A 56570-nucleotide genomic window follows, 5' to 3' on the forward strand; every position below is an offset into this window, starting at 1 on the left:
CGCTCGGCCTGCGAATACACCGCGAAGCGCTCGTCGACCGGCACGCCGTCCTCGGCCGGCAGCGCCTGCCAGCCGCCGTCGACGCCGAAACGCTCGACCTCGCTCCAGCAACCGCGCGCGAGCACGCGCTCGAGCGCATCGGAACGGCCGTTCGAGACGATCCGCCCGACGCCCGGAACGGTGCGCACCAGATGATGGAATTGCGTTTCGATCGCAGCGAGATCCGGGAAGATGTCCGCGTGATCGAATTCGAGATTGTTGAGCACCGCGGTGCGCGGCCGGTAGTGGACGAACTTCGAGCGCTTGTCGAAGAACGCCGTGTCGTATTCGTCGGCCTCGATCACGAAGAAGCTCGAATCGGTCAGCCGCGCCGATACGCCAAAGTTCAGCGGCACGCCGCCGATCAGGAAGCCGGGGTTCAGGCCGGCGTCTTCCAGCAGCCACGCGAGCATCGACGACGTGGTCGTCTTGCCGTGCGTACCCGCGACCGCGAGCACCCACTTGCCGGCGAGCACGTGCTCGCCGAGCCATTGCGGGCCGGACACATACGGCAGGCCGCGGTCGAGGATCGCCTCCATCAGCGGGTTGCCGCGCGTGACGACGTTGCCGATCACGAACAGGTCGGGCTTCAGGTCGATCTGCTCGGCGCCGTAGCCCTCGATCAGCGTGATGCCTTGCGCCTCGAGCTGCGTGCTCATCGGCGGATAGACGCCCGCGTCGCAACCCGTCACCGTGTGGCCCGCCTCGCGCGCGAGCACGGCGAGACCGCCCATGAAGGTGCCGCAGATGCCAAGAATGTGGATGTGCATAGATGAATGCTTTCGCGCCGCCGGGCGCCGTCGATTCGGAAAGGAAGGTCAGCGGCACGCCGGACGGGCCGCCCGGCCAACGACTTTCGCCGCGACACAAAGACCGTCATTGTAACTGACGGCCCGCCGTGCCCGGCGGGCCGAACGACGGGTCCGGATGCCGCGCGGCGCGGCGGGCGGCACACGGGCGCCGCGCATTCCGGCGCGGCGGCGATCGAGTATGATTGCCGGATCATGTCTCGCAAACCCCTTGTCGACCCGCGGCGCGCCCGCGAGGAAATCGCCCAGTCCGCCGCACGCCTGATCGCGGAGGACGGCCTCGATTACGCCAGCGCGAAGCGCAAGGCCGCACGTCAGCTGCTCGGCGATTCGCGCGTTGCCGGCGAATGGCTGCCGGATAACGACCTGATCGAGGAAGAACTGCGCGAATACCTCGCGCTGTTCCAGAGCGACACGCAGCCGGACGAGCTGCGCCGCCTGCGCGCGATCGCGCTCGACTGGATGCGCCGGCTCGCCGAGTTCAATCCTTATGTGACCGGCGCGGTGCTGAACGGCACCGCGAACGCGCATTCGGACATCCATTTGCAGATATTCACCGACAACCCGAAGGACGTCGCGATCTACCTGCTGAACCAGAACGTCCAGTACGACGTGTCCGAGACGCGGCATTTCGCGGGTCGCGCCGACGTCGAGACGCTCAGCTTCCTGTGGCGCCCGCGGCGCGACGTGGACGCAATCGGCATTCACGTCGCGCTGTACGCGAGCGACGATCTGCGCGGCGCGGTCAAGGCCGACGCGCGCGGCCGGGTCGCCCGCGCGGACACCGCCGCATTGCGCGCGCTGATCGAAACCGGCGACGCGCCTTCCGAACCGGAATGATTCAACGATGACGATGAAACGCATGTTGGCGGTCGCGGTGGTCGCGGCCGCCGCCGCCGTCGCCGGCGGGCTCGCCGCCGGCCACTGGTTCCGCGGCGGCAGCGCCGACGACGGCGTCGCGGTTGCGGCGCCCGCCGCGCACGGCAGCCCGGTCGAGCAGCTGTGGGCCGCTTCGCTCACGGGCGTCGACGGCAAGCCGGCATCGCTCGCCGCCTTCAAGGGTCAGAAGGTGGTGGTCAACTTCTGGGCATCGTGGTGCGGCCCGTGCGTCGAGGAGATGCCGGAGCTCGTCGCGCTGTCGCATCAATATAGGCAAAAGGGCATCCGCTTCATCGGGATCGGCGTCGATTCCAACCAGAACGTGAAGAACTTCCTGCAGAAAGTGAAAGTCGACTACCCGGTGTTCGTCAGCGGTTATGCGGGCGCAGATCTGGCCCGTAATTTCGGAAACACGGCCGGCGCGCTGCCGTTTACGGTCGTAATCGACGAAACCGGCAAGATTCGCGAGACAAAATTGGGCCAAATCCAGCCGGCCGAGCTGAAAAAGACGCTCGACGCGTTGTGATCGCCCCGAACGGCAGCCCGCACGTTGGCGGGGATTTGTGCGTCGATCGCCGCAATTTCGCGTGAATTCGCCGATACTTTCGATCAGCACCGGTAATTCTTGCAGGTCGCGCGCGACTGGCCGTTCGGCAAAACTAGACAAATTTCTCTAAATAGCGCTAAAGTTCGCGCAATTCCGCAGAAATAGAAGCGACCATGACACGATTGCTGGTGCTGCACGGCCCCAACCTGAACCTTCTCGGCACCCGGGAACCGGAGGTGTACGGCCGCGTCACGCTCGCGCAGATCGATCAGGCGCTTGCCGCGCGGGCGCAGGAAGCCGGTGCCGAACTGTCGTCGTTCCAGAGCAACCATGAAGGCGCGCTGGTCGACCGCATCCAGGCCGCGCGTGACGAACAGACCGATTTCATCCTGATCAATCCCGCCGCGTATACGCATACGAGCGTCGCGATCCGGGACGCGATCGCCGGTGTTGGCATCCCGTTCGTCGAGGTTCATCTGTCGAACGTGCACCGGCGCGAAGCGTTCAGGCACCACTCCTACTTTTCCGACCAGGCCGAAGGCGTGATCTGCGGGCTCGGCTGGAAAGGCTATCTGTACGCGCTCGAGTACGCGCTGGACAAGCTGCAAGGCGCGTCGCGCGGCTGATTTCGCGATCTAGATTCAGCGCCGGTGCCACCGGCGCTTTCACGTATTGAAAGGGGAATTCCCGATGGATCTTCGTAAGCTGAAAACTCTGATCGACCTCGTCTCCGAATCCGGCATCTCCGAGCTGGAAGTGACGGAAGGCGAAGGCAAGGTGCGTATCGTCAAGAACGCGCCGCCGGTCTATGTCCAGCCGACGGGCGGATTTGCCCCGCAGGTCAGCGCCCCGGCTCCGTCGGTCGCGCTGCCGGCCGAAGGCGCGGCTGTCGCGCCGGCCGCAGGCGCCGCTGCCGCGCCCGCCGCGCCGCAAGGCCACGTCGTGACGTCGCCGATGGTCGGCACGTTCTACCGCGCGCCGTCTCCGGGCGCGGACCCGTTCGTTCAGGTCGGCGATTCGGTCAAGGAAGGCCAGACGATCTGCATCATCGAAGCGATGAAGCTGCTCAACGAGATCGAGTCGGACAAGGCCGGCGTGATCAAGGAAATCCTCGTCGAGAACGGCCAGGCCGTCGAATACGGCCAGCCGCTTTTCGTGATCGGCTAAGTCCGCCGCGCGGCCCTTGGGCCGCGCGCCGCCGATGCTCGCCAGGCGCCGTTCGCGCGCCCCTCGAAGAGACGAATACTCGCTATGTTTGAAAAAATCCTCATTGCCAACCGCGGTGAAATCGCGCTGCGCATCCAGCGTGCGTGCCGCGAACTGGGCGTCAAGACGGTGGTCGTCTACTCGGAAGCCGACAAGGAAGCCAAGTACGTGCGCCTCGCGGACGAAGCCGTCTGTATCGGCCCGGCCCCGTCGAACCTGAGCTACCTGAACATGCCGGCGCTGATCAGCGCCGCGGAAGTGACCGATGCCGAGGCGATCCACCCCGGCTACGGCTTCCTGTCGGAGAACGCCGATTTCGCGGAGCGCGTCGAGCAGTCGGGCTTCACGTTCATCGGCCCGCGTCCGGAAACGATTCGCCTGATGGGCGACAAAGTCACCGCGAAGCAGACGATGATCAAGACCGGCGTGCCGTGCGTGCCGGGCTCGGAAGGCGCGTTGCCGGACGATCCGAAGGAGATCGTGAAGATTGCGCGCGCGATCGGCTATCCGGTCATCATCAAGGCCGCGGGCGGCGGCGGCGGGCGCGGGATGCGCGTCGTGCACACCGAGGCCGCGCTCGTCAACGCGGTCAACATGACCCGCGAGGAAGCCGGCCGCGCGTTCGGCAACCCGCAGGTGTACATGGAGAAGTTCCTGGAGAACCCGCGCCACATCGAAATCCAGGTGCTGTCGGATGCGCACAAGAATGCGATCTGGCTCGGCGAGCGCGATTGCTCGATGCAGCGCCGCCACCAGAAGGTGATCGAGGAAGCGCCGGCGCCCGGCATTCCGCGCCGGCTGATCGAGCGCATCGGCGACCGCTGCGCGGACGCGTGCAAGAAGATGGGCTACCTCGGCGCGGGCACGTTCGAATTCCTGTACGAGAACAACGAGTTCTACTTCATCGAAATGAACACGCGCGTGCAGGTCGAGCACCCGGTGTCGGAGATGATCACGGGCGTCGACATCGTGCAGGAACAGATCCGCATCGCGGCCGGCGAGAAGCTCACGCTGCGCCAGCGCGACATCCAGTTCCGCGGACATGCGATCGAATGCCGGATCAACGCTGAAGATCCGTTCAAGTTCACGCCGTCGCCGGGCCGGATCACGTCGTGGCATACGCCGGGCGGCCCCGGCGTGCGCGTCGACTCGCATGCATACAATGGCTATTTCGTGCCGCCGAACTATGATTCGATGATCGGCAAGCTGATCACCTACGGCGCGACGCGCGACCAGGCGATCCGCCGGATGCGCATCGCGCTGTCGGAAATGGTCGTCGAAGGCATCCAGACCAACATCCCGCTGCACCGCGAGCTGATGATCGACTCGAAGTTCGTCGAAGGCGGCACGAGCATCCACTACCTCGAACACCGGCTCGCCCAGAAGCAGCAGGTCGCACCGGAAGAAGCGTAAGCATGAGCTATCGCGAACTCGTCGTCGAACTGGCCCGTGAGCATGCGGAGGCGCTGTCCGACGCGCTGCTCGATCTCGGCGCGCTGTCGGTGTCGGTCGAAGACGCCGATGCCGACACGCCCGACGAACAGCCGCTCTTCGGCGAGCCCGGCCTCGTTCCTGAACGCACCGCGTGGCAGCACTCGCGCGTGATCGCGCTGCTGTCGCCCGATCACGAGCCGGCCGTGCTGCTCGCGGCCGCGGCGAACGAGATCGGCATCGCCGATACGCCGAAGTTCGACGTCCGCGAAGTCGAGGAACAGGACTGGGTACGGCTCACGCAGTCGCAGTTCGAGCCGATTCCGATCGGCGAACGGATCTGGGTCGTGCCGTCGTGGCACGATGCGCCCGACCCCGACGCGCTGATCCTCGAGCTCGACCCGGGCCTCGCGTTCGGCACCGGCAGCCACCCGACCACGCGCCTGTGCATGGAGTGGCTCGAGCAGTCGGTGAAGCCCGGCCAGTCGGTGCTCGACTACGGCTGCGGCTCGGGGATTCTCGCGATCCTCGCGCGCAAATGCGGGGCGAACCCCGTGGTCGGCATCGACATCGATCCGCAGGCGGTCGAATCGGCGCGGCAGAACAGCGAACGCAATCACGCGGAAGTCACGTACGGTCTGCCCGACGCATGCCCGGCTGGCGAGTTCGACATCGTGGTCGCGAACATCCTGTCGAATCCGCTGAAGCTGATGGCGTCGATGCTCGCGTCGAAGGTGAAACCGGGCGGGCGCATCGCGCTGTCGGGCGTGCTCGCGCGCCAGGCGGACGAAGTCGCGGCCGTCTATGCGCGCTACGTCGACATCTCGGTCTGGCGCGAACACGAAGGTTGGGTGTGCCTCGCCGGAACCCGGCGCGAAAGCCATTAGAATAGCGCTGTCCTTCACTCTGGCCAGCAGGCCGCCCGGCTCGACATGCTTCTTGCGACGCGCTGCCCTCATTGCGAAACCGTCTTCCGGCTGCAGCAGGAGCAGCTGTCGCTGCATGACGGGCTCGTGCGCTGCGGACACTGCCAGCAGGTCTTCAACGCATCGCAATCGCTCGTGCCCGAACCGGCGCGGCAGCCCGAGCCGGCGCTGACCGGCACGGCAGCCGCCGAGCCGCCGCACGACGCCGCGCCGCCGCGACTCTTCACCACCGACGCGCCGGCCGAGCCGGCGCCCGGCACGGACTACAAGCCCGACGGCTGGGACATGTGGGCGCCGTGGCTCGACGCCGGCGTCGATCCGTCCCTGCAGCACACCGTGCAGACGTTGCGCACCGAGCCGCTGATACCGGTCGCGCTGCCGTCGACGGACGGCGGCGTCGTTCACCTGTCCGGCACGCCCGCGCCGATCGCGTCCGGCCCGGCGGAACTGCATGCCGACACTGCGCGATCAGCCGAACCGGATGCCGCGGAGCACGACATCGACGAACCGCTCACGCCGCCGGCCGAAGCCGACCCGCGCGAACCGCGCTTCGTCGCGCCCCCGCCGTCTGCTGAACGAACCGCGGCGGAACCCGCCGAACCGGTTGGCAATGCGCGGTTCGCCGTGCCCGACGACGACCACGCGCCGCGCGAACCGCGCTTCGCATTCCGGCCGGTGCAAGCCGAGCCCGAAGCCGAAGCCAAAGCTCAACCCGAAGCCGCACCCGACCCGCACGCCGGCGAACGCGCCACCACACCGGCTGCGGCCGCCAGCCAACCGGACGCGCGACCCGCCATCCCGCCGGCCGTCCAACCGGCGGCCCCCTTCCCTGCCGCACTGACCGACGACGACCGCCCGCCCTTCGCCGTCACGCGTGAGACGCGCGCGCCGCAGCGACGCGGGATGCTGGGCGGCTTTTTCGGCGGGCTGGTCGCCGCGGCGCTCGCGGTGCTGCTGGTCGCGCAGCTCGCGTGGTGGCAGCGCGAACCCGTGATGATCTACTGGCCCGCCGCGCAGAGCTGGTTCCGGCAGGCGTGCGCGCCGCTCGGCTGCAACGTGACGCCGCCGCGCGCGATCGATGGCCTGCGGCTCGACGCGACCGACCTGCGCCAGGTCGACGGCCCGCGCGTGCTGGAGCTGAAGGTGCCGCTGACGAACCGGTACCGCGTCGCGCTCGCGTATCCGTCGCTCGAGCTGACGCTGCTCGACGACACGAATCACGTGACCGTGCGCCGCGTGCTCGCGCCGCGCGACTACGTGCGCCCGGGCACGCCGATCGACGCCGGGCTGCCGCCCGGCACGACGCAGACGATGGTCGTGCGTCTCGACACGAACGGCGCGCCTGCGTCGAATTTCCGCGTCCAGATCTTCTATCCGTGACGCCCCGCGGCGCGCGCGTGCGCGCCGTCTCAACCCGCGCGCCGCAGCGGCGCGCTATTTCGGAGCACGAACATGAGCAAAGTTACGCTGGGTGGCAACCCGATCGATCTCGCCGGCACGTTCCCGGCCGTCGGCTCGCAAGCGCCCGACTTCAAGCTGGTCGGCAAGGATCTCGCCGATCTGACGCTCGCCAGCTTCGCCGGCAAGCGCAAGGTGCTGAACATCGTCCCGAGCCTCGACACGCCGACCTGCGCGACGTCGACCCGCAAGTTCAACGAAGCCGCGTCGTCGCTCGACAACACCGTCGTGATCGTCGTGTCCGCCGACCTGCCGTTCGCCGCCACGCGCTTCTGCACGACCGAAGGCCTCGCGAACGTCGTGACGGCCTCGACGTTCCGCGGCGGCCGCGCGTTCGCGAACGCGTACGGCGTCGACGTGACGAGCGGCCCGCTGAACGGCCTGACGGCCCGCGCGGTCGTCGTGCTCGACGCGCAGGACAAGGTGATCCATGCGCAACTCGTCAGCGAGATCAAGGACGAGCCGAACTACGACGCCGCGCTCGCCGCACTGAAGTAACCCGCTGCCGCCCAGCCGTGCCGCGCGGGGCCCGACGGGCCCGCGCGCCGGCCGGGCGGCCGCTTCCCTTCGCTCTCTACAGGAACGCACGCCTTGACTACGCTGATTTGCGGCTCGCTCGCCTACGACAACATCATGACCTTCGAAGGCCGGTTTCGCGAGCACATCCTGCCCGACCAGGTTCACCTTCTGAACGTGAGCTTCCTCGTGCCGACGATGCGTCGCGAATTCGGCGGTTGCGCGGGGAACATCGCTTACGCGCTGCACATGCTCGGCGGCGACGCGCGCATCATGGCGACGGTCGGTGCGATCGATGCCGACCGCTATCTCGAGCGTCTCGACAGCCTCGGCATTTCGAAGGCCAGCGTGCGCGTGGTGCCCGACGCGCACACTGCGCAGGCGATGATCACGACCGATCTCGAGAACAACCAGATCACCGCATTCCACCCTGGCGCGATGATGCAGTCCCACCTGAACCGCGCGGACGAAGTGCCGGGCGTGAAGCTCGGCATCGTCGCGCCGGACGGCTTCGACGGGATGGTCCAGCACGCCGAGCAATTCGCGAAGGCCGGGATCCCGTTCATCTTCGATCCGGGCCAGGGCCTGCCGCTGTTCGACGGCGCGACGCTGCGCCGCATCATTGAACTCGCGACCTTCGTCGCGGTCAACGACTACGAGGGCAAGCTCGTCAGCGACAAGACGGGCTGGTCCGAGAACGAAATCGCCAGCCGGGTTCAGGCGTTGATCATCACGCGCGGCGAGCACGGCGCTACCATTCTTCACAAAAACGGCGAAGAACAGATTCCGGTCGTGCAAGCAGAGCGCGTCGTCGACCCGACCGGTTGCGGCGACGCGTTCCGGGGCGGCCTGCTGTACGGCATCGAGAACGGCCTCGACTGGGCAACCACGGGCCGCCTCGCGAGCCTGATGGGCTCGATCAAGATTGCCCACCAGGGGCCTCAAACTTACGCATTGACGCGCGCCGATATCGACGCGCGCTTCGAGGCTGCCTTCGGGTACAGTCTCAAATGAATATTGTGGGAGAGCAAAGATGTTGACCAAAAAAACCCTCACGCTCGCGGCCATGCTGACGGCCACGCTCACGCTCGCCGGCTGCTTCACCGCGCCGGGCTCGGCGGATGTCTATAGCGTCGGCCAGGCGCAGCGCGAACAGACGGTACGCATGGGCACGGTCGAAAGCGTCCGCGCGGTGCGCATCCAGTCCGACGGCGGCGGCAGCGCGATCGGCACGCTCGGCGGCGGCGCGCTCGGCGCGGTTGCGGGCAGCGCGATCGGCGGCGGCAAGGGGTCGATCCTGACGGCCATCGCGGGCGGCCTCGTCGGCGCGGTCGCGGGCAACGCGGTCGGCGAAAACCTCAGCACGGCGAACGGCGTCGAAATCACCGTGCGCCTCGACAACGGCGACTTGCGCTCGATCACGCAGGCGGCGAGCGGCGAGATGTTCCGCGCCGGCGAGCGGGTGCGACTGCTGTCGAGCGGCGGCGTCACGCGCGTCACGCACTAACGAGCATCCTCAGCACGCGGCGCAAGCCGCGGTCGAACGCATGTGCGCAACTGCACATGCGTTTTTTTTCGTCCGCGCTCGGCCACCGGAGTCGCGCAACAACGGATACGGACGAAAAAAATCCCGCCACCTGAGCCAGATGGCGGGATCGATTGAGTAGCGCTACTCAACCCGCGGACACCACGCGAGTGTCCGGGTGGTACGGGTCAGCCGCGATTACGGACGGCTGCCGGTCGGGAACGGCCATGCTGCTGCCGGATTGAGCGCGGTCTTCACGCCCGATGCCGGCGCAACCGATGCGGTCGACGCGGTGGTTGCCGGTGCAGCCTTCTTCACGACGGCCTTCTTCGGAGCAGCAGCCTTCTTCGCCGGTGCGGCAGCCTTCGGTGCAGCAGCAGCCTTCTTCGCAGGGGCGGCCTTCTTCGCCGGTGCTGCCTTCTTCGCGGCGGCCTTCTTGGCAGGCGCGGCCTTTTTCGCAGCAGCCTTCTTCGCCGGCGCGGCCTTCTTCGCCGCAGCCTTCTTCGCCGGTGCGGCCTTCTTCGCTGCAGCCTTCTTCGCCGGTGCGGCCTTCTTCGCCGCAACCTTCTTCGTCGCGACCTTCTTGGCTGCAACCTTCTTCGCCGCGGCCTTCTTCGCCGGCGCTGCCTTCTTCGCGGCAACCTTCTTCGTTGCGACCTTCTTTGCCGCGACCTTCTTCGCAGCAGCCTTCTTCGCCGGTGCTGCCTTCTTCGCGGCAACCTTCTTCACCGCGACCTTCTTCGCAGCAACCTTCTTCACTGCTGCGGCCTTCTTCGCCGGAGCAGCAGCCTTCTTCGCAACGGTCTTCTTGGCAGCGACCTTCTTAGCAGCCGGTTTTTTCTTGGCAGTAGCCATGTTGTTCTCCTTCAGGTTCAGATGAGAGTCAGTTCAAACTACACCCTTCGTCAAAACCCGCTTCCCGCGGACGCTGTTCAGCACGTGCGCTTCGAAGCGGGCTATTCATCGGCGTACGCGGATACCACGCGCTTACGCTAATGAATACGGTATGGCGCGCGTGACCCCATGGCCTCGCGCGCCAAATCAAGTCGGTAGCCGGCGCGCGTCGCGCCGCTACCCCTAATCGCTTGATCAAGCGGACCGCCACACGGCTGCCCGCTTTTTCCGGAGGGAAGTTTGCCCATCCCACTGAAGGGTTCGCAAAGTGCCGATCATGTCGTTGGGCCGTTAAGGCACCGGGCATGCTTTGCATCAGGCGTTCTTGCTCCTAAACCTTGGGCCGGGGCCGAGAGGCCGCCGGCTGCTCCATCATGTGACGGGCTCGCTGCTGCGGGTTATTCCCAGGACAGCGCGCCGCCCGTCTGATACTCGATCACTCGCGTCTCGAAGAAGTTGCGTTCCTTCTTCAGGTCGATCATCTCGCTCATCCAGGGGAACGGGTTTTCCTCGTTCGGGAACAGCGGATCGAGGCCGATCTGCTGGCAACGGCGGTTGCTGATGAAGCGCAGATAACTCTTGAACATCGACGCGTTCAAACCCAGCACGCCGCGCGGCATCGTGTCTTCGGCGTAGCGGTATTCGAGTTCGACAGCCTGCTTGAACAGCTCGCGGATCTCCGCGCGGAATTCCGCGGTCCAGAGATGCGGGTTCTCGAGCTTGATCTGGTTGATCAGGTCGATGCCGAAATTGCAGTGCATCGACTCGTCGCGCAGGATGTACTGATATTGCTCTGCAGCACCCGTCATCTTGTTCTGGCGGCCGAGCGCGAGGATCTGCGTGAAGCCGACATAGAAGAACAGCCCTTCCATGATGCAGGCGAACACGATCAGCGACTTCAGCAGCTTCTGATCCGCTTCGAGCGTGCCGGTCTTGAAGGCCGGGTCCGTCAGCGTATGGATGAACGGGATCAGGAATTCGTCCTTCGCACGGATCGACGGCACCTCGTGGTACGCGTTGAAGATCTCCCCTTCGTCGAGGCCGAGCGATTCGACAATGTATTGATACGCGTGCGTGTGGATCGCCTCTTCGAACGCCTGGCGCAGCAGGAACTGCCGGCACTCGGGCGCCGTGATGTGGCGGTACGTACCGAGCACGATGTTGTTCGCCGCGAGCGAGTCGGCCGTCACGAAGAAGCCGAGATTGCGCTTGACGATACGGCGCTCATCCTCGGTCAGACCGTTCGGGTCCTTCCACAGAGCGATGTCGCGGGACATGTTGATTTCCTGCGGCATCCAGTGGTTCGCGCAACCGGCCAGATACTTTTCCCACGCCCACTTGTACTTGAACGGCACCAGCTGATTGACGTCAGTCTGGCCGTTGATGATGCGCTTGTCCGCAACGTTGACCCGCGCTTCCGAACCGCCGGCGGGAACAGCCGATGCTTGCGGCGGCACCGCGAGATCGCCTTCGAAGATGTCACGGACCTGATGGGCGGCAGGCGTTGCAGCCTGCATTCCGACGGCCATCCCTGCGGAGGTGCGCATCGCGTTTTGCTGCGCTCCGCTCGCGGGGGTTACGGCAGTCTTCTCGTCATCCCAGTTGAGCATAAATTCTCACCATCAATTTAGAACGGTTTGTACCATCTTTTCCTGAGCGATAAAAGGGTTCGCTCACGAAAAATCCTTTTTTCGATTCGCGTTGCGACCTCGATACAACACTTTGAGCAACGCATCGTCGTTCATGCAGAGCGCGACGTGTGTCGCGCATGTATCGCGAGGTGCGCTCGACGCATCGAACGCTGATCGAAACGCGACGTCGTCGGGGATGTTTCGATCGCTTTGTCACTGCTTGCAACGCAGGTGTCGCGCTACAGATTCCTTATCATTTTTTTAGTTGAGAGCGGCGCACACTTCAACCTCGATCGGTTGTCGTGCGCGCCGCCCGAACCTTCTTCAGGTCATGCGCGCTGCGTTACTGGCACGCTTCGCACTCGTCGAAGCCCGGATCGCCCGGACGCATCGTGCACACCGGACCGTCCGCTTCCACCGGCGCGAGCGCCGCCGCGCCGATCGCACCCGACGATGCATCGCCGCCCGCCGCACCGAAGCTGCCCGCTGCGCCCTGCGCGCCGCCGCTGCTCGAACCGCCGCTCGTCGGCACCGCGTTCAGCGCGCCGTGCGCGACCGTCGACTTCTCGACGTGCGTCGCCGCCATCGTGCGGAGGTAGTAGGTCGTCTTCAGGCCGCGCAGCCATGCGAGCTTGTAGACCTCGTCGAGCTTCTTGCCCGACGCGCCGCCCATGTAGATGTTCAGCGACTGCGCCTGGTCGATCCACTTCTGGCGACGCGATGCCGCTTCGACCAGCCACGTCGGGTCGACTTCGAACGCGGTCGCGTAGATCGCGCGCAGGTCGGCCGGGATGCGGTCGATGCGCGACAGCATGCCGTCGAAGTACTTCAGGTCGGCGACCATCACTTCGTCCCACAGCCCGCGTTCCTTCAGATCGCGCACGAGGTACTCGTTGACCACCGTGAACTCGCCCGACAGGTTCGACTTCACGTACAGGTTCTGGAAGGTCGGCTCGATGCACGCCGACACGCCGATGATGTTCGAGATCGTCGCCGTCGGCGCGATCGCGACGCAGTTCGAGTTGCGCATGCCGTGGGCGGCGATCCGCGAACGCAGCGCCGTCCAGTCGAGCGACTCCGACGTGTCGACCTCGACGTAGCCGCCGCGCGCTTCCGCCAGCAGCTTCAGCGTGTCCTGCGGGAGAATGCCGCGATCCCACAGCGAGCCGCGGTAGCTCGAGTAGCGGCCGCGTTCCTCGGCCAGCTCGGTCGACGCGTAGTACGCGTAGTAGCAGACCGCTTCCATCGAACGATCGGCGAACTCGACCGCCGCCTGCGACGCGTACGGCGTGCGCAGCAGGTGCAGGCAGTCCTGGAAGCCCATGATGCCGAGGCCGACCGGACGGTGCTTCAGGTTCGAGTTACGCGCCTTCGGCACCGCGTAGTAGTTGATGTCGATCACGTTGTCGAGCATGCGCATCGCGACGCTGATCGTGCGCTTCAGCTTGTCGTGGTCGAGCGCGTAGCTGCCGTCGGCCTGCTTCACCAGGTGGGCGACGAGGTTCACCGAACCCAGGTTGCACACCGCGATTTCGGTGTCGCTCGTGTTCAGCGTGATTTCCGTGCACAGGTTCGACGAGTGGACGACGCCGACGTGCTGCTGCGGCGAGCGCACGTTGCACGGATCCTTGAACGTGATCCACGGGTGGCCCGTCTCGAACAGCATGCCGAGCATCTTGCGCCAGAGCTGCTGCGCCGGGATCTTCTTGAACAGCTTGATCTCGCCGCGCGCGACCTTGTCTTCGTAAGCCGTGTAAGCCGCCTCGAATTCAGCGCCGAACTTGTCGTGCAGGTCCGGGCAGGTCGACGGCGAGAACAGCGTCCAGTCGCCGCCTTCCATCACGCGCTTCATGAACAGGTCGGGAATCCAGTTCGCCGTGTTCATGTCGTGCGTACGGCGGCGGTCGTCGCCGGTGTTCTTGCGCAGCTCGAGGAATTCCTCGATGTCGAGATGCCACGATTCGAGGTACGCGCACACCGCGCCCTTGCGCTTGCCGCCCTGGTTGACCGCGACCGCCGTGTCGTTGACGACCTTCAGGAACGGCACCACGCCTTGCGACTTGCCGTTCGTGCCCTTGATATGCGAGCCGAGCGCGCGCACGCGCGTCCAGTCGTTGCCGAGGCCGCCGGCGAACTTCGACAGCAGCGCGTTTTCCTTCAGCGCTTCATAGATGCCGTCGAGGTCGTCCGCGACCGTCGTCAGGTAGCACGACGACAGCTGCGAGCGGTGCGTGCCCGAGTTGAACAACGTCGGCGTCGAACTCATGAAGTCGAAGCTCGACAGCACGTTGTAGAACTCGATCGCGCGCGTTTCGCGGTCGATCTCGTTCAGCGACAGGCCCATCGCGACGCGCATGAAGAAGGCTTGCGGCATTTCGATGCGCGTGCCTTCGACGTGCAGGAAGTAGCGGTCGTACAGCGTCTGCAGGCCGAGGTAGCCGAACTGCAGGTCGCGGCTCGCGTCGAGCGCTTCGCCGAGACGCTTCAGGTCGAACTGCAGCAGCTTGTCGTCGAGCAGGCCGGCGTCGACGCCGCGCTTCAGGAACTGCGGGAAGTATTCCGCGTAGCGGGCCGACATCTCGGCCTGCACGACTTCCTCGCCGAGGATCTCGCGACGGATCGTGTGCAGCAGGATGCGGGCCGTGACCTGGCTGTACGCCGGATCCTTCTCGATCATCGTGCGCGCAGCGAGAATCGCCGAGTCGTAGACCTGGCTCATCGGCACGCCGTCGTACAGGTTCTTCACCGTTTCCGCGACGATCGGGTCAGGGTTAACCGCAGCGCCGAGGCCGTCGCATGCCGACACGATCAGCGCGCGCAGCGCGTTCATGTCGAGCGGGCGCGTGACGCCGTTGTCGACGACGTTGATGCCGGTGCTCGACTCGCCGCCCGCTGCTGCCGCTTCCTCGCCCGCATGCTGACGCTCGAGGTGGCGCTTCTCGCGATACAGCACGTACGCACGCGCGACGTTGTGCTCGCCGCCACGCATCAGCGCGAGTTCGACCTGGTCCTGGATGTCTTCGATATGGAACGTACCGCCGTTCGGGCGGCTGCGCACGAGCGCGCGCACGACGTTGTGCGTGAGCTGCTCGACGAGTTCGCGCACGCGCGCCGATGCCGCGCCCTGCCCGCCGTTGACGGCCAGGAAAGCCTTGGTCACCGCAATCGCGATCTTCGAAGGCTCGAACGACACCACGCTGCCGTTGCGGCGGATCACCTTGTAGTCGGCGAACGTGGCCTGCGGCGCGAGCGCCTGCGCGCCCTGTTCGGTCCCGCCGAGCGGACGGCTCGAGGCGCTCTCGTACTGGGACGTCGCGTTGTCGGTGGTTTGCATGTGCAAAGCTCCTGGTGTTGGATGGTGCGGAGAGAACCGCGGATTAAAACGAACGCCGCGCGATGCGGTGCGCGAGCGGTAAGAGGCGAGCGATGCGTCGGGGAGGCCGGGCCGGCCGATGCGCGACAACAACCGGTCCGGTCGTGTGCTTCGTCATGTATACCCCGCCCCGTCGAAGTTCGCTGCGCTTGATCGCGACACCCTGACCGCCCGGCCCGGCGCGCCGCACTGAGAACCCTGTCCGCCGGCAGTGGCCGCCGGCCGGTGCCGCTCGGGTTTTCCCTGCGACACACACTATATCTAGTACAGAACTACTCAACTGGCACCAAGTATAGTGGACATTCGGACGAGGTCAAAACGGAGAATTTGCGATAGAGGTCTTGACATCGCTCGCGTGCAGACACGACAAGGCATTGGTCGGAGAAAAAACTTTCCCCGCTCAAAAAACCCGGCGCTCAGTGCTGACGGAAAGGAAAGTATCCGGCCGAAAAGCCGGCATCGCGTGCGAAGCGTTGCCAATCGAAGTGCGGGCCGGGATCGGTCTTGCGGCCCGGCGCGACGTCGGAATGACCGGCCACCGCGTCGATCGGGTAGCGCGCGGCGAGCGTGCGCGCGAGCACGCCGAGCGTCGCGTACTGGGCGGCGTCGAACGGCACGTCGTCTGCGCCTTCGAGTTCGATGCCGATCGAGAAGTCGTTGCAGCGCGGCCGCCCGAAGAACTCGGACGCGCCCGCGTGCCATGCGCGCTCGTCGCACGACACGAACTGCACGAGTTCGCCGTCGCGGCGGATCAGGAAGTGCGCGGACACGCGCACGCCGCGCAGGTGACTCTGGTAATAGGGGTGCGCATCGCAGTCGAGGCGATTCAGGAACAGCGCCTCGATCGCGTCGCCGCCGAACTCGCCGGGCGGCAGGCTGATGTTGTGGACGACGACGAGCGTCGGCACAGCGCCCGCGGGCCGCGCCTCGTAATTTGGCGACGGTGCGTGGCGCGCCTCGCGCACCCAGCCGTGCGCGTCCACCGACAGCAGCGCCGCGTCGCTCATCGCGCGTCGTGGCCGCTCGCGCGGGCGCCGTGGCGCTGCGCGTGCTCGGTGCTGCAGAAGTATTCGCCGCCCGCGGCGACGGCGTCGCCCTTCGGCGCGTGCACGCCGCATTCGGCGCAGCGCACCATCGGCTCGGGCAGCGCGCGCGCATCGCCGTTCGCCCGCGACGCGCCGGCGCCGCCTTGCCCGGCCGCGCCGTCGTGGCCGCCCGCGCGGCCGGTGCGCGCCTGTGCGTGCTCCTGAGCCTGGCGCAGCTTGCGCGCGAGCCACGAGCCCGCGAAGAAGAGAAGAATCAGGAGAAGAATCTGTCGCATCGGAAACCTGCGTTCAAACCACGGAGCGGTGCAGCAGCACCTCGAAAACGAACCGGCTGCCGACATACGCGAGCAGCAGCGCGGCAAACGACACCAGCACCCAGCGCGCGGCGCCGCGCCCGCGCCAGCCCGACGTCTTGCGAGCGACCAGCAGGCCGCCGAACATCAGCCACGACAGCACCGCGAACACGGTCTTGTGGTCGAGCCGCAGCGCGCGCGCATCGACCTGCTCGCTGAACAGGATGCCCGATGCGAGCGTCAGCGTGAGCAGCACGAAGCCGGCGCCGATCAGGCGGAACAGCAGCTTCTCGAGCGTGAGCAGCGGCGGCAGCGTTTCGAGCCAGCTCGCGATCCAGCCGGTCGAGCCGTCGCGCCCGCCGCTTCTCAGCGACTGCAGCCGCCGCTCGACCATCAGCATCAGCACCGCGTGCAGCGCGGCGATCGCGAACAGGCCGTACGCGATGTTCGCGATCAGGAAGTGCAGCTTGAACAGCGGTGCTGCGGCATAAGGCAGCACCCGCACGCCACCGAACACGAGCGGCAGCAGCGACGCGCCGCACGCGAGCGGCAGCACGAGCAGCCGCAGGCTGTCGAGCGGGAAGAAGAAGCTCTCGATCCAGTAGATGCCGGCGCCGAGCCAGAACATCGCGGACAGCGCGAACGCGAAGCCGAACACCATCGCGTCGTGCGGGAAGATCGTCGTGTGCAGCAGCACGCCATGCGCGACGAGCGCCGCGAACAACAGTGCGCGGCCGGCCCCGCTCATCCCCGACGCGGCGGACGCCGGAACCGGCACGGCCGGCACGCTCGCGACGAGCGGCGCCGCGCCCTGACGGTGCGTGCGCCAGCCTGCGACGGCGAGGCCGCCGTACAGGAATGCGGTGAGGGCATACAGTACAATATCCATGTTCGAAGTTTACACTAGGCCCCCTTCCCGCGACGGCTCCGTTTGTTCGGTTCCGTTGCGCCTTCGGGCCCCACTGTCCATCGCTCCCCATGCTCGACAATCTCACTCAACGGATGGCGCGCGTCGTCAAGACGCTGCGCGGCGAGGCCCGCCTCACCGAGGCGAACACCCAGGAGATGCTCCGCGAGGTGCGTCTCGCGCTGCTGGAGGCCGACGTCGCGCTGCCCGTCGTCCGCGAATTCATCGCCAAGGTCAAGGAAAAGGCGCTCGGCGAGGAAGTGATCAGCAGTCTGTCGCCGGGCCAGGCGCTCGTCGGCGTGGTCCAGAAGGAACTGACCGCCGTGATCGGCGGCGACTACGAAGGCAAGGCCGCCGAGCTGAATCTCGCGGTCACGCCGCCCGCCGTGATCCTGATGGCCGGCCTGCAGGGCGCCGGCAAGACCACGACCGCCGGCAAGCTCGCGAAGCTGTTGCGCGAGAAGTACAAGAAGAAGGTGCTGACGGTGTCGTGCGACGTGTATCGCCCGGCCGCGATCATGCAGCTGAAAACGGTGAGCGAACAGGTCGGCGCCGACTTCTTCCCGTCGACGCCGGACCAGAAGCCCGTCGACATCGCGCTCGCGGCCGTCGACTGGGCGAAGCGCCACTACCATGACGTGCTGATCGTCGACACGGCCGGCCGCCTCGGCATCGACGAAGCGATGATGCAGGAAATCGCCGCGCTGCACGGCGCGCTGAAGCCGGCCGAAACGCTGTTCGTCGTCGACGCGATGCTCGGCCAGGACGCGGTCAACACCGCGAAGGCGTTCAACGACACGCTGCCGCTCACCGGCGTCGTGCTGACCAAGCTCGACGGCGACTCGCGCGGCGGCGCCGCGCTGTCGGTGCGCCACATCACGGGCAAGCCGATCAAGTTCGTCGGCGTCGCCGAGAAGCTCGACGGCCTCGAGGTGTTCCATCCGGACCGGATGGCGAACCGAATCCTCGGCATGGGCGACATCCTCGCGCTCGTCGAGGAAGCGCAGCGCGGCGTCAACGTGCAGGCCGCGCAGAAGCTCGCCGACAAGGTCAAGAAAGGCGGCGACTTCGACCTCAACGATTTCCGCGCGCAGATCTCGCAGATGAAGAACATGGGCGGCCTGTCGTCGCTGATGGACAAGCTGCCCGCGCAGTTCCAGCAGGCGGCGGCCGGCGCCGACATGAGCCAGGCCGAGAAGTCGATCCGCCGGATGGAAGGGATCATCAGCTCGATGACGCCCGCCGAGCGCGCGAAACCCGAGATCATCAAGGCGACGCGCAAGCGCCGCATTGCGGCCGGCGCGGGCGTGCCGGTGCAGGAAGTCAACCGGATGCTGAACCAGTACGACCAGATGCGTACGATGATGAAGAAGCTGAAGGGCGGCAACATGCAGAAGATGATGCGCGGCCTGAAGGGCATGATGCCCGGCATGCGCTGATTCGCCCGCCGGCCGGCGCGCGGGTTTTTGCCGTAGCGCGCGCCGTCCGTTCTGCTTCATTCTTGTTTGTATCTTGTTTGTATACCGACTGCTCGCCAGAACACATGAACCGCGAAGAAGCCCTCCACATTTTCGACCACTCCGAAGAGATCGTCTCGGCCGATGCCGTCAACGCATCGATCGCCCGGATGGCCGACGCGATCCGCGCCGAGATCGGCGACGCGTTCCCGCTCGTTCTCTCGGTGATGGGCGGCGCCGCGGTGTTTACCGGGATGCTGCTGCCGCATCTCGATTTCCCGCTCGAATTCGACTACATCCACCTGACCCGCTACCGCAACACGACGCAGGGCAGCCCGGAGATGCACTGGCGCGTCGCGCCGCGCGAATCGGTGAAGGACCGCATCGTGCTCGTGCTCGACGACATCCTCGACGAAGGCGAGACGATGGCCGCGATCCGCGACCGCATCCTCGACATGGGTGCGAAGCGCTTCATGTCCGCCGTGCTGTGCGAGAAGACGCTCGCGAAGCCGAAACCGCTGCACCCCGACTTCTGCGGCTTTTCGGTGCCGGACCGCTACGTGTTCGGCTGCGGGATGGACGCCAAGGGCTACTGGCGCAACCTGCCGACGATCCGCGCGCTGACCGCGAACGTCTGACCGCCCTGCCCGCGCTATAAAGAAAAAGCGGCGCTCCGGTTTCCCGGAGCGCCGCTTTTTTCGTCGGCTCGCCGCGCCGCACGTGCTATGGCTGCAACTGGTGCACGAACACGCGGATGCCCGCCAGCAGCATCTCGACCGAGATCGCGACGAGCACGAGGCCCATCAGCCGCTCGAACGCGGCGACGGTCCGCTCGCCGAGCCATGCCTGGATCCTTTCGGCCAGCACCAGCGTGATCGCGCAGACGATCATCGTGACCGTCAGCGCGCCGACCCACTCGAACATCTTGCCGGGCGCCTGCGACGTCAGCAGCATCACCGTCGCGAGCGCGGACGGCCCGGCGAGCGCCGGAATCGCGAGCGGCACGATGAACGGCTCGCCGCCGGCGCGCGGATCACTGCCGAGCGCGCCGTCCGGGTGCGGGAAGATCATCCGCAGCGCGATCAGGAACAGCACGATCCCGCCGCCGAGCCGCAGCGACAGGTCGGTGAGACTCATCATCCGCAGGAAGCGGTCGCCGACCACCATGAAGAACAGCAGGATCACGAATGCGATCCCCACTTCGCGCAGGATCAGCTTCACGCGCCGCTCGCGCGGCACATCCCGCATTGCCGTGATGAACAGCGGGATGTTGCCGAGCGGATCCGTGATCAGCACGAGGAGCACGGTGGCCGACAGGAAGGTGTATTCCACCGTGTCCCCCGGTTGCCGCGCTTAGCGCGCGAGCGCGGCGCGGATCTTCTCCGTTACCGTCGCCGCGGCCGCGTCGGCCGGCAGCAGCGTCGCTTCCGTATCGCGGCGGCCCTGGTACTCGATCTTGCCTTCCTTCAGGCCGCGCTCGCCGATCACCAGACGGTGCGGCACGCCGATCAGCTCCCAGTCGGCGAACATCACGCCCGGGCGCTCGCCGCGATCGTCGAGAATCACGTCGATGCCGGCGGTGTTCAGTTCCGCGTACAGCTTGTCGGCGGCCTCGCGGACCATGTCGCTGCGGTCATAGCCCATCGGGCACAGCACGACCTCGAACGGCGCGATCGACTCGGGCCAGATGATGCCGCGGTCGTCGAAGTTCTGTTCGATCGCCGCACCGAGAATGCGCGTGACGCCGACGCCGTAGCAGCCCATCAGCATCGGCTGCGGCTTGCCCGACTCGTCGAGGAACGTCGCGCCCATCGCTTCCGAGTACTTGGTGCCGAGCTGGAACACGTGGCCGACTTCGATGCCGCGGCAGATGTCGATCACGCCCTTGCCGTCCGGCGACGGATCGCCCTTCTTCACGTTGCGCACGTCGGCGACTTCCGGCTCCGGCAGGTCGCGGCCCCAGTTCACGCCCGCGATGTGGTAATCGACCTCGTTCGCGCCGACGACGAAGTCGCTCATGTTCGCGACCGTACGATCGGCGATCACCTTCACCGGCTTCTTCGTGCCGACCGGGCCGAGATAGCCCGGCGGCGTGCCGAACCATTCGACGATTTCCTGCTCGGTCGCGAAGCGATGATTCTTCAGCCCCGGCAGCTTCGATACCTTGATCTCGTTCAGATCGTGGTCGCCGCGCAGCATCACGAGCCAGATGGTCGGCTCGGCGCCTTCGTTGTCGGTCGCGAGCACGATCGACTTGATCGTGCGCTCGAGCGGGATCGCCAGCAGTTCGGCGACGGCCTCGCACTTCGCCTTGCCGGGCGTCGCGACCTTCTGCATCGCTTCGGCCGGCGCCGCGCGCTCGGGCGTCAGCGGCAGCGCTTCGGCCGCTTCGACGTTCGCGGCAAAGTCGGACGTCGGGCAGTAGGCGATCGCGTCCTCGCCGGTATCGGCGATCACGTGAAACTCGTGCGAGAAGTTGCCGCCGATCGAGCCGCTGTCGGCGGCGACCGCGCGGAATTCGAGGCCGAGGCGCGTAAAGATGCGCACGTATGCGTCATACATCTTGCGATACGACTCGTTCAGGCCGGCCGCGTCCTTGTCGAACGAATACGCGTCCTTCATGATGAATTCGCGACCGCGCATCACGCCGAAGCGCGGACGGATCTCGTCGCGGAACTTCGTCTGGATCTGGTAGAAGTTCACCGGCATCTGCCGGTAGCTCTTGATCTGGTTACGCGCGATGTCGGTGACGACTTCCTCGTGCGTCGGCCCGATCACGAAGTCGTTGTCCTTGCGGTCCTTGAAGCGCAGCAGCTCGGGGCCGTACTGCTCCCAGCGGCCCGATTCCTGCCACAGCTCCGCCGGCTGCACGGCCGGCATCAGCAGTTCGATGGCGCCCGCCCGGTTCATTTCCTCGCGCACGATCGCCTCGACCTTGCGAATCGAACGCAGGCCGATCGGCAGGTAGTTGTAGATGCCGCCGGCGACACGACGGATCATGCCGGCGCGCACCATCAGCTTGTGGCTGACGATCTCTGCGTCGGCGGGTGCCTCTTTGAGGGTGCCGATAAAGAAACGGGAAGCTTTCATGCGGACGGTTCCAAATACGGCGCCCCAACGCGGGGCGCCCGAAAAAGTTTCAAGGTGAAAAAGCTGCGCGCGACGGACGACGATGGCGCAGATGACGTAGCAGACAAATCAGGGACAATTCAGTCGATGCACCCCGCGCGGATTCGCTCCGTCACGGTGCGCAGCGCCCGTTATCTGTTTATAATCAAAGCAATTTTAAAGGATTCGAAGGTGGTTGTATGCTGGATCGTGAAGGCTTTCGCCCGAACGTCGGCATCATCCTCTTGAACGCGCGCAACGAGGTGTTTTGGGGCAAGCGGCTCCGCGAGCATTCCTGGCAGTTTCCTCAAGGTGGGATCAAGTACGGCGAGACCCCCATGCAGGCGATGTACCGGGAGCTGCACGAGGAGACGGGCCTGCATCCGGAACACGTCAAGATAATCGGCCGCACTCGCGACTGGTTGCGTTACGAGGTGCCTGACAAGTTCATCAAACGCGAAGTACGCGGCCATTACCGCGGCCAGAAGCAGATCTGGTTCCTTCTGCGGATGATCGGACGCGATTGCGACATTTGCTTGCGCGCGACCGATCACCCGGAGTTCGATGCGTGGCGCTGGAACGAGTATTGGGTGCCGCTCGATGCGGTGATCGAGTTCAAGCGGGATGTCTATCAGTTGGCGCTGACGGAACTGTCGCGCTTCCTGCGCCGCCCGGCGCAGCGAGCCGAAAAGCCGCGTGGGCCGCGTCCGTCGCGCTATCCGCGCGTCATCGGCGCGCAGGCCCAGCAGACGCTGACGGTTGTCGACACATCGGTGGTCTGTTCCGAGATCGAAGTGGAGGCGAGCACGCTCGACGAGATGCCGCCCCGCCAGATCGTCGGCAAATGACGAGTCGGACTGCATGACCGGGCGCGACCTTGGTGTCGCGCCCTTTTTTTACGAGGAATGCATATTGAAAGCGATTGCTCTCGCGCTCGCATCGGTCGTCGCGGCGGCCACGCTGGCCGGTTGCGCGAATTCGAAGACGCCGACCAACAAGGATGACAGCGAATTCGTGTATCTGCTGGACCGCCAGGGCAACTGGAAGGAAAACCCGGTCGACACGCTGCCGCCGCTGCCGCAAGCGGCCGACCTGCTGCCGTTCAACGTATCGCAGAACACGCCGCTCAAGTTCTTCGTCGATGCGAAGTCGCTCGCGGTCGGCACCGACGGCGTCGTGCGCTATGCAGTCGTCGTCACGAGCCCGGCGGGCGCACGCAACGTGATCTACGAAGGTATCCGTTGCGACACGTACGAATGGCGCCAGTATGCGGGCCTGAACGCCGATCACGACGGCTGGGACCGCACGGTCGAGAACGACTGGCGGCGCATCGAGAACGGCGAGCTGAACGCGTACCACTCGGCGCTGTATCAGGACTACTTCTGCGCGAACAAGATGCCGCAGGGCACGACCGCGCAGATCCTCGAGAACATCAAGTTCCATCGCACCGCGATGAGTCAGCTGCGCTGACCGCCGCAACGCGGGGGACAATTCCCCACCGTCATGAAAAAGCCCGCATTGAGCGGGCTTTTTGTCGTTTCGCGACGCCTGGCGCTACACGCCACGCCGGAGGTCACACCAGCACGAGGTTGTCGCGGTGGATCAGTTCCGGCTCCAGCATGTAGCCGAGCACCGTCTCGATCTCGCCGCTCGGCTTGCGCTGAATCAGCTTCGTTTCCGCGCTGCTGTAGTTCGTGAGGCCGCGCGCCACTTCACGACCGTCCGGGCCGACGCACGCGATCACCTCGCCGCGCGCGAACGCACCCTGTACGCCCGTCACGCCGATCGGCAGCAGGCTCTTGCCGCCGGCCGTCAGCTTCTCGACCGCGCCCGCATCGATCACGACGTGCCCGCGCACCTGCAGATGATCGGCCATCCACTGCTTGCGCGCGGCCATTCGCGCGGTGCGCGCGATCAGCTGCGTGCCGATCGCCTCGCCCGCCGCCAGCCGCACCAGCACGTCGGCTTCTCGGCCGCTGGCGATCACGGTGTTCGCGCCGCTGTGCGCCGCACGCTTTGCCGCGAGTATCTTCGTCAGCATCCCGCCACGGCCGAGGCTCGAACCTGCGCCGCCTGCCATCGCCTCGAGTTCCGGCGCACCTGCGCTGGCTTCGGCAACGAGCGTCGCGTTCGGATCCTTGCGCGGATCGGCGGTGAACAGCCCCGACTGGTCGGTCAGGATAATCAGCGCGTCGCCTTCGATCAGATTCGCGACGAGCGCGCCGAGCGTGTCGTTGTCGCCGAACTTGATTTCATCGGTGACGACCGTGTCGTTCTCGTTGATGATCGGCACGACGCCGAGCCGCAGCAGCGTGAGCAGCGTCGAGCGCGCATTCAGATAGCGCTCGCGATCGGCCAGGTCGGCGTGCGTGAGCAGAATCTGTGCGGTGCGGATGTCGTGCTCGGTGAAGCGGCTTTCGTACACTTGCGCGAGGCCCATCTGACCGACGGCCGCCGCTGCCTGCAGTTCGTCGATCTCACGCGGACGCTTGTTCCAGCCGAGCCGCTGCATCCCTTCCGCGATCGCGCCCGAACTGACGAGCACCACTTCCTTGCCCTGCGCGCGCAGCGCGGCGATCTGAGCCGCCCAGCGGCCGATCGCAGCATGATCGAGCCCCTTGCCGTCGTTGGTCACGAGGCTGGAGCCCACCTTCACCACCAATCGCTTCGAATCCGCGATGATCGAACGCATCGTGCGCCGTCTCCTATCTGATGCCTGCCCGACCGGGCGCGATTAAATCACGGCACCGGGCGTCGCGCCCGGTGAGTTTCCTGCCCGCTCAGGCGTCGCCGCCGGACGTCGCACCGCCATCGGCCTGCGGCGCATCGCGGAACCGCACGTCCGCAGCCAGATCTTCCTCTTCCGCCGCGCGATGCGCGTCCGAATGCTCGGCGAGGTAGTCGTAGATCGCGTAGCACAGTGCTTCGCAGCCCTGTCCGGTGAGCGCCGAAATTTCGAACACCGGGCCGTCCCACTCGAACCGGTCGAGGAAATCGGCAACGCGTGCTTCACGCTCGTCTTCCGGCACCATGTCGAGCTTGTTCAGCACCAGCCAGCGCGGCTTTTCGTAGAGCGCCTCGTCGTACTTGCGCAGTTCGCCGACGATCGCCTTCGCTTCGGCGACCGGGTCGACGTTTTCATCGAACGGAGCCAGATCGACCAGATGCAGCAGCACACCGGTGCGTTGCAGATGCCGCAGGAACTGATGACCAAGGCCCGCGCCTTCGGCGGCGCCTTCGATCAGCCCCGGAATATCGGCGATCACGAAGCTCTTGCTCGGCCCGACGCGCACGACGCCCAAATTCGGCGCGAGCGTCGTGAACGGATAATCGGCGATCTTCGGCTTCGCATTGGACACCGACGAGATGAAGGTCGACTTGCCGGCGTTCGGCATGCCGAGCAGCCCGACGTCGGCGAGCACCTTCAGTTCTAGCCGCAGCATGCGGCGTTCGCCGGGCTTGCCGTCCGTCTTCTGGCGCGGCGCGCGGTTCGTGCTCGACTTGAAATGCAGGTTGCCGAGGCCGCCAGCGCCACCCTTCGCGAGCATCACCTGCTGCCCGTGCTCGGTCAGATCGGCGATGAGTTCGCCCGTGTCCATGTCGGTCACGACCGTGCCGACCGGCATGCGCAGCGTGATATCGTCGCCGCCCTTGCCGTAGCAATCCGAGCCGCGGCCGTTTTCGCCGTTGCGCGCTAGATGCTTCTTCGCGTAACGGTAGTCGATCAGCGTGTTGATGTTGCGGTCGGCGATCGCGTAGACGTTGCCGCCCCGGCCGCCGTCGCCGCCGTCCGGACCGCCGAACGGAACGAATTTCTCGCGGCGCATCGACGCGCTGCCATCGCCTCCGTCGCCGGCGATGACTTCGATTCGTGCTTCGTCAATGAACTTCATTCGTCACTCCGACCAGTATTTCCGCTATTGTGCCGCGCGCCGGCACGCTTGAACAATCTGCCGTTCGGCCGATGTCCCGCCGTTGCGCGACGGCCGCCCGCACGCACCTGCGCACGGCGGCCAAATAAAAAAAGGCCCCGCGAAGACTGCGGGGCCTTTCGGCTACGAAGCCCGTGGGTGCCTGAACTTAGGCAGCCGCCGGGACGACGATGACCAGATGCTTCTTGTCCGCGCCCTTGGTCGCGAACTTGACGTGACCGTCGACCAGCGCGAACAGGGTGTGATCCTTGCCCATGCCGACGTTCTCGCCAGCGTGCATGCGCGTACCGCGCTGACGCACGATGATGCCGCCGGCGTTGATCGCCTGGCCGCCGTACACCTTCACGCCGAGACGTTTCGACTCGGAGTCGCGGCCGTTCCGGGAAGAGCCGCCTGCCTTTTTGTGTGCCATCTGATTGCTCCTTTACCGAGGCGCTTACGCGTTGATCGCGTCGATGCGCAGCTCAGTGTAGTTCTGGCGGTGGCCGCCGTGCTTTTGGTAGTGCTTCCGGCGACGCATCTTGAAGATGGTGACCTTGGCATGACGACCGTGCGACACAACGGTGGCCTTGACGGAAGCCCCACTGACCAGCGGCGTACCGAACTTAATCGATTCGCCTTCGCCCACTGCGAGAACCTGGTCGAGCGTGATTTCAGCGTCAATGTCAGCCGGTATCTGTTCTACTTTGAGTTTTTCGCCAACGGCAACCTTGTACTGCTTGCCGCCGGTTTTTATGACCGCGTACATTGAGAACCTCACTCTGGATCCATTTTTCCGCACACCACGCGCGGAAAACACGTGATTATACATGGGCTTAGCACCGAAGTCAAAGCCGACCCACGGTTGCCGCGCGCAAGCCCTGGCCGGATGGCCAAAATCGACGTGCCGGCACGTCCGGCAGACCGGGATATCGCGGATTCGACTTATAATCCGCGGCATCACCCATTTCGATCATCATGTCGTCGTCCACCGCCTCCCCCACCCTCAGCGCCGCCCACCTGCTCGCTCCGATCGCCAGCGACATGGAGCAGGTGAATCGCGTTATCCGGCAAAGCCTCGCGTCCGACGTGCTGCTGATCAACCAGATCGCCGAGTACATCATCGGCGCGGGCGGCAAGCGACTGCGTCCGGCGCTGCTGCTGCTCGTCGCCGGCGCGCTCGGCGAGACGTCGCACCAGCGGCACGTGCTGGCCGCCGTCGTCGAGTTCATCCACACGGCCACGCTGCTGCATGACGACGTCGTCGACGAATCCGAACTGCGGCGCGGCCGCCAGACGGCCAACGCGCTGTTCGGCAACGCGGCGAGCGTGCTGGTGGGCGACTATCTCTATTCGCGCTCGTTCGAGATGATGGTCGGCGTCGGCAAGATGCGCGTGATGGAAATCCTGTCGGAAGCGACGACGATCATTTCAGAAGGCGAAGTGCTGCAGCTTCTGAACATGCACGATGCGGACGTCGACGAGACGCGCTACATGCAGGTGATCCGCTACAAGACGGCGAAGCTGTTCGAGGCGTCGGCGCGCCTCGGTGCTGTGCTCGCCGGCGCCGATGCGCCGACCGAAGCCGCCGCCGCCGAATACGGCCGCCGGATCGGCACCGCGTTCCAGATCATGGACGACTGGCTCGACTACGCAGGCACGGCCGAAGCGATGGGCAAGAATGCCGGCGACGATCTGCGCGAAGGCAAGCCGACATTGCCGCTCATCTATCTGATCGAACGCGGCACGCCCGAACAGTCGGCGCTCGCGCGCGAGGCGATCGAACACGGCGGCACCGACCGCTTCGACACGATCTTCGACGCGATCACGCGTTCCGGCGCGCTCGACCATACGCTCGAATGTGCGCGACAGGAAGCACAGGCGGCCGCAGCCGCGATCGCCGCGTTCCCCGATTCGATCTACAAGGAAAGCCTGCTCGGGTTGTGCTCGTACTCGACGTCGCGACAGTCATAAACGTGCCGCGAACAGAAGGCGATACCTTGTCCCGAAAAATTTCTTCGCCAAGGTATTCCCTTTTAGAAAAAACATCGTTATAGTTACGTTCTTGCTTGTGACGACGCAGCGATCTTAACGAAGACGGCGAAGTCCAAAGAGCAGAATCGGGGTGTAGCTTAGCCTGGTAGAGCGCTACGTTCGGGACGTAGAGGCCGGAGGTTCGAATCCTCTCACCCCGACCAGATTTGGTTAAAAAGCAGCGACTGGAAAGTATGGTCGTTGTTTGCAGTACTACAGCAGGCATGTGTAGTACGAACCTTTGATAAAGCCTTGCGAATCTTTTCGGTTCGTGAGGCTTTTTTCATTACGGCACACGCAATCGTGTCGACAACAGCAAAGACGGCGCCTCCATCTCGGGCACATCCGCCGATCGAGCCGTGCTGATCATCAAAGACACAAAGGCACGCCCGGGCACCACCCGTCCGATCCATCCATTGAAATGCCGACACGCGGCGGGGACCCGCACGATGTCGCCGAACGTCCGTCGTCGGCCCTGCAAGTATTCTGCTCGCTGGGGACTCTACGGCACTGGACCGAAAGGTCGGCGGCATGCGTTGCCACCCGTCGTGGGCCGCCTCCACTCAGCTCCGTGCCGTTTGCCATCCAGTTGGCGCACCGGCAAGGGTAAAGTTTCCCCCGCACCATGCCGATATTCGGCTGCATGACAACTGAACGGGTCCCACACGCCCGAAGGACTTCCCCCCGGCCGCAACCCGTTCGAGCGGTGGTGCAGGTGGAGTCGTCGATTCCAGAGCGCAACGCTCGTTACGGGAAGGTCAAATGGATATCGGTAGCTGGAAGGATCAAGCGAGACAGGCGCTTGCCGGAAACGTCGGCGCGCACGATGTCATCGCGCAGATCGGCAACAGGCAGGTCGATGATTCCGACTGTGAAGCCAATCTCCTTCTCGGCATTCTTTACGGCCAGACAGGACAGCTCAACCTCGCTGTCCAGCATCTTCGGCAATCGCTCGCCCACGACCCGCGCAATCCGGACGCGATCTTCTTTCTGGGCTGCTTTGACGCCTTGCGGTTCCCCGGTCTCCACAAGAGCTGGGCCATTCGGCGGGATCACGCAAAGAGCGCGCTTCGCCTTGTCGAAAATACTCCGGACGCCGCGACCTGGCCTCAACTGAAAGTCTGTCTCGAGATCCTGGCGACAGCAGCCAGCTACGTCGGGCCGCCGGAGGAGGCAGAATACGCGTATCGCTGGCTGATCAAAATTGATCCTGCGAATCCCGACCATTACGCCAAGCTTTCCCAACTCCGCGCCGACGACGACCTCGCGGAAGCCGTCGCACTGATCGATCAGGCGCAGGCCATCAACCCCGCCGTCGGTAATCCGACCGATATCGAGCTTTCCCGAAAACTACTCTCGGATAGCACTCGCCGAAAGACGGTCGCACGGGCAAAGTACCCCACCACGCGGGAAATGAGGGGAGATCTGGCGACCGTGATCCGGACCGGCTTGCTGGGCGGCTTGCCCAAGCAATGCTTCATCGACAAGGAGACCCGTTTTTTTACGCTCGGCTCATGCTTCGCCAGAGAGATCGCCGTCCGTCTCATCGAACGGGGCTACCAGGCCGACTTCTTTGAAGTCGTCGAACACATCAATTCGAGCTTCGCAAACCGCAACATGGTGGATTGGGCGCTAGGCCAATGTACAGGCCAAAGCCGGGAGCGCCTCGACGAGCTGTTCGCGTCACTGAACATCACGCCGGAGAACCTCAGGGCCCGTCTGGCCGCTGCGAAGGTGTTCGTCTACACACTGGGGGTCGCCCCTGCCTTCTTCGACAGACAATCCGGTGAATTCGTGATGCCTTCGAGCTCCACACTGGGCTCGCGTGCATTCGCCGAGCTGTACGATTTCCGAACTACCACCGTCCAGCAAAATCTGGACAATCTCGAATACATCGTCGCGAACATCAAGGCGTTGAACCCCGACGTCAAGGTCGTGCTTACCGTCAGCCCCGTGCCGTTGAAAACCACGTTCGAGTTCAAGTCGGCAATACAAGCGGATTGCATTTCCAAGTCGACGCTCCGTGTCGTCGCCCACGAATTCGTCACCCGGAATCCTGACGTCATCTACTGGCCGAGCTTCGAGATCGTGCGCTGGATCGGCGGACATGTCGGACCGTATTACGGCAACGACGACGATGCCGCCCTTCATGTGGGCGACCATGTCGTCAAGGCCATCACGGATTCGTTCATCGAGCACTTCTCGTGAGCCCTCGCGAGCCGGCGGCTTCAGGACAGCCAGACCGGATACCGGCCGCCTCGAAGCAGGAGCGACCTTCCCGGCTCAAGTGGAAATCGATCCGATAGCCCGATCTGCGCACGGCATTAGACGGGGTCAAATCCTCTCGCTGCCTGCGCACACATGGCCCACGGACACCATAAGGCCGCTTCGCGATTCGACTCCCCTCATCCCGTCGGCATTGGAGGGAACCTGCACCGCATGCATGGTTTCCGCCTGCTTTTGCCCGATCACGCCGGCCGGCATGCCCGCGCGACACATCGCGGCCGCCGGCCTCTGCTATATTCCCTCCATCCCTGTCCTTCACTGCCCTTTCCACGCGTGGACCAAATTCCCTTATGGGCGCAAATCAGCGCCGTCTTCCTGCTTCTTCTCTGCTCCAGCTTCTTTTCCATTTCCGAGACCGCGATGATGGCGCTCAACCGGCACCGGTTGAAGCATCTCGCCGGCAAGGGCGCGCTCGGCGCGAAAACCACGCAGGGCCTCCTCACGCGCACCGACCTGCTGCTCAGCGTGATCCTGATCGGCAACAACCTGTTCAACACGATCATCCCGGTCCTGACGACGTCGCTCGCGCTGCACACGTTCGGCCGTAACAATCTCGCGCTGTCGATCGCGACGGGCATCGTCGCGTTCCTGATCATCGTGTTCGCGGAAATCGCGCCGAAGATCGTCGGCGCGACCTTTCCCGAGCGCATCGCACTGCCCGCGAGTCTCGTGATCGCGCCGCTGATGCGCGTGTTCAAGCCGGTCGTCTGGTTCGTCAACGCGCTCGCGAACGGCGTGCTCTGGGTGCTGCGCATCAATACGAAGAAGGGCCGCGACCAGCGGATGTCGGCCGACGAACTGCGCGCGATCGTGCTCGAGTCGAGCAGCTTCATGCCGACCAAACACCGCAGCATCCTGCTCAACCTGTTCGACCTCGAGAACATCACGGTCGACGACGTGATGGTGCCGCGCCGCCAGATCGAGTCGCTGAACTTCTACGCGCCGCTCGACGACATCCTGCATCAGCTCGAGACCTGCTATCACAACCGCCTCGTCGTGTACGAAGGCGACATCGACAAGGTGCTCGGCGTGCTGCACGTGCGCAAGACGCTCACCGCGCTGCACAACCAGGATTTCGATCGGGAAACGCTGCGCACGCTGCTCGCGGAGCCGTACTACGTGCCGTCGGGCACGCCGGTCGTGCAGCAGCTCCAGTATTTCCAGGAAAGCCGCCAGCGCACGGCGCTCGTCGTCAACGAGTACGGCGAGCTCGAAGGGCTCGTCACGCCCGAGGACATCATCGAGGAACTGATCGGCGAATTCACGACGTCGATGCCGCGGGGCGAACGCGCAGGCGGCTGGAACGAGAACGGCGAGTGCATCGTCGCCGCCAGCATGCCGCTGCGCGAACTGAACCGCTGGCTGCACCTGCACCTGCCCACCGACGGGCCGAAGACGCTGAACGGCCTGATCCTCGAGATCCTCGAGGAAATTCCGGAAGGCGACGTGTGCGTGAAGATCGGCGACGTGATGCTCGAGGTCATGCGCAGCGACGATCAGGCCGTGCGCACGGTCAAGCTCTTCAAGCCGCGCGGCGCGCGCACGCGCGCCGCCGCGCGCTAGCCGAACGGCCGACTGTCGGCGCCGTCCGCGATACGCGACCATTTACCGGTCACGATCAACAGGCGGCCGAGCGCCGGCTCACATGCGTTTCACTCCTCCTGGGGCGGCGCCGCGCACGCAGCGGCCGCCCACCTCCGCCGACGCCGCAGCCGCGGAGCGAGCCCGTTCGCTCGATGCGACGCAACTCGACGACTCTCCCGCGGTACGGCTGCTGACCGACACGCTGCACGCCGCGCGCGTGCGCGACGCGTCCGATATCCACGTCGAACCGTTCGAAACCGGCTGGCGCATCCGGCTGCGGGTCGACGGCGTCCTGCATGAACACGTACGGCCGCCCCCTCATCTGCGCGACGCGCTGGTCACGCGGATCAAGGTGCTCGCGCGCATGGACATCGCCGAGCGCAGGCTGCCGCAGGACGGCCGGCTGCGCATCGCGGTCGACGGCGGTATGCGGGGCGACTACCGCGTCAGTTCGCTGCCGACGCTATTCGGCGAGAAACTCGTGCTGCGGCGCCTCGATACGCTGCCGCCCGACCTCACGCTCGCGCGCCTCGGCTTCGATGCGCGGCAGGCGGCGGCGATGGAGGCCGCGATCCGCGCGCCTCACGGCCTCGTGCTCGTCACCGGTCCGACCGGCAGCGGCAAGACGCTGTCGCTCTACTGCGCGCTGCAAATGCTCGATCGCGATGCGCACAACGTATGCACGGTCGAGGACCCGGCCGAGATTCAGCTGGACGGGATCAATCAGGTCGGCGTCGCCGAAAAGGCCGGGCTCACGTTCGCCACGGCGCTGCGCGCGCTGCTGCGGCAGGACCCGGACGTCATCATGGTCGGTGAGATTCGCGATGCGGAAACGGCCGACGTCGCGATCAAGGCCGCGCAGACCGGACACCTCGTGCTGTCGACGCTGCACACGAACGATGCGCCGGCAGCGGTCGCGCGACTGCTCGACATCGGCGTCGCGCCGTACAACCTGGCGGCCGCGTTGCGGCTCGTCACCGCGCAGCGCCTCGTCCGGCGCCTGTGCACCGCGTGCCGCGTGCGCTCGGACGCGCCGGTGCGTGCGCTGCGCGATGCCGGGTGCGATCCGGCCGCGCTGGAATCCGGATGGCGCCCGTTCGTCGCGCGCGGCTGCGCCGCCTGCCACGGTATCGGTTATCGCGGCCGGATCGGTCTGCACCAGACGATGCCCGTTTCCGCGGAAATGGCCGAACGCATCGTCGCGCGCGCAAGCGTCGGCGTACTCGCGCAATGCGCGGCGGCCGAGGGCGTGCGCAGTCTGCGCGACGCAGCGCTCGCGCACGTTCGCGACGGCACGACGAGCGTCGCGGAAGCGCTAGCCGCGACGCCCGACGCGTGACGACGATGCCGCTGCCGCCGCACGAAACCCGCTTCGCATGGCGCGGCCGTCGTCGCGACGGCACGCCATGTCGCGGAAACGTGATCGCATTCGACGCCGCCGCCGCGCGTGCGGCGCTCGCACGCGACGGCATCGCGGTGCTGGCGCTCGACGCGCGCGGCACGGCCCGGCCGCCGGCGGCCGGCGCACGCGACGTCACGCGTTTCACGCGTCAGCTGGCGAGCCTGCTGCAAGCCGGGCTGCCGCTCGCGCCGTCGCTGGAGATGCTCGCCCGCACTCGTACGCGCGACGGGTTGCCGCGCATCGCGGCCGGTCTCGCCCGCGAGATCGTGGGCGGGCAACGCTTCGCCGCCGCGCTCGCGCGCTATCCGTCGCAGTTCGGCACCTTGTATCGGCAGTTGATCGAGGTAGGCGAGGCGTCGGGCGCGCTCGGCACCGTGCTGACCCGCGTCGCCGAGCATCGCGAACGCGCCGACGCGCAATGGCGCAAGCTGCGTGCCGCGCTCGCGTATCCGGTCGCCGTTATCGCGTTCGCGCTGGCGATCTCGGCCGCGCTGATGGTATGGGTCGTGCCGACGTTCCGGCAGATCTTCGACGGCTTCGGCGCGACGCTGCCGGCGCCGACCCGCGCGCTGCTCGCCGTCTCTTCCGCGACATCGGCTTGGGGCGGCACGTTCGCCGCCGCTGCAGCCCTGGCCGCCCTTGCCGCACGTCACGTGCTGCGGCGCTCGCCATCGCTGCGTTACGCGGTCGCGCGGCAGATGCTGAACTTGCCGTTCGTCGGCAGCGCGCTCACACGGTTCGCAACCGCGCGCTGGTGCCGCTCGCTTGCGACGCTGCTCGGCGCAGGCGTGCCGCTCGCCGATGCATTCGCAACACTCGAGCGCACGGCCGGTCATCCGGTGTTCGATCAGGCCACCGGTCAGATCGCGGCGCGCGTGCTGCGGGGCGCGCGTCTTGCCGACGCGATGCATGCGGCCGGCTGCTTCCCGGACGACGTCGTGCAGCCGATCGCCGTCGCCGAAGAAACCGGCGCGCTCGACACGATGCTCGCCGACATCGCCGCGCTCTGCGAGCGTCAGCTCGACGCACGCGTCGATGCGCTAGCCGCGCTCGGCGAACCGTTGATCGTGGTCGTGCTGGGCGCGCTCGTCGGCGGCCTCGTGATCGCGATGTATCTGCCCATCCTTCAGCTGGGCAACGTGGTGTAGCATCGCAACCGATTCTGTCGCCTTTAAAGCCCGAACCCGAGCCCATGACGCCCGCGCCCCTGACCACCGTATTCGATTCGCCCGACAGCACGCTCCTCGTGCTGGCGATGCTGCCGCCGGCGGTGCAGTATGCATTCGCCGTCGTGCTCGGCCTGTGCGTCGGCAGTTTCGTGAACGTCGTCGTGCACCGCGTCCCGGTGATGATGCAGCGTGCATGGCAAGCCGAAATCGCCGAAGCGACGGGCGCCGCAAGCACGGCACCGGACGACGGCTATCCGCCGCACTACGATCTGTGGCGCCCGCGCAGCGCGTGCCCGCATTGCGGCCATGTGCTGCGCGCATGGGAAAACATCCCGCTCGTCAGCTATCTGATGTTGCGCGGCCGCTGCCGTCAGTGCGGCCACGCGATCGGCGTGCGCTATCTGCTCGTCGAACTCGCCGGTGCGCTGCTCGCCGCCGCCTCGCTCGCGGCGTTCGGCCCCACCGTCGCGGCACTCGCGGCGTTCGGGCTGTGCGCCGCACTGCTCGCGATGAGCGCGATCGACATCCAGACCGGCTACCTGCCCGATTCGATGACGCTGCCGTTGCTGTGGGCAGGCCTGGCACTCAATCTCGGCGGCACGTTCGCGTCGCTGCGCTCGGCCGTGGTCGGCGCGATGGCCGGCTACCTGTTCCTGTGGTCGGTCTACTGGCTGTTCAAATGGCTGCGCGGGATCGAAGGAATCGGCTTCGGCGATCTGAAGCTGCTCGCCGCGCTCGGCGCATGGATGGGCTGGGCCGCGCTGCCGCAGGTCGTGCTGTTCGCCGCGGTGACGGGCGCGATCGCCGGGCTCGTCGCGACCTGGCGCGGCCGCATGCGCTTCGAGGAGCCGATTCCGTTCGGCCCGTTCCTGGCTGCCGGCGGCGTGGCGACACTGTTTTTCGGTACCCCTTTCTATTCGGCGCTCGGCGGCTGACGTGACGCGCGACCCGTGTGCGCGCCGTTCTCCGCGCCGCCGGCGCGCGCGTCACTTGCCTGCAGCGGCCCGGCGGAGGTTCACATGTTCGCAATAGGACTCACCGGCGGCATCGGCAGCGGCAAGACGACCGTCGCCGACATGTTCGCCGCACGCGGTGCATCGGTCGTCGATACCGACCTGATCGCGCACCGCATCACCGCACCCGGTGGGCTCGCGATGCCGGCGATCGAACACGCATTCGGACCGGACTTCGTCGCGGCCGATGGCTCGCTCGATCGCGCGAAGATGCGCGCACTGATTTTCAGCGACGACGACGCACGCCGCCGGCTCGAAGCGATCACGCATCCGCTGATTCGCGCGGAGACCGAGCGCGAAGCCCGCGACGCGCAGGGCACTTACGTGGTGTTCGTCGTGCCGCTGCTCGTGGAGTCAGGCAATTGGAAGGCCCGCAGCAACCGCGTGCTGGTGGTCGACTGTCCGGTCGAAACGCAGATCGCGCGCGTGATGCGCCGCAACGGCTTCACGCGCGAACAGGTCGAGGCGATCATCGCGAGACAAGCGACGCGCGAAGCGCGTCTCGCGGCGGCCGACGACGTGATCGTCAACGACGCGGCGACGCCCGCCGTGCTCGCCGCACAGGTCGATGCACTGCACCAACGCTATCTCGAATTCGCGGCAGCGGCGCGGTGACGCTGCGCGCAATCGTGATGGTGTACGAAATTGGCGCGTTGCTAGGGTAGAGCGTGAGCATTAGAATGTCCTGCATTGTTTCAATCCCTACCCGAGAGGCGAGCGCGCTTGATTCTTTACGAGTATCCGTTCAACGAGCGAATTCGCACGCTGTTGCGCCTCGAAGACCTGTTCGAGCGCTTCGCTTTCTTTTTGGCTCAGGAGGACCCGCGTGAGCATCACGTCGCACTGACGACGCTGTTCGAAATCGCCGAGGTCACGGGCCGCGCGGACCTGAAATCGGATCTGATGAAGGAGCTCGAACGTCAGCGCCAGACGCTCGCCCCCTTTCGCGGCAATCCGGGCATCGAACAGAATGCGCTCGAAGCCGTGCTCGGCGAAATCGAGCAGACGCTCGCGAATCTCGCGCAGATGCAGGGCAAGACCGGCCAGCATCTGGTCGACAACGAATGGCTCGCGAGCATCCGCAGCCGCGCGGTGATTCCCGGCGGCACGTGCAAATTCGACCTGCCGTCGTATTACGCGTGGCAGCAATGGCCGGCTGAACAGCGGCGTCAGGACATCGCGAAATGGATCATGCCGCTGCTGCCGCTGCGCGACGCCGCGGCGATCGTGCTGCGGCTCGCGCGCGAATCGGGGCAGGCTTCGAAGGTGATGGCGATGCAGGGCAGCTATCAGCAGATGCTGTCCGGGCGCAGCTATCAGTTGATGCAGGTGCGGGTGTCGCCGGAGTTGCGCGTGATTCCCGAGGCGAGCGCCAACAAGTACATGCTGTGGGTACGGTTCACCATGCAGGACGGCGACGTTCGCCCGCGCGCGGTGGACATCGACGTGCCGTTCCATCTGACACTGTGCAATCTGTAACGGCCGCGTGCCGGTTCGACGCTTTCGTATGACTACCGTTGTGAAATGTCCTTCGTGCGGCGCGCAAGTGCGCTGGACGCCCGAAAACAAGTTCCGTCCCTTCTGTTCGGCCCGCTGCAAGCAGCTCGATCTCGGCGCATGGGCGGCAGAAAAGTACCGGATCGGCGGCGCCGCCGACGAAGGCCCGTCGTCTGAAGAAGACGGCACGGACAACCGCCGCGACAGCTGAGCGGCGCGCAGCGCGCCCGTTCGCCGATATGGCCCGCGTTTCAGGCGGGCCGCCACGGCGTCATTGCGACGCCGCTTCCTTCTCGAGCAGTTCCAACACCGGCAGCGCGGCCGGCAACAGCGGCGCGACATCGACCGGCAGCGGCTGCCACACGAACGCCTGCCCTTCCTTGCTGTGCGGCTCGCCCGTCCAGCCCGTCACCTTGCAGAAATAGAGCCGCACGTACGCATGCGGATAATCGTGCTCGAGCGTGTGCCAGCGATGGCTCGCCGTGACGACGATGCCCAACTCCTCGTGCAGTTCGCGGGCCAGCGCATCCTCGACGCTCTCGCCGGCCTCCAGCTTGCCGCCTGGGAACTCCCAGTAGCCTTCGTACGGCTTGCCCTGCAGCCGCTGCGCGAGCAGGTAGCGGCAGCGGCCGTCCGGTCCGCCTGCCTGCACCATCACGCCGACAGCGACTTCCGTCACCTTGCGGCCGTCGGGCGCACGTGCCGCGCCCGCTGCGGAATCCACGCTCATGCCTGCTCCTTGCGGCCCGACCAGTCGCGCGCGAACTGCCACGCAACGCGCCCTGAGCGCGAACCGCGCTCGAGCGCCCAGACGAGCGCATCGCCGCGTGCCGCTTCGATCTCGGTATCCGCACAGCCGAAATGGCGCAACCAGTGCCCGACGATGTCGAGGTAGTCGTCCTGCTTGAACGGATAGAAGCTCACCCACAGACCGAAGCGCTCCGACAGCGAGATCTTTTCCTCGACGACTTCGCCGGGGTGGATCTCGCCGTCCGGCAGATGCTTGTACGACTCGTTGTCGCTCATGTACTCGGGCAGCAGATGGCGGCGGTTCGACGTCGCATAGATCAGCACGTTGTCGGACTGCGCGGCGATCGAGCCGTCGAGCGCGACCTTCAGCGCCTTGTAGCCCGATTCGCCGTCCTCGAACGACAGGTCGTCGCAGAACACGATGAATCGCTCCGGACGCTGCGAGATCAGCTCGACGATGTCGCCGAGATCGTGCAGGTCGTCCTTGTCGACTTCGATCAGGCGCAGGCCGTCCTTCGCATATGCGTTCAGGCACGCCTTGATCAGCGACGACTTGCCGGTGCCGCGCGCACCCGTCAGCAGCACGTTGTTCGCCGGCTTGCGCTGCACGAACTGTCGCGTGTTCTGTTCGATCAGCCCTTTCTGGCGATCGATGTTGTGCAGGTCGCCGAGCGTGATCGACGACGCTGCCGGCACCGGCTGCAGATAGCCGCGCCCCTGACGCTTGCGCCAGCGGAAGGCCGTGGCCGCGTTCCAGTCGACGGCCGCCGGCGCGGGCGGCAGTATCCCCTCGAGGCGGCCGAGCAGCGCTTCGGCACGCGTCAGAAACTGTTCGAGCTTGTCCATGTCGTTCGAGCGCTCCCGATCAGGAGCGGTAATCCGCGTTGATGCTCACGTAATCGTGCGACAGATCGCACGTCCAGATAGTGGCCTGCGCGTCGCCGCGGCCGAGCAGCACGCGGATCGTGATTTCGCTCTGCTTCATCACGCGCTGGCCGTCCTCTTCCTGGTACGCCGGATTGCGGCCGCCTGCCTTCGCGACGAGCACGTCGTCGAGATACAGGTCGATCCTGCCGACGTCGAGATCGGTAACGCCCGCATAGCCGATCGCCGCGAGAATGCGGCCCAGATTGGGGTCGGATGCATAGAAGGCCGTCTTCACGAGCGGCGAATGGCCGATCGCATAGGCAATCTGACGGCACTCGGCAACGCTCTTGCCGCCTTCGACCTGCACGGTCATGAACTTCGTCGCGCCTTCGCCGTCGCGCACGATCAGCTGCGACAGTTCCTGCGCGACCTGCGTGACCGCGTCGCGCAACGCAGCATAGGCCGGCGAGTCGGTCGACGCGATTGCGGGCAGCGTGCTCTTGCCCGACGCGATCAGGATGAACGAGTCGTTCGTCGATGTGTCGCCGTCAATCGTGATGCAGTTGAACGAGCGATCGGCCACTTCCTTGACGAGCGTGTCGAGCACCGGCTGCGCGACGTTCGCATCGAATGCGAGGAAGCCGAGCATCGTCGCCATGTTCGGCTTGATCATGCCTGCGCCCTTGCTGATGCCGGTCAGCGTGATCGTGTGACCGTCGATCGTCACCTGGCGCGACGCGGCCTTCGGCAGCGTGTCGGTCGTCATGATCGCCTGCGCGGCGTCGTACCAGTTCGCGGCCTTGCGGTTCGCGAGCGCGGCCGGCAGCCCGGCCTTCAGGCGGTCGACCGGTAGCGGCTCGAGAATCACGCCGGTCGAGAACGGCAGCACCTGCGCGGCGTCGAGGCCCGCGAGGCGCGCGAGTTCCGCGCAGGTTTCACGAGCGTTCGCGAGGCCGGGCTCGCCGGTGCCCGCATTCGCATTGCCTGTGTTCACGACGAGCGCGCGAATCGCCGCGCCGCCGGCGCGCACCTTGGCCAGATGTTCGCGGCACACGATCACGGGCGCGGCGCAGAAGCGGTTCTCGGTGAATACGCCGGCGACCGTCGCCCCTTCGTCGACGGAGATGACCAGCACGTCCTTGCGATTCGGCTTGCGGATGTTCGCTTCCGCCCAGCCGAGCGTAACGCCGGCGACGGGATGCAGTTGGGCGGGATCGATCGACGGAAAATTGACAGCCATGGGGCACACCTGCCGGATGGAAAATGCCGGCATGCGCCGGCATCGATTGGAAGAACCGGCGGCCGCGGGAACGGGCCGCCGCAACTCACATCACTGACTCGAAGCTGCGAACGGACGACGCGGCGCGCGCACGCGCGCCGCCGCCGCCGATCATGACAGCTTACCGTGACATTGCTTGTACTTCTTGCCGCTGCCGCACGGGCACGGGTCGTTGCGGCCGACTTTAGGCATCTCGCCGCCGGGGCCGCTGTGGGTCATCGCGCTGCCGACCATGTCGGCTGTGGCCGTGGCTGCGGTAGCCGCCGCGACGTTCGCGACGGGCGCGCCGGCTTCCGCATAGTCGGCATGCTGGTACTCGACGTTCTCGAGATGACCGCCGCGCTCCTCGATCTGCTCGGCGGCTTCCTCGAGCTGCTCCGGCGACTGGATCTGCACGTTCATCACGATGCGCGTGACTTCCTGCTTGATCGCGTCGAGCATCGCGGCGAACAGCTCGAACGCTTCGCGCTTGTATTCCTGCTTCGGGTTCTTCTGTGCATAGCCGCGCAGGTGGATGCCCTGGCGCAGATGGTCGAGCGCGGCGAGATGCTCGCGCCACAGGCGGTCGACCGTCTGCAGCATCACCGAGCGCTCGAACGCGCTGAACGATTCGCGGCCGACCAGCGCGACCTTCGCCTCGTACTGCTCGTCGGCGGCGGTCGTCACGGCTTCGAGGATCTCTTCGGCGGTGATCGACGACGACTCGTTCACCATTTCCTGAATCGCGAGATCGAGCTGCCAGTCGTTGCGCAGCGCTTCCTCCAGCTCCGGCACGTCCCATTGTTCCTCGATGCTGCCTTCCGGCACGAACTGGCGGACGACTTCGGCGATCACGCCGTGGCGCATCGCGGCGATCGTCTCGGTGATGTCGTGCGCTTCGAGCAATTCGTTGCGCTGCTGGTAGATCACCTTGCGCTGGTCGTTCGACACGTCGTCGTATTCGAGCAGCTGCTTGCGGATGTCGAAGTTTCGCGCCTCGACCTTGCGCTGCGCCGATTCGATCGAACGCGTGACGATGCCGGCCTCGATCGCCTCGCCTTCCGGCATCTTCAGGCGATCCATGATCGAACGCACGCGGTCGCCCGCGAAGATGCGCAGCAGCGGATCGTCGAGCGACAGGTAGAAGCGCGACGAGCCCGGATCGCCCTGGCGGCCCGCACGGCCGCGCAGCTGGTTGTCGATCCGGCGCGATTCGTGGCGCTCGGTGCCGATGATGTGCAGGCCGCCCGCGGCCTTCACCTGCTCGTGCAGCGTTTCCCACTCGTCGTGCAGCTGCTTGATGCGGCGCGCCTTCTCGTCGGCCGGAATCGCGTCGTCGGCCTCGATGAACGCCGCCTGCTTCTCCACATTGCCGCCGAGCACGATGTCGGTACCGCGGCCGGCCATGTTGGTCGCGATCGTGATGCGCTTCGGACGTCCGGCTTCGGCGACGATCGCCGCTTCACGCTCGTGCTGCTTCGCGTTCAGCACCTCGTGCGGCAGCCCGGCCTGCTTCAGCATGTGCGACAGCAGCTCCGAGTTCTCGATCGACGTCGTGCCGACGAGCACCGGCTGGCCGCGCTCGTAGCAGTCGCGGATGTCGCGGATCACCGCGTCGTAGCGCTCCTTGGCCGTCTTGTAGATCTGGTCCTGCTTGTCGATCCGCTTCGGTGGACGGTTGGTCGGGATCACGACCGTCTCGAGACCATAGATCTCGTTGAATTCGTACGCTTCGGTGTCCGCCGTGCCGGTCATGCCCGCGAGCTTCGCGTACATCCGGAAGTAGTTCTGGAACGTGATCGACGCGAGCGTCTGGTTCTCGCTCTGGATCTTCACGTGCTCCTTCGCCTCGACCGCCTGGTGCAGGCCGTCGGACCAGCGGCGGCCCGCCATCAGGCGGCCCGTGAATTCGTCGACGATCACCACTTCGCCGTTCTGCACCACATAGTGCTGATCCTTGTGGAACAGCGTGTGCGCGCGCAGCGCCGCATACACGTGGTGCATCAGCGTGATGTTCTGCGGCGCGTACAGGCTCTCGCCGTCGCCGATCAGGCCCCACTCGGCGAGCAGCCGCTCGGCCTTCTCGTGGCCCGACTCCGTCAGGAACACCTGGCGCGACTTCTCGTCGAGCGTGTAGTCGCCCGGCTTCTCGACGCCCGTGCCGTCGGCCTTCTCCTCGCCGATCTGGCGCTCGAGCAGCGGCGGCAGCGCGTTCATCCGCACGTAGAGTTCGGTATGGTCTTCCGCCTGGCCCGAGATGATCAGCGGCGTACGCGCCTCGTCGATCAGGATCGAATCGACTTCGTCGACGACTGCAAAGTTCAGCGCACGCTGCACGCGCGCATCGGTCTCGTAGACCATGTTGTCGCGCAGGTAGTCGAAGCCGAACTCGTTGTTCGTGCCATACGTGATGTCCGCCGCATAGGCCTGCTGCTTCTGGTCGTGCTCCATGCCGGACAGGTTGATGCCGACCGACAGCCCGAGGAAGTTGTAGAGGCGCGCCATCCATTCGGCATCGCGCTGCGCGAGGTAGTCGTTGACCGTCACGACGTGCACGCCGCGGCCGGCCAGCGCGTTCAGGTACACGGGCAGCGTCGCGACGAGCGTCTTGCCCTCGCCCGTGCGCATTTCGGCGATCTTGCCGTAATGGAGCACCATGCCGCCGATCAGCTGCACGTCGAAGTGGCGCATCTTCAGCACGCGGCGGCTCGCTTCGCGGCAGACCGCGAACGCCTCGGGCAGCAGCTTGTCGAGCGATTCGCCGCCCGCGATCCGCTGGCGGAACTCGTCCGTCTTGCCGCGCAACTGGTCGTCCGTCAGCTTCTCGATCTGCGTTTCGAGCGCATTGATCGTCGCGACGGTCTTTTGGTATTGCTTGACGAGCCGCTGATTGCGGCTGCCAAAAATTTTCTGGAGAAAACCGGTTGTCATCGGATCGGATCCTGCGTCGCAGCACCGGCGCCCGGCGCGTGTTGCGCGCCCCGACGCCCGAGCCCCGGCGGCTTAGCGAATTAGTGGAATCAAACGACGAATTTTAGCACGCGGGGACGCATGCGCCGGTGTCCCGGCCGGACCCGCGCCGCGCGCCGCGGCGGCGCCGGCGGCCGGCGCTCCGGCCCGAAAGCCGCCCGTGCGCGAGCCGGCGCGGGTACAATCGGCGTCACCGTCCGCGCGCGTGCGCGCCCGAAGAATGCCTCGATGAACCGATTTTCCAAGCGTTTCGGCCCGCTCCCCGCGTATCGCCCGCAACCCGTGTCCGAAGTGCTCTCCCGCACCGACGCGTTCGCGGCGCTGCGCGCCGGCGTCGAGCAGGTCGCGTCGCTGCAGCGCGATCTCGCCGCGCTCCTGCCCGACTATCTTGCGAATCATGTCGAACCGGGCTCCATCAAGGACGGCACGCTGACCCTCTTTGCCGCTCACAACGCACTTGCCGCCCGGCTGCGCCAGGTGGAGCCGCGCCTGCTCGCCGATCTGCAGAAACGCGGCTGGCCGGTGTCGACGCTGCGCGTGCGCGTGCGGCCGAAGGACGCGCCGGAGCCGCCGCACGTGAAGCAGGCCCGGATGACGACCGCCGGCGCTGCGGCGTTGCGCGAGCTCGCCGACCATCTCGAGCCGTCGCCGCTGCAGGCCGCGCTTGCGCGGATGGCCGCCCGGCACGGCGCGAAGTCGTCGCGCTGAGCGCGCTGCCGGCCACGGTTTGCCGCGCAACAAAAAAGCGACCCGAGGGTCGCTTTTTTATCGCTCGTGCGGCGCGCCGATCACGCGAAGGCCGTCTGCGTGTCGAACGCGAAGCCGCCGGGCGCCGCCTGCGGATCGTCGAACGTGACGATCTCGTACGCGTCCTCGTGCGCGAGCAGCTCGCGCAGCAGCGCGTTGTTCAGCCCGTGACCGGACTTGTACGCGGTGTACGACGCGAGCAGCGGATGGCCGACCACGTACAGATCGCCGATCGCGTCGAGCATCTTGTGCTTCACGAATTCGTCGTCGTAACGCAGCCCGTCGTTGTTCAGGATCCGGTATTCGTCGAGCACGATCGCGTTGTCCATGCTGCCGCCGCGCGCCAGGCCCAGCTCGCGCATCATCTCGACTTCGTGCGCGAAACCGAACGTGCGCGCACGCGCGATCTCGCGCACGTACGACGTATTCGCGAAGTCGACCTCGAGTTCCTGGCCGGTCTTGTCGACGGCCGGATGACGGAAGTCGATCGTGAACTTCAGCTTGAAGCCGAAATACGGATCGAGACGCGCGAACTTGTCGCCGTCGCGGATTTCGACCGGCTTCGTGACCTTGATGAAGCGCTTCGGCGCGTTCTGCTCCTCGATGCCCGCGGACTGGATCAGGAACACGAAGGACGCGGCGCTGCCGTCCATGATCGGGATTTCCTCGGCCGTCACGTCGACATAGAGATTGTCGATGCCGAGGCCGGCGCACGCCGACATCAGGTGCTCGACGGTCGACACGCGCGCGCCATCCTTCTGCAGCACCGATGCGAGCCGCGTGTCGCCGATCGACATCGCGGATGCCGGAATGTCGACGGGCGTGGGCAGGTCGACGCGCGAGAAAACGATCCCCGTGCCCGGCGCGGCCGGGCGGAGCGTCAGTTCGACCTTGCGGCCCGAGTGGAGACCGATGCCCACGGTCTTCACGATCGATTTGATGGTGCGCTGCTTCAGCATGGTGTTCTTCGACTTGATTGGTATTCTCAATCAGGAGTTATATTCGATAGGTCGGATTATAGCGTAATTCCCTATTCGCCGCTGTTCGAAACTGCGTATATCTGTTTCGACTGTTTACCCGTGCCGATACGGGACGGGCCGATGCCCGGAACGGAGGCGTTTCCGGTCATCGGCCCGTGTTACAACTGCCCCGAAGCCAGTGCGCAGCGTTGCCCGCGGGCAACGGCGCACCGCACGATCAGGACGTCAACGTCGCGAGCACACTCGCCGCATCGCTCACTTCGAACTTGCCCGGCGCTTCGACGGCCAGCGTCTTGACCACACCGTCGTCGACCACCATCGCGTAGCGCAGGGAACGGATTCCCATGCCACGCGCGGACAAATCCTGCGTAAGCCCCAGCGCATGAGTGAAAGCAGCGCTGCCGTCCGCCATCATGCGCACCTTGCCCGCGGTGTGCAGATCACGTCCCCATGCGCCCATCACGAATGCGTCGTTGACGGACACGCACCAGATCTCGTCGATGCCCGCCGAGCGCAGTTGCTCGGCATGCTCGACATAGCCCGGCACATGCTGCGCCGAACAGGTCGGCGTGAAAGCGCCCGGCAATCCGAAGATCACCACCCGCTTTCCCGCAACCTGGTCGCGCACGCTGAAGGCGTTCGGCCCCAGCGTGCAGCCTGCGCGCGCGTCGTCGATGAATTCGAACAGTTGCGCGTCGGGCAGCGCGTCGCCCACTTGAATCATGGCTGGTCCCTCATAGCGATACGGTTTTCAGCGTGTTGCGGACAGCACGTCCCATCCCGCTCCGCTCATGCGAAGAGGGCACGTCTCCCGGCCCGGCGTCGCATTCGACGCGGCCTGTCGTGGTCCGTGGCATCCGTCACGCCGGCGTTACCGCGGCAACCGTGCCGCGGCTTCGCCTGTGTGCGTCGTCAGTCAGCCTGCTTGCGCAGGAAAGCCGGAATGTCGTACGTGTCGACACCCTTCTCCTGCAGCGCCTGCACGTGCGATGCCGCGGTTTCGCGCGAGTTGCGCCACACCGCCGGCGTATCGAGCGCGCCGTAGTCGGCCGTGCCGACGTGCTGCGGCTGTGCATAGCCGTGCGAGACCGCGCTGACCGGCTGGTTGTCGGTACCCGTGCGCAGCAGCGTCATCGGAGCCGATTGCTGCTTCTTCGCCGCACGGCCCAGGCCCGTCGCCACAACCGTCACGCGCAGTGCATCGCCCATCGCGTCGTCGTACACCGCACCGAAGATCACCGTCGCGTCTTCCGCCGCGTAGCTCTTGATCGTGTTCATCACTTCGCGCGTTTCCGACAGACGCAGCGAACGGCTCGACGTGATGTTGACCAGCACGCCGCGCGCGCCCGACAGATCGACGCCTTCGAGCAGCGGGCTCGCGACGGCCTGTTCGGCCGCGAGGCGCGCGCGATCGACGCCGGCGACCGTCGCCGTGCCCATCATCGCCTTGCCCTGCTCGCCCATCACCGTCTTCACGTCTTCGAAGTCGACGTTCACGAGGCCGTCGACGTTGATGATTTCGGCGATGCCCGCGACCGCGTTGTTCAACACGTCGTCCGCGCACTGGAAGCACTTGTCCATCTCGGCGTCATCGCCCATCACGTCGAACAGCTTGTCGTTCAGGACGACGATCAGCGAGTCGACGTGATCCTCCAGTTGCTGCGAGCCTGCTTCCGCGACGCGCATGCGCTTGCCGCCTTCGAACTCGAACGGCTTGCTGACGACGCCGACGGTCAGAATGCCCATTTCCTTCGCGATCTGCGCGACCACCGGCGCCGCGCCCGTGCCCGTGCCGCCGCCCATGCCGGCCGTGATGAACACCATGTGCGCGCCGCGCAGCGCATCGGCGATGCGCTCGCGCGCCTCTTCCGCCGCCGCCTTGCCCATTTCCGGCTTCGCGCCGGCGCCGAGGCCCGTGTTGCCGAGCTGGATCACGGACGGTGCGCGCGCACGCGACAGCGCCTGCGCGTCGGTGTTCATCACGATGAAATCGACGCCCTGCACGCCACGGTTGATCATGTGCTGAACGGCATTGCCGCCAGCGCCGCCAACGCCGACCACCTTGATGATGGTGCCGTTGGTTTCGGTTTCCAGCATTTCGAATTCCATTGTTGCCTCCGTCAAGAAAATAGAACTACTCGGCCGTTATTCGGCAGGAGATCGGGCAACCCCCTGTCGCGCGCCAGCCGCCGGCACCAGCGCGAATTTCGATTCGGTTCGCCGATCAGAAATTGCTCAGGAACCATTCCTTCATCCGCGAGAAGATCTGCCCCGCGTTGCCGGACTGCACGGCGACCTTGCGGCCGCGCATGCGCTGAGCGCTCCCTTCGACGAGCAGGCCCATCGCCGTCGAGTAGCGCGGATTGCGCACCACGTCGGCGAGGCCGCCTGCGTATTCCGGCGCGCCGATGCGCACCGGTTTCAGGAAAATGTCTTCGCCGAGCTCGACCATGCCCGGCATCATCGATGCGCCGCCGGTAATGACCACGCCGGAGCTCAGCAGTTCTTCGTAACCCGACTCGCGCACGACCTGCTGCACGAGCGAGAACAGCTCCTCGACGCGCGGCTCGATCACCGCCGCGAGCGCCTGGCGCGACAGCGTGCGCGGACCGCGTTCGCCGAGGCCCGGCACTTCGACCATCTCGTCCGGATCGGCGAGCGCCTGTTTCGCGATCCCGTAGCCGACCTTGATGTCTTCCGCGTCCGGCGTCGGCGTGCGCAGCGCCATCGCGATGTCGCTCGTGATCTGGTCGCCGGCGATCGGAATCACCGCGGTATGGCGGATCGCGCCTTCGGCGAAGATCGCGATGTCGGTCGTGCCGCCGCCGATGTCGACCAGCACGACGCCGAGATCCTTCTCGTCCTCCGTCAGCACCGCCAGCGACGACGCGAGCGGCTGCAGGATCAGGTCGTTCACTTCGAGCCCGCAGCGGCGCACGCACTTGACGATGTTCTGCGCGGCGCTGACTGCGCCCGTCACGATGTGCACCTTCACTTCCAGGCGGATGCCGCTCATCCCGATCGGCTCGCGCACGTCTTCCTGGCCGTCGATGATGAATTCCTGCGTGAGGATGTGCAGCACCTGCTGGTCGGTCGGGATGTTGATCGCCTTCGCGGTCTCGATCACGCGCGCGACGTCCGTCTGCGTGACTTCCTTGTCCTTGATCGCGACCATCCCGCTCGAATTGAAGCTGCGGATGTGGCTGCCCGCGATCCCCGTGAACACGTTGGTGATCTTGCAGTCGGCCATCAGCTCGGCTTCCTCGAGCGCGCGCTGGATCGACTGCACGGTGGCCTCGATGTTGACCACCACGCCCTTCTTCAGACCTTTCGATTCGCTCTGGCCGAGGCCGATCACCTCGTAATGGCCTTCGCCCTTCAGCTCGGCGACAATGGCCACCACCTTCGACGTGCCGATGTCGAGGGAAACCAGCAGATCCTTGTAGTCTTTGCTCATAAAGTGCTCTTGCGTGTGATCTCTCGTTACTTCTTGCGCTTGTCGGTATCGGTCAGGAACCGCATGCTTGCCGCACGAATCGCGAATCCGTTCGGATAACGCAGGTCCGCGTACTCGATGTCGTTGCCCCAACGCTGCGTGACGGCCGGCCATGCGGCGACGAGGCGCTGGCTCCGGTCATGCAGGGTCTCGCTCGTGCGTTCCTTGCCGAGCTCGATCTGCATGCCGTTCGACAGCTTCACCGTCCACGCGTAGCGCGCCGACAGCGTCACTTCTTCCGGCGCCGCCTTCAGCGGCGCAAACCAGTTCGTGAAGTCGCGATACCGCGTGACGACTTCCTTCGCACTGCCTTCCGGGCCGTCGAACGCGGGCAGTTCCTGATCCAGTTCGCCCTGGTTCGCGGTGAACAGCTCGCCGTCGACGCTCACGAGCTGCGCGCTGCCCCAGGTCCCGAGCGGTTTGTACTCCTCGAGCGTGACAGCCAGCGCATTCGGCCATACCCGGCGCACGCTCGCGTGACGCACCCACGGCATCTGCTCGAACGCGGCGCGCGCCGCGTCGAGGTCTACCGTGAAGAAATTGCCTTTCAGCCGCCCGACCACGCCCGCGCGCACCGTCGGCGTGTTGATGTGCTCGGTGTCGCCGTCGATCCGGATTTCGCGCAGCGCGAACGTCGGACGCTGGATCAGCCAGTAGCAGCCGGCCGCCGCCAACACGAGCAGCAGCAGCGCGTACAGCGCGCTGGCGGCAAGGTTGAGTTGGCGAACGTTGTTCCACATACGTCGTTCCGTTCCTGCGTCAGTCGTTGAGCGTAAGCGACAGCACCTTCACGACCAGCTCCGAATAGCTGATGCCGATCGAGCGCGCGGCCTTCGGCGGCAGCGAGTGATCGGTCATCCCGGGGGCCGTGTTCACTTCCAGGAAATACGCATTGCCGGCGGCGTCGAGCATGAAGTCCGCGCGGCCCCAGTCGGTGCAGCCGAGCACGTCGAACGCGCGGCGCGCGATGCGCTTCAGTTCCGCTTCCTGTTCGGCGGGCAGCCCGCACGGAATCAGGTACTGCGTATCGTCGGCGACGTACTTCGCGTGGTAGTCGTAGAACTCGCCGGCCGGCACGATCTTGATCAGCGGCAGGTCGAGGTCGCCGGCGATGCACGCGGTGTATTCGCCGCCGCCTTCGATGCTCTTCTCGACGATCACGATCTTGTCGTGCGTCGCCGCTTCCGACAGTGCGGCGGGCAACGCGTCGGCCGTCTTCACCTTCAGCACCGCGACGCTCGAGCCTTCGCTCGCCGGCTTCACGAACAACGGCAGACCGAGCTTCGCGACGATGTCCGTCGCACGCGCCGCGTAGTCGTCGCCGCGCATCACCGTTTCGAACGGCGGCGTCGGCACGCCCGTCTGCTGCCACACGAGCTTCGTGCGGAACTTGTCGAGCCCCAGTGCCGAGCCCAGCACGCCGCTGCCCGTGTAGCGGATTCCGTAGAAGTCGAGCGCGCCCTGGATCTGGCCGTTCTCGCCGTAGCCGCCGTGCAGCGCGTTGAACGCGCGCACGAAGCCTTCGTCCTTCAGCGCCGACAGCGGCCGCTCGGCCGGGTCGAACGGATGCGCGTCGACGCCTGCGTCGCGCAGGCCCTGCAGCACGAGGCGGCCCGAGGTGAGCGACACCTCGCGCTCGGCGGACTCGCCGCCGAACAACACCGCCACCTTGCCGAAACGTTTCGGATCGATCCCGCTCATGTCATCCCTTCTGTTGCGTGTTCTGCACGATCTTCGCCGGCACGCCGCCGATCGAACCCGCGCCCATCGTGATCACCACGTCGCCGTTCTGCGCGACTTTCGCCAATGCGTCCGGCACGTCGTCGACCGTCGCGACGAACACCGGGTCGACCTTCCCCACCGCGCGCAGCGCACGCGACAGCGCGTCGCCGTTGGCCGTCGCGATCGCCGCCTCGCCGGCCGCGTAGACTTCCGTCAGCACCAGCGCGTCGACCGTCGACAGCACGTTGACGAAGTCGTCGAAGCAGTCGCGCGTGCGCGTGTAGCGGTGCGGCTGGAACGCCAGCACCAGGCGGCGGCCCGGGAACGCGCCGCGCGCGGCCGCGATCGTCGCGGCCATCTCGACCGGGTGGTGGCCGTAGTCGTCGATCAGTGTGTACTGGCCGCCGTCCGCGGTCGGCACTTCGCCGTAGCGCTGGAAGCGCCGGCCGACGCCGTTGAATTCCGCCAGCGCGAGCTGGATCGCGTCGTCCGACACGCCGAGATCGGTCGCGATCGCGATCGCCGCGAGCGCGTTCTGCACGTTGTGCAGGCCCGGCAGGTTCAGCACGACCGCGAGCGGCGGCCGCCCTTCGCGGATCACCGTGAACTGCATGCGGCCGTCGCGCGCGTCGATGTCCTCCGCACGCACCTGCGCGTCCGGCGACAGCCCGTAGCGCACGACCGGCTTCGAGATGAACGGGATGATCTGCCGCACGTTCGGATCGTCGACGCACACGACCGCGCTGCCGTAGAACGGCAGCCGCTGCGTGAATTCGATGAACGCCTGCTTGAGCCGCGCGAAATCGTGGCCGTAGGTGTCCATGTGATCGGCGTCGATGTTCGTGATGACTTCGATCACCGGATACAGGTTCAGGAACGACGCGTCCGACTCGTCGGCCTCGGCGACGATGAAGTCGCCCGTGCCGAGCCGCGCGTTCGCGCCGGCGCTGATCAGGCGGCCGCCGATCACGAACGTCGGATCCAGGCCGCCGGCCGCGAGCACGCTCGCGACGAGGCTCGTCGTCGTGGTCTTGCCGTGCGTGCCGGCGATCGCGATCCCCTGCTTCAGGCGCATCAGCTCCGCGAGCATCACCGCGCGCTGCACGATCGGCACGCGCCGATGGCGCGCGGCCAGCACTTCCGGGTTGTCCGAACGCACGGCCGTCGACACGACGACCGCGTTCGCGCCTTCGATGTTCGCCGCGTCGTGGCCGATCGCGATCCGCGCGCCGAGCGCCTGCAGACGGTCGGTCACCGCGTTGCGCGCCAGGTCCGAGCCGCTGACCTCGTAGCCGAGGTTGACGAGCACTTCGGCGATGCCGCTCATGCCCGCGCCGCCGATCCCGACGAAATGAATGTGTTTGACGATGTGTTTCATTGCAGTATTTCCAGGTTCGCGCCGGCTACCGTCGCGCAGATGCGCGCGACTTCGTCGGTGGCCTCGGGCTTCGCCAATGAGCGCGAACGCTCCGCCATGTCCGCGAGCGACGCCCGCGACTGGCCGCGCAGCCAGTCGGCGAGCAGTTCCGCCGACAGGTCGCGTTGTTGCACCAGCACCGCCGCGCCCGCATCGGCGAGGAACGCGGCGTTGGTCGTCTGGTGATCGTCGACCGCGTACGGGAACGGCACGAACAGCGCCGCGACGCCTACCGCCGCGATCTCCGACACCGTCATCGCGCCGGAGCGGCAGATCACCAGATCCGCCGCTGCATACGCGCTTGCCATGTCGTCGATGAACGGCACGAGCCGCACGTCGTCGCCGCCCGTGAAACCGGCCGCTTCGTAGTTCGCCTTCAGCGCATCGATGTGCTTCGCGCCGGCCTGATGCACGACGCGCGGACGCTCGCCCGGCGCGAGCAGCGCCAGCGCGCGCGGCACGACTTCGTTCAGCGCCGCGGCGCCGAGGCTGCCGCCGACCACCAGCACGTTCAGCGGGCCGCTGCGCGATGCATAGCGTGCTTTGGGCGCTTCCGTGCGCGCAAGTTCCGCGCGAATCGGGTTGCCGGTCCATTCCGCGTGCGGCAGCGCGCCGGGGAACGCGACGAGCACCCGCTTCGCGAATTTCGCGAGCACCTTGTTCGCGAGCCCGGCGATCGAATTCTGTTCGTGCAGCACGAGCGGCCGGCCCGACAGCGCGGTCATCACGCCCGCCGGGAACGTGATGTAGCCGCCCATTCCGAGCACGACGTCCGGCCGCACGCGGCGCAGCGCGCCGAGGCTTTGCCAGCACGCGCGCAGCAGGTTGAACGGCAGCGTCAGCTTGGTCTTCAGGCCCTTGCCGCGCAGCCCGCCGAAGCGCACGTACTCCATCGGAATGCCGTGCTTCGGCACGAGCGTCGCTTCCATTCCGGCCGGATTGCCGAGCCACACGACGCGCCAGCCCGCCGCTTCCATCCGGTGCGCGACCGCGAGCCCCGGGAACACGTGGCCCCCGGTGCCGCCTGCCATCACCATCAGCGTGCGTCGCGACGCGGTCATACTTTCCCTCCGCGCATCAGCACCCGGTTCTCGTAGTCCACCCGCAGCAGCACCGCGAGCGCGACGCAGTTCAGCAGGATGCCCGATCCGCCGTAGCTCACGAGCGGCAACGTCAGCCCCTTGGTCGGCAGCAGGCCGAGGTTCACGCCCATGTTGATGAAGGTCTGCGCGCCGAACCAGATGCCGATGCCCTTCGCCATCAGGCCCGCGAACGTGCGGTCGAGCGCGAGCGCTTGGCGGCCGATCTCGAACGCGCGGCGCACGATCCAGTAGAACAGCAGGATCACGACCAGCACGCCGACGAAGCCGAGTTCCTCGCCGATCACCGCGAGAATGAAGTCGGTATGCGCTTCGGGCAGGTAGTTCAGCTTCTCGACGCTGCCGCCGAGGCCGACGCCGAACCACTCGCCGCGGCCGAACGCGATCAGCGAGTGCGTGAGCTGGTATGCCTTGCCCTGCGCGTAGCGTTCGTCCCATGGATCGAGATACGCGAAGATCCGCTCGCGGCGCCACGGCGACAGCCACACGAGCATCGTGAACGTGCCGACCGCCGTCGCGACCAGGCCGCCGAACAGCTTGCCGTTCACGCCGCCGAGGAACAGCACGCCCATCGCGATCGCGGCGACCACCATGAACGCGCCCATGTCCGGCTCGAGCAGCAACAGCGCGCCGACGAGGCCGACCGCGAACGCCATCGGCAGGAAGCCCTTCGCGAAGCTCTGCATGTACTCCTGCTTGCGCACCGTGTAGTTCGCCGCGTAGATCGTCACCGCGAGCTTCATGATTTCCGACGGCTGCATGTTCGTGATGCCGAGCGGAATCCAGCGGCGTGCACCATTCACGCCCTTGCCGACGTGCGGAATCAGCACGATCACGAGACCGACGAGCGCGATCAGGAACAGATGCGGCGCGTACTTGTCCCACGTCGACACCGGCACGCGGAACGCGATTACCGCCGCGACGAACGCGACGACGAGCGACACGCAGTGACGCATCAGGAACGCGTAGTCGTGATACGACGCGTATTTCGGCGAATCGGGCATCGCGATCGACGCCGAATACACCATCACGACGCCGAGCCCGAGCAGCGCGATCGCGACCCACAGCAGCGAGTAGTCGAAGTCGAGCATCCGCGAGCGGCTCGGCCGCACGCCGTTGACGACGCTCGCCAGGCCGCCGGTCGCGGCGCGCGTGGCCGACGCGACGCGGCCGCCCGCGGCATTACCGCCGGTGTCGCGCCGGTCGTTGAAACGGGAGACGAGGCGATCGGACCAGCTCATGGCGTCGCTCCTTTGTCGATGGCGACTTCATCCACCGCCGCGCGGAACACCTCCGCGCGATGGGCGTAATTCTTGAACATGTCGAGGCTCGCGCACGCGGGCGACAGCAGCACCGCGTCGCCCGGTTCGGCGAGCTCGGCTGCAGCGTGCACGGCCGCTTCGAGCGTCGGGTGGTCCGCAAGCGGCACGCCGGTTTCCGCGAGCGTGTCGCGAATCGCGGGCGCGTCGCGGCCGATCAGCATCACCGCTCGGCACCAGCGTGCAACCGGCGCGACGAGCGGCGCGAAATCCTGGCCCTTGCCGTCGCCGCCCGCGATCAGCACGATCTTCTGCGCGAGGCCGTCGAGCGCGGCAACCGTCGCGCCGACGTTCGTTCCCTTGCTGTCGTCGACATAGTCGACGTCGTCGATCGTCGCGATCACTTCGACGCGATGCGCTTCGCCGCGGTATTCGCGCAGCGCGTGCAGCAGCGGCGCGGCGGGCAGGTCGATCGCACGCGCAAGCGCGAACGCAGCCAGCGCGTTCGCCGCGTTGTGCAGCCCGCGGATGCGCAGCGCGTCGGCCGGCATCAGGCGCTTTTGCGCGATGTCCGGCGTATGCGCGCCGTCGCGCTTGCGCCGGCGGGTCGTCGTCGTTTCGTCCGGCGCGTCGCGGTCGACCGCTTCGACCAGCCACGCGATGCCGTTGTCGCGCGACAGGCCGTAGTCGCCGTCCTGCACCGGTTCGTTCAGGCCGAACGTGATCGTGCGCGCCGCATCGGCGGCGCCGGCGGCCGGCGCGAACTTCATCACCGCCGCGTCGTCGCGGTTCAGCACGCGCGTCGTCGTCGCGCCGAAGATCCGGCCCTTCGCTGCCGCATATGCGTCGAAGCTGCCGTGCCAGTCGAGGTGATCCTGCGTGATGTTGAGAATCGCAGCCGCATCGGGCGCGAACGTGCGCGCGGTCTCGAGCTGGAAGCTCGACAGTTCGAGCACCCACACGTCGGGCAGCGCCGTCTCGTCGATCGCGCTCGCGAGCCGGTCGAGCATCGCCGGGCTGATGTTGCCGGCGACCGCGACCTTCTTGCCCGCGCGCTGGCACAGCAGGCCCGTGAGGCTCGTCGTCGTGGTCTTGCCGTTGGTGCCGGTGATCGCGAGCACCTTCGGCTGATAGCCGCTCGCGCCGAGCGCGCGCAGCGCCTGCGCGAAGAATTCCAGTTCGCCCCACACCGCGATGCCGCGCTCGTTCGCGGCCGCGATCAGCGCCGCCAACGCCGGCTCGAGCGGCGACAGGCCGGGGCTCAGTCCGACGATTTCGATACCGCCGTCGAGCAGCGCGGGCGTGAACGGCCCGCCGACGAACTCCGCATCGATGCCTTCGGCCTGCAGCGCGGCAAGGTTCGGCGGCGCCTCGCGGGTATCGGCAATGCGCAGCCGGCACCCGTGCCTCGCGCACCACCGCGCGATCGCGAGGCCCGATTCCCCGAGCCCCAGCACGAGCACCATCGGCCGCTGCCGATCTCCAAACATCTCGCCAGACATCCTTGTTACCTTTCCTTTACCGCAACTTGAGGGTGGACAGACCGAACAGGCACAGCATCAGCGTGATGATCCAGAAACGCACCACCACCTGCGTTTCCTTCCAGCCGGACAATTCGAAATGGTGATGCAGCGGCGCCATCTTCAGCAGACGCCGCCCTTCGCCGTAACGCTTCTTCGTGTACTTGAACCACGACACCTGCAGCATCACCGACAGCGTTTCCGCGACGAAGATGCCGCCCATGATGAACAGCACGATTTCCTGGCGCACGATCACCGCGACCGTGCCGAGCGCGCCGCCGAGCGCCAGCGCGCCGACGTCGCCCATGAACACCTGCGCGGGGTGCGTGTTGTACCAGAGGAACGCGAGCCCTGCCCCGCCCATCGCCGAGCAGAAGATCAGCAGCTCGCCCGCGCCGGGGATGTGCGGAAACAACAGGTATTTCGAATAGACGGAACTGCCCATCACGTACGCGAACACGCCGAGCGACGCGCCGACCAGCACGACCGGCATGATCACGAGGCCGTCGAGGCCGTCGGTCAGGTTCACCGCGTTGCTCGCGCCGACGATCACGAAGTACGTCAGCACGATGAAGCCCCACACGCCGAGCGGATAGCTGATCGACTTCAGGAACGGCAACATCAGGTCGGCCCGCGCCGGAAGGCCCATCGACAGGCCGCTCCGCACCCACGCCATGAACAGGTCGAACACGCGTACGTTGTTCGCCTCGGACACGCTGAACGCGAGGTAGACGGCCGCGAACAGCCCGATCACCGACTGCCAGAAATACTTCTCGCGCGACGACATCCCGCGCGGATCCTTGTAGACGACCTTGCGATAGTCGTCGACCCAGCCGATCACGCCGAAGCCGAACGTGACGAGCATCACGATCCAGATGAAACGGTTCGTCAGGTCGCCCCACAGCAGCGTCGCGACCGCGATGCCGATCAGGATCAGCACGCCGCCCATCGTCGGCGTGCCCGACTTCACGAGGTGGCTCTGCGGACCGTCCTTGCGCACGGCCTGGCCGACCTTCATTTGCGTCAGCTTGCGGATCACCCACGGTCCGCACACGAGCCCGATCCCGAGCGCCGTGATGGTGGCCCCGACCGCACGAAACGTCAGGTACGTGAACAAGCGCAAAAAGCTTGCGTCTCCTTGCAGCCATTGCGCCAGCGCCAGCAGCATGCTTCCTTCCTTCTACTCAGTGGGCGGCGGGCGCCGTGCCCGCCGCGGGTTGGTTCGTCAGCGCGTCGACCACGCGCTCCATCTTCATGTACCGAGAGCCCTTCACGAGCACCGTCGCTTGCGCGCCGTGGCCAGCCGCGAGCAACGCCGCGACCAGCGCGCCGACGTCGCCGAAATGACGGGCCGTGTCGCCGTACGCAGTGCATGCGTCGCGCGAAGCGTCGCCGAGCGCGAACAGCGCATCGATGCCGCGCTCGCGCGCGTACGCGCCGATCTCGCGGTGGAATGCCGGTCCTTCGTCGCCGACCTCGCCCATGTCGCCGATCACCAGCACGCGCGGCGCCGGTTGCGCGGCCAGCACGTCGATCGCCGCGC

Annotated in this window: 54 protein-coding genes and 1 tRNA gene (2 of these 55 only partly in view); 25 read left to right on the plus strand and 30 right to left on the minus strand. The window is 66.2% G+C overall.

Features of this window, described 5'->3' with window-relative positions; translation table 11 throughout:
• Nucleotides 1-809 carry the 5' portion of a UDP-N-acetylmuramate:L-alanyl-gamma-D-glutamyl-meso-diaminopimelate ligase gene (gene mpl, locus BSE24067_RS12655; RefSeq protein WP_151067337.1) on the minus strand. It extends 577 nt beyond the left edge of the window, so the window shows 809 of its 1386 coding nt (coding positions 1-809); its start codon is at nucleotides 807-809; its stop codon lies beyond the left edge, outside the window.
• Nucleotides 810-1043: 234 nt separating this feature from the next.
• On the opposite strand from mpl, the gene BSE24067_RS12660 reads away from it, so the two are divergent.
• The 10 genes from BSE24067_RS12660 (at nucleotide 1044) to BSE24067_RS12705 (ending at nucleotide 9318) form a co-directional block, all read left to right on the plus strand.
• Nucleotides 1044-1688: a UDP-N-acetylmuramate--alanine ligase gene (locus tag BSE24067_RS12660; protein ID WP_151067339.1), complete on the plus strand. Its 645-nt coding sequence runs from the start codon at nucleotides 1044-1046 to the stop codon at nucleotides 1686-1688.
• 7 nt (nucleotides 1689-1695) lie between these two features.
• Complete coding sequence (locus tag BSE24067_RS12665; protein WP_174904771.1) at nucleotides 1696-2253, plus strand: TlpA family protein disulfide reductase; 558 nt, start codon at nucleotides 1696-1698, stop codon at nucleotides 2251-2253.
• 194 nt (nucleotides 2254-2447) lie between these two features.
• Nucleotides 2448-2900: a type II 3-dehydroquinate dehydratase gene (gene aroQ / locus BSE24067_RS12670; protein WP_151068176.1), complete on the plus strand. Its 453-nt coding sequence runs from the start codon at nucleotides 2448-2450 to the stop codon at nucleotides 2898-2900.
• 64 nt (nucleotides 2901-2964) lie between these two features.
• On the plus strand, nucleotides 2965-3441 hold the full coding sequence (accB, locus tag BSE24067_RS12675; RefSeq protein WP_151068175.1) for an acetyl-CoA carboxylase biotin carboxyl carrier protein: 477 nt from the start codon (nucleotides 2965-2967) through the stop codon (nucleotides 3439-3441).
• An 84-nt stretch (nucleotides 3442-3525) separates the two neighbouring features.
• Complete coding sequence (gene accC, locus BSE24067_RS12680; RefSeq protein ID WP_059451926.1) at nucleotides 3526-4893, plus strand: acetyl-CoA carboxylase biotin carboxylase subunit; 1368 nt, start codon at nucleotides 3526-3528, stop codon at nucleotides 4891-4893.
• 2 nt (nucleotides 4894-4895) lie between these two features.
• Nucleotides 4896-5798: a 50S ribosomal protein L11 methyltransferase gene (gene prmA, locus BSE24067_RS12685; RefSeq protein ID WP_059547866.1), complete on the plus strand. Its 903-nt coding sequence runs from the start codon at nucleotides 4896-4898 to the stop codon at nucleotides 5796-5798.
• 45 nt (nucleotides 5799-5843) lie between these two features.
• A complete protein-coding gene (locus BSE24067_RS12690) occupies nucleotides 5844-7217 on the plus strand; it encodes a DUF3426 domain-containing protein (protein ID WP_151068174.1) in 1374 nt (457 codons plus the stop codon).
• 72 nt (nucleotides 7218-7289) lie between these two features.
• Nucleotides 7290-7793, plus strand: a complete 504-nt coding sequence (gene tpx, locus BSE24067_RS12695; RefSeq protein WP_151068173.1) for a thiol peroxidase — start codon at nucleotides 7290-7292, stop codon at nucleotides 7791-7793.
• A 93-nt stretch (nucleotides 7794-7886) separates the two neighbouring features.
• Nucleotides 7887-8825 (plus strand): carbohydrate kinase family protein, encoded by a 939-nt coding sequence (locus tag BSE24067_RS12700; RefSeq protein ID WP_151068172.1) that lies wholly within the window; start codon nucleotides 7887-7889, stop codon nucleotides 8823-8825.
• Between the two features lie 19 nt (nucleotides 8826-8844).
• Nucleotides 8845-9318 (plus strand): outer membrane lipoprotein, encoded by a 474-nt coding sequence (locus BSE24067_RS12705; protein WP_059465339.1) that lies wholly within the window; start codon nucleotides 8845-8847, stop codon nucleotides 9316-9318.
• A 216-nt stretch (nucleotides 9319-9534) separates the two neighbouring features.
• Here BSE24067_RS12705 and BSE24067_RS12710 read toward each other — a convergent pair whose 3' ends face one another.
• From BSE24067_RS12710 to BSE24067_RS12740, 7 genes are all read right to left on the minus strand, one after another.
• Complete coding sequence (locus BSE24067_RS12710; protein WP_151068171.1) at nucleotides 9535-10191, minus strand: histone H1-like DNA-binding protein; 657 nt, start codon at nucleotides 10189-10191, stop codon at nucleotides 9535-9537.
• A 28-nt stretch (nucleotides 10192-10219) separates the two neighbouring features.
• A complete protein-coding gene (locus BSE24067_RS12715; protein ID WP_151068170.1) occupies nucleotides 10220-10546 on the minus strand; it encodes a hypothetical protein in 327 nt (108 codons plus the stop codon).
• An 82-nt stretch (nucleotides 10547-10628) separates the two neighbouring features.
• Nucleotides 10629-11840: a ribonucleotide-diphosphate reductase subunit beta gene (locus tag BSE24067_RS12720; RefSeq protein ID WP_059500930.1), complete on the minus strand. Its 1212-nt coding sequence runs from the start codon at nucleotides 11838-11840 to the stop codon at nucleotides 10629-10631.
• A 364-nt stretch (nucleotides 11841-12204) separates the two neighbouring features.
• Nucleotides 12205-15195, minus strand: a complete 2991-nt coding sequence (locus BSE24067_RS12725; protein WP_151068169.1) for a ribonucleoside-diphosphate reductase subunit alpha — start codon at nucleotides 15193-15195, stop codon at nucleotides 12205-12207.
• Nucleotides 15196-15650: 455 nt separating this feature from the next.
• Complete coding sequence (ampD, locus tag BSE24067_RS12730; protein WP_151068168.1) at nucleotides 15651-16241, minus strand: 1,6-anhydro-N-acetylmuramyl-L-alanine amidase AmpD; 591 nt, start codon at nucleotides 16239-16241, stop codon at nucleotides 15651-15653.
• Nucleotides 16238-16555, minus strand: a complete 318-nt coding sequence (locus tag BSE24067_RS12735; RefSeq protein ID WP_174904772.1) for a PP0621 family protein — start codon at nucleotides 16553-16555, stop codon at nucleotides 16238-16240. Before BSE24067_RS12735 ends, ampD begins: the two co-directional genes overlap by 4 nt.
• 13 nt (nucleotides 16556-16568) lie before the next feature.
• Nucleotides 16569-17462, minus strand: a complete 894-nt coding sequence (locus tag BSE24067_RS12740) for a cytochrome C assembly family protein (protein ID WP_151067961.1) — start codon at nucleotides 17460-17462, stop codon at nucleotides 16569-16571.
• An 89-nt stretch (nucleotides 17463-17551) separates the two neighbouring features.
• On the opposite strand from BSE24067_RS12740, the gene ffh reads away from it, so the two are divergent.
• The gene (gene ffh, locus BSE24067_RS12745) at nucleotides 17552-18919 is read left to right on the plus strand and encodes a signal recognition particle protein (RefSeq protein WP_151067959.1); all 1368 of its coding nucleotides are present in this window, start codon (nucleotides 17552-17554) and stop codon (nucleotides 18917-18919) included.
• A 104-nt stretch (nucleotides 18920-19023) separates the two neighbouring features.
• A complete protein-coding gene (locus BSE24067_RS12750) occupies nucleotides 19024-19575 on the plus strand; it encodes a hypoxanthine-guanine phosphoribosyltransferase (RefSeq protein WP_059768342.1) in 552 nt (183 codons plus the stop codon).
• A gap of 85 nt (nucleotides 19576-19660) precedes the next feature.
• Here the strand turns inward: BSE24067_RS12750 and BSE24067_RS12755 are convergent, their stop codons facing one another.
• Both BSE24067_RS12755 and BSE24067_RS12760 read right to left on the minus strand, forming a co-directional pair.
• Nucleotides 19661-20269, minus strand: coding sequence for a MarC family protein (locus tag BSE24067_RS12755; protein WP_151067957.1), 609 nt, complete (start codon nucleotides 20267-20269; stop codon nucleotides 19661-19663).
• A 21-nt stretch (nucleotides 20270-20290) separates the two neighbouring features.
• Nucleotides 20291-22027: a proline--tRNA ligase gene (locus BSE24067_RS12760; protein ID WP_151067956.1), complete on the minus strand. Its 1737-nt coding sequence runs from the start codon at nucleotides 22025-22027 to the stop codon at nucleotides 20291-20293.
• 218 nt (nucleotides 22028-22245) lie between these two features.
• On the opposite strand from BSE24067_RS12760, the gene BSE24067_RS12765 reads away from it, so the two are divergent.
• Entirely contained in the window at nucleotides 22246-22893 is a 648-nt protein-coding gene (locus BSE24067_RS12765) for an RNA pyrophosphohydrolase (protein WP_151067952.1), read from the plus strand.
• A 13-nt stretch (nucleotides 22894-22906) separates the two neighbouring features.
• Nucleotides 22907-23515 (plus strand): CNP1-like family protein, encoded by a 609-nt coding sequence (locus BSE24067_RS12770; protein WP_151067950.1) that lies wholly within the window; start codon nucleotides 22907-22909, stop codon nucleotides 23513-23515.
• A gap of 103 nt (nucleotides 23516-23618) precedes the next feature.
• Here the strand turns inward: BSE24067_RS12770 and proB are convergent, their stop codons facing one another.
• The 4 genes from proB to rplU all read right to left on the minus strand — a co-directional run bounded on the left by proB (nucleotide 23619) and on the right by rplU (nucleotide 26725).
• Entirely contained in the window at nucleotides 23619-24737 is a 1119-nt protein-coding gene (proB, locus tag BSE24067_RS12775; protein WP_151067948.1) for a glutamate 5-kinase, read from the minus strand.
• Nucleotides 24738-24825: 88 nt separating this feature from the next.
• Nucleotides 24826-25938, minus strand: a complete 1113-nt coding sequence (obgE, locus tag BSE24067_RS12780; RefSeq protein ID WP_151067946.1) for an Obg family GTPase CgtA — start codon at nucleotides 25936-25938, stop codon at nucleotides 24826-24828.
• Between the two features lie 187 nt (nucleotides 25939-26125).
• Nucleotides 26126-26389, minus strand: a complete 264-nt coding sequence (rpmA, locus tag BSE24067_RS12785; protein ID WP_006476999.1) for a 50S ribosomal protein L27 — start codon at nucleotides 26387-26389, stop codon at nucleotides 26126-26128.
• A gap of 24 nt (nucleotides 26390-26413) precedes the next feature.
• On the minus strand, nucleotides 26414-26725 hold the full coding sequence (gene rplU, locus BSE24067_RS12790; protein ID WP_006025184.1) for a 50S ribosomal protein L21: 312 nt from the start codon (nucleotides 26723-26725) through the stop codon (nucleotides 26414-26416).
• 209 nt (nucleotides 26726-26934) lie between these two features.
• On the opposite strand from rplU, the gene BSE24067_RS12795 reads away from it, so the two are divergent.
• The 10 genes from BSE24067_RS12795 (at nucleotide 26935) to BSE24067_RS12840 (ending at nucleotide 37152) form a co-directional block, all read left to right on the plus strand.
• Nucleotides 26935-27930 carry a polyprenyl synthetase family protein gene (locus BSE24067_RS12795; protein WP_151067944.1) on the plus strand — a complete coding sequence of 332 codons (996 nt, stop codon included), beginning with the start codon at nucleotides 26935-26937 and terminating at the stop codon, nucleotides 27928-27930.
• A gap of 147 nt (nucleotides 27931-28077) precedes the next feature.
• Nucleotides 28078-28154 (plus strand) — tRNA-Pro (locus tag BSE24067_RS12800).
• 598 nt (nucleotides 28155-28752) lie between these two features.
• On the plus strand, nucleotides 28753-30198 hold the full coding sequence (locus BSE24067_RS12805) for a GSCFA domain-containing protein (protein ID WP_151067943.1): 1446 nt from the start codon (nucleotides 28753-28755) through the stop codon (nucleotides 30196-30198).
• A gap of 351 nt (nucleotides 30199-30549) precedes the next feature.
• Nucleotides 30550-31839 (plus strand): HlyC/CorC family transporter, encoded by a 1290-nt coding sequence (locus BSE24067_RS12810; RefSeq protein ID WP_174904773.1) that lies wholly within the window; start codon nucleotides 30550-30552, stop codon nucleotides 31837-31839.
• A gap of 82 nt (nucleotides 31840-31921) precedes the next feature.
• The gene (locus tag BSE24067_RS12815; protein ID WP_151067941.1) at nucleotides 31922-33199 is read left to right on the plus strand and encodes a GspE/PulE family protein; all 1278 of its coding nucleotides are present in this window, start codon (nucleotides 31922-31924) and stop codon (nucleotides 33197-33199) included.
• A gap of 5 nt (nucleotides 33200-33204) precedes the next feature.
• Nucleotides 33205-34410 (plus strand): type II secretion system F family protein, encoded by a 1206-nt coding sequence (locus BSE24067_RS12820; RefSeq protein ID WP_174904775.1) that lies wholly within the window; start codon nucleotides 33205-33207, stop codon nucleotides 34408-34410.
• 44 nt (nucleotides 34411-34454) lie between these two features.
• On the plus strand, nucleotides 34455-35366 hold the full coding sequence (locus BSE24067_RS12825) for a prepilin peptidase (protein ID WP_151068509.1): 912 nt from the start codon (nucleotides 34455-34457) through the stop codon (nucleotides 35364-35366).
• Between the two features lie 84 nt (nucleotides 35367-35450).
• Nucleotides 35451-36059, plus strand: coding sequence for a dephospho-CoA kinase (coaE, locus tag BSE24067_RS12830; protein WP_151068508.1), 609 nt, complete (start codon nucleotides 35451-35453; stop codon nucleotides 36057-36059).
• Nucleotides 36060-36167: 108 nt separating this feature from the next.
• Nucleotides 36168-36923: a cell division protein ZapD gene (gene zapD, locus BSE24067_RS12835; protein ID WP_121858534.1), complete on the plus strand. Its 756-nt coding sequence runs from the start codon at nucleotides 36168-36170 to the stop codon at nucleotides 36921-36923.
• 28 nt (nucleotides 36924-36951) lie between these two features.
• Entirely contained in the window at nucleotides 36952-37152 is a 201-nt protein-coding gene (locus tag BSE24067_RS12840; RefSeq protein ID WP_151068507.1) for a DNA gyrase inhibitor YacG, read from the plus strand.
• A 60-nt stretch (nucleotides 37153-37212) separates the two neighbouring features.
• Here BSE24067_RS12840 and BSE24067_RS12845 read toward each other — a convergent pair whose 3' ends face one another.
• From BSE24067_RS12845 to secA, 4 genes are all read right to left on the minus strand, one after another.
• Nucleotides 37213-37671 (minus strand): NUDIX domain-containing protein, encoded by a 459-nt coding sequence (locus BSE24067_RS12845; protein ID WP_151068506.1) that lies wholly within the window; start codon nucleotides 37669-37671, stop codon nucleotides 37213-37215.
• A complete protein-coding gene (locus tag BSE24067_RS12850) occupies nucleotides 37668-38537 on the minus strand; it encodes an ATP-binding protein (RefSeq protein ID WP_151068505.1) in 870 nt (289 codons plus the stop codon). The genes BSE24067_RS12845 and BSE24067_RS12850 overlap by 4 nt, the downstream gene beginning before the upstream one ends.
• A gap of 19 nt (nucleotides 38538-38556) precedes the next feature.
• The gene (gene argJ, locus BSE24067_RS12855) at nucleotides 38557-39798 is read right to left on the minus strand and encodes a bifunctional glutamate N-acetyltransferase/amino-acid acetyltransferase ArgJ (RefSeq protein ID WP_151068504.1); all 1242 of its coding nucleotides are present in this window, start codon (nucleotides 39796-39798) and stop codon (nucleotides 38557-38559) included.
• Between the two features lie 150 nt (nucleotides 39799-39948).
• Entirely contained in the window at nucleotides 39949-42747 is a 2799-nt protein-coding gene (gene secA / locus BSE24067_RS12860; RefSeq protein ID WP_151068502.1) for a preprotein translocase subunit SecA, read from the minus strand.
• A gap of 267 nt (nucleotides 42748-43014) precedes the next feature.
• Between secA and BSE24067_RS12865 the strand changes: the two genes are divergently transcribed.
• A complete protein-coding gene (locus tag BSE24067_RS12865; protein ID WP_151068179.1) occupies nucleotides 43015-43494 on the plus strand; it encodes a DciA family protein in 480 nt (159 codons plus the stop codon).
• Nucleotides 43495-43574: 80 nt separating this feature from the next.
• On the opposite strand, the gene lpxC is transcribed toward BSE24067_RS12865, so the two are convergent.
• From lpxC to BSE24067_RS12925, 12 genes are all read right to left on the minus strand, one after another.
• Nucleotides 43575-44492: a UDP-3-O-acyl-N-acetylglucosamine deacetylase gene (lpxC, locus tag BSE24067_RS12870; protein ID WP_151068180.1), complete on the minus strand. Its 918-nt coding sequence runs from the start codon at nucleotides 44490-44492 to the stop codon at nucleotides 43575-43577.
• A 238-nt stretch (nucleotides 44493-44730) separates the two neighbouring features.
• The gene (locus tag BSE24067_RS12875; protein WP_151068181.1) at nucleotides 44731-45237 is read right to left on the minus strand and encodes a peroxiredoxin; all 507 of its coding nucleotides are present in this window, start codon (nucleotides 45235-45237) and stop codon (nucleotides 44731-44733) included.
• A 188-nt stretch (nucleotides 45238-45425) separates the two neighbouring features.
• The gene (ftsZ, locus tag BSE24067_RS12880) at nucleotides 45426-46622 is read right to left on the minus strand and encodes a cell division protein FtsZ (protein WP_151068182.1); all 1197 of its coding nucleotides are present in this window, start codon (nucleotides 46620-46622) and stop codon (nucleotides 45426-45428) included.
• 115 nt (nucleotides 46623-46737) lie between these two features.
• Nucleotides 46738-47970, minus strand: coding sequence for a cell division protein FtsA (gene ftsA / locus BSE24067_RS12885; protein ID WP_006752447.1), 1233 nt, complete (start codon nucleotides 47968-47970; stop codon nucleotides 46738-46740).
• A 26-nt stretch (nucleotides 47971-47996) separates the two neighbouring features.
• Nucleotides 47997-48749: a cell division protein FtsQ/DivIB gene (locus tag BSE24067_RS12890; protein ID WP_151068183.1), complete on the minus strand. Its 753-nt coding sequence runs from the start codon at nucleotides 48747-48749 to the stop codon at nucleotides 47997-47999.
• Between the two features lie 19 nt (nucleotides 48750-48768).
• Nucleotides 48769-49710, minus strand: coding sequence for a D-alanine--D-alanine ligase (locus BSE24067_RS12895; RefSeq protein WP_040143319.1), 942 nt, complete (start codon nucleotides 49708-49710; stop codon nucleotides 48769-48771).
• Nucleotide 49711: 1 nt separating this feature from the next.
• Entirely contained in the window at nucleotides 49712-51109 is a 1398-nt protein-coding gene (murC, locus tag BSE24067_RS12900) for a UDP-N-acetylmuramate--L-alanine ligase (protein WP_151068184.1), read from the minus strand.
• On the minus strand, nucleotides 51106-52209 hold the full coding sequence (murG, locus tag BSE24067_RS12905; protein ID WP_151068185.1) for an undecaprenyldiphospho-muramoylpentapeptide beta-N-acetylglucosaminyltransferase: 1104 nt from the start codon (nucleotides 52207-52209) through the stop codon (nucleotides 51106-51108). The genes murC and murG overlap by 4 nt, the downstream gene beginning before the upstream one ends.
• Nucleotides 52206-53489 (minus strand): putative lipid II flippase FtsW, encoded by a 1284-nt coding sequence (ftsW, locus tag BSE24067_RS12910; RefSeq protein ID WP_151068186.1) that lies wholly within the window; start codon nucleotides 53487-53489, stop codon nucleotides 52206-52208. Before ftsW ends, murG begins: the two co-directional genes overlap by 4 nt.
• Nucleotides 53486-54997 carry a UDP-N-acetylmuramoyl-L-alanine--D-glutamate ligase gene (murD, locus tag BSE24067_RS12915; RefSeq protein ID WP_151068187.1) on the minus strand — a complete coding sequence of 504 codons (1512 nt, stop codon included), beginning with the start codon at nucleotides 54995-54997 and terminating at the stop codon, nucleotides 53486-53488. The genes ftsW and murD overlap by 4 nt, the downstream gene beginning before the upstream one ends.
• A gap of 28 nt (nucleotides 54998-55025) precedes the next feature.
• Nucleotides 55026-56195: a phospho-N-acetylmuramoyl-pentapeptide-transferase gene (gene mraY / locus BSE24067_RS12920; RefSeq protein WP_121858548.1), complete on the minus strand. Its 1170-nt coding sequence runs from the start codon at nucleotides 56193-56195 to the stop codon at nucleotides 55026-55028.
• Nucleotides 56196-56211: 16 nt separating this feature from the next.
• Nucleotides 56212-56570, minus strand: partial view of a UDP-N-acetylmuramoyl-tripeptide--D-alanyl-D-alanine ligase gene (locus BSE24067_RS12925; RefSeq protein ID WP_174904774.1) — the 3' end only. It continues 1048 nt past the right edge of the window; 359 of the gene's 1407 nt are visible here — the last part of the coding sequence; the start codon falls outside the window, past its right edge; the stop codon is at nucleotides 56212-56214.

Origin of the sequence: Burkholderia latens, assembly GCF_902499045.1 — a bacterium.
Classification (GTDB): Bacteria; Pseudomonadota; Gammaproteobacteria; order Burkholderiales; family Burkholderiaceae; genus Burkholderia; species Burkholderia latens.

Coding starts and splice junctions, on each gene's coding strand:
- BSE24067_RS12660 (WP_151067339.1), top strand. CDS start 1,044: ATGTCTCGCAAACCCCTTGTCGACCCGCGGCGCGCCCGCGAGGAAATC.
- BSE24067_RS12665 (WP_174904771.1), top strand. CDS start 1,696: ATGACGATGAAACGCATGTTGGCGGTCGCGGTGGTCGCGGCCGCCGCC.
- aroQ (WP_151068176.1), top strand. CDS start 2,448: ATGACACGATTGCTGGTGCTGCACGGCCCCAACCTGAACCTTCTCGGC.
- accB (WP_151068175.1), top strand. CDS start 2,965: ATGGATCTTCGTAAGCTGAAAACTCTGATCGACCTCGTCTCCGAATCC.
- accC (WP_059451926.1), top strand. CDS start 3,526: ATGTTTGAAAAAATCCTCATTGCCAACCGCGGTGAAATCGCGCTGCGC.
- prmA (WP_059547866.1), top strand. CDS start 4,896: ATGAGCTATCGCGAACTCGTCGTCGAACTGGCCCGTGAGCATGCGGAG.
- BSE24067_RS12690 (WP_151068174.1), top strand. CDS start 5,844: ATGCTTCTTGCGACGCGCTGCCCTCATTGCGAAACCGTCTTCCGGCTG.
- tpx (WP_151068173.1), top strand. CDS start 7,290: ATGAGCAAAGTTACGCTGGGTGGCAACCCGATCGATCTCGCCGGCACG.
- BSE24067_RS12705 (WP_059465339.1), top strand. CDS start 8,845: ATGTTGACCAAAAAAACCCTCACGCTCGCGGCCATGCTGACGGCCACG.
- BSE24067_RS12710 (WP_151068171.1), bottom strand. CDS start 10,191: ATGGCTACTGCCAAGAAAAAACCGGCTGCTAAGAAGGTCGCTGCCAAG.
- BSE24067_RS12715 (WP_151068170.1), bottom strand. CDS start 10,546: ATGCAAAGCATGCCCGGTGCCTTAACGGCCCAACGACATGATCGGCAC.
- BSE24067_RS12720 (WP_059500930.1), bottom strand. CDS start 11,840: ATGCTCAACTGGGATGACGAGAAGACTGCCGTAACCCCCGCGAGCGGA.
- BSE24067_RS12725 (WP_151068169.1), bottom strand. CDS start 15,195: ATGCAAACCACCGACAACGCGACGTCCCAGTACGAGAGCGCCTCGAGC.
- ampD (WP_151068168.1), bottom strand. CDS start 16,241: ATGAGCGACGCGGCGCTGCTGTCGGTGGACGCGCACGGCTGGGTGCGC.
- BSE24067_RS12735 (WP_174904772.1), bottom strand. CDS start 16,555: ATGCGACAGATTCTTCTCCTGATTCTTCTCTTCTTCGCGGGCTCGTGG.
- BSE24067_RS12740 (WP_151067961.1), bottom strand. CDS start 17,462: ATGGATATTGTACTGTATGCCCTCACCGCATTCCTGTACGGCGGCCTC.
- ffh (WP_151067959.1), top strand. CDS start 17,552: ATGCTCGACAATCTCACTCAACGGATGGCGCGCGTCGTCAAGACGCTG.
- BSE24067_RS12750 (WP_059768342.1), top strand. CDS start 19,024: ATGAACCGCGAAGAAGCCCTCCACATTTTCGACCACTCCGAAGAGATC.
- BSE24067_RS12760 (WP_151067956.1), bottom strand. CDS start 22,027: ATGAAAGCTTCCCGTTTCTTTATCGGCACCCTCAAAGAGGCACCCGCC.
- BSE24067_RS12765 (WP_151067952.1), top strand. CDS start 22,246: ATGCTGGATCGTGAAGGCTTTCGCCCGAACGTCGGCATCATCCTCTTG.
- BSE24067_RS12770 (WP_151067950.1), top strand. CDS start 22,907: ATGACCGGGCGCGACCTTGGTGTCGCGCCCTTTTTTTACGAGGAATGC.
- proB (WP_151067948.1), bottom strand. CDS start 24,737: ATGCGTTCGATCATCGCGGATTCGAAGCGATTGGTGGTGAAGGTGGGC.
- obgE (WP_151067946.1), bottom strand. CDS start 25,938: ATGAAGTTCATTGACGAAGCACGAATCGAAGTCATCGCCGGCGACGGA.
- rpmA (WP_006476999.1), bottom strand. CDS start 26,389: ATGGCACACAAAAAGGCAGGCGGCTCTTCCCGGAACGGCCGCGACTCC.
- rplU (WP_006025184.1), bottom strand. CDS start 26,725: ATGTACGCGGTCATAAAAACCGGCGGCAAGCAGTACAAGGTTGCCGTT.
- BSE24067_RS12795 (WP_151067944.1), top strand. CDS start 26,935: ATGTCGTCGTCCACCGCCTCCCCCACCCTCAGCGCCGCCCACCTGCTC.
- BSE24067_RS12805 (WP_151067943.1), top strand. CDS start 28,753: ATGGATATCGGTAGCTGGAAGGATCAAGCGAGACAGGCGCTTGCCGGA.
- BSE24067_RS12815 (WP_151067941.1), top strand. CDS start 31,922: ATGCGTTTCACTCCTCCTGGGGCGGCGCCGCGCACGCAGCGGCCGCCC.
- BSE24067_RS12820 (WP_174904775.1), top strand. CDS start 33,205: ATGCCGCTGCCGCCGCACGAAACCCGCTTCGCATGGCGCGGCCGTCGT.
- BSE24067_RS12825 (WP_151068509.1), top strand. CDS start 34,455: ATGACGCCCGCGCCCCTGACCACCGTATTCGATTCGCCCGACAGCACG.
- coaE (WP_151068508.1), top strand. CDS start 35,451: ATGTTCGCAATAGGACTCACCGGCGGCATCGGCAGCGGCAAGACGACC.
- BSE24067_RS12840 (WP_151068507.1), top strand. CDS start 36,952: ATGACTACCGTTGTGAAATGTCCTTCGTGCGGCGCGCAAGTGCGCTGG.
- BSE24067_RS12845 (WP_151068506.1), bottom strand. CDS start 37,671: ATGAGCGTGGATTCCGCAGCGGGCGCGGCACGTGCGCCCGACGGCCGC.
- BSE24067_RS12850 (WP_151068505.1), bottom strand. CDS start 38,537: ATGGACAAGCTCGAACAGTTTCTGACGCGTGCCGAAGCGCTGCTCGGC.
- argJ (WP_151068504.1), bottom strand. CDS start 39,798: ATGGCTGTCAATTTTCCGTCGATCGATCCCGCCCAACTGCATCCCGTC.
- secA (WP_151068502.1), bottom strand. CDS start 42,747: ATGACAACCGGTTTTCTCCAGAAAATTTTTGGCAGCCGCAATCAGCGG.
- BSE24067_RS12865 (WP_151068179.1), top strand. CDS start 43,015: ATGAACCGATTTTCCAAGCGTTTCGGCCCGCTCCCCGCGTATCGCCCG.
- lpxC (WP_151068180.1), bottom strand. CDS start 44,492: ATGCTGAAGCAGCGCACCATCAAATCGATCGTGAAGACCGTGGGCATC.
- BSE24067_RS12875 (WP_151068181.1), bottom strand. CDS start 45,237: ATGATTCAAGTGGGCGACGCGCTGCCCGACGCGCAACTGTTCGAATTC.
- ftsZ (WP_151068182.1), bottom strand. CDS start 46,622: ATGGAATTCGAAATGCTGGAAACCGAAACCAACGGCACCATCATCAAG.
- ftsA (WP_006752447.1), bottom strand. CDS start 47,970: ATGAGCAAAGACTACAAGGATCTGCTGGTTTCCCTCGACATCGGCACG.
- BSE24067_RS12890 (WP_151068183.1), bottom strand. CDS start 48,749: ATGTGGAACAACGTTCGCCAACTCAACCTTGCCGCCAGCGCGCTGTAC.
- BSE24067_RS12895 (WP_040143319.1), bottom strand. CDS start 49,710: ATGAGCGGGATCGATCCGAAACGTTTCGGCAAGGTGGCGGTGTTGTTC.
- murC (WP_151068184.1), bottom strand. CDS start 51,109: ATGAAACACATCGTCAAACACATTCATTTCGTCGGGATCGGCGGCGCG.
- murG (WP_151068185.1), bottom strand. CDS start 52,209: ATGACCGCGTCGCGACGCACGCTGATGGTGATGGCAGGCGGCACCGGG.
- ftsW (WP_151068186.1), bottom strand. CDS start 53,489: ATGAGCTGGTCCGATCGCCTCGTCTCCCGTTTCAACGACCGGCGCGAC.
- murD (WP_151068187.1), bottom strand. CDS start 54,997: ATGTTTGGAGATCGGCAGCGGCCGATGGTGCTCGTGCTGGGGCTCGGG.
- mraY (WP_121858548.1), bottom strand. CDS start 56,195: ATGCTGCTGGCGCTGGCGCAATGGCTGCAAGGAGACGCAAGCTTTTTG.